We start from the raw sequence: 55,291 nt of genomic DNA on the forward strand, positions 1-55,291 counted from the left end.
TGTTCATTCCCGTTGCGACACCCGGCGTCGATAGCAGCGGACATCTCTTTCGCATGGATACATCGGTGGTCGCGCCGCTCGTGCCTGCGCGCGGTACGGCATTGCCCACCGTGGCCGCCATCGCGAGTGAACTCGCGCAATCGATACACACAAGGAGGACATAGTGAGCACGGCGCGACTGAGAGGCGGCACCGTCTATGATCCGACGAACGGGATCAACGGCGAACAGCGCGACATCACGATCCGCGACGGCCGTATCGTGGATGGTCTGAACAGTCACGACATTCCGCCTGAACTTGACTTAGATGCGAGCGGCATGGTGGTCATGGCGGGCGGTATCGATCTGCACTCGCATATCGGCGGCGGCAAGACCAATCTCTCGCGACTGCTCTTGCCGGAGGACCATCGCGACGATCCCCGTGCCGTGCCGAACAGGCCCGACGAAGGCCGCTACATGCGTCTGCCTTCCTGCGGCACCTGCGCGCCGGGCACGCTCGCCACCGGGTATCGTTACGCGGAAATGGGCTATACGGCTGCATTCGAACCCGCGATGATCGCCTCGAACGCGCGTCATACTCACCTCGAAATGGGCGATACGCCGATCATCGATCACGGCGCTTATGTGATGATGGGCAATGACGAATTGTTCCTGCAGATGCTCGCGGCGCGCGAAGACTACGAACGCATGCGCGATTACGTCGGCTGGACCATCAACGCGAGCAAGGCGCTCGGCGTCAAGGTAGTGAACCCCGGCGGCATATCCGCTTTCAAGTTCAATCAGCGTTCGCTGGATCTCGACGAAGCACACGTGCATTACGGCATCACGCCGCGCGACGTGCTGAAGACACTCACTCGCGCGCTCACCGACTTGCGCGTGCCGCATCCGTTGCATGTGCACGCGAGTAATCTCGGAGTGCCCGGCAACGTCGACTCGACCATCGCGACAATGGATGCGGCAGAAGGCCTGCCCGTGCATCTCACGCATATCCAGTTCCACAGCTACGGCACCGAAGGTCCGCGCAAGTTCTCGTCCGGCGCGCGCGCCATTGCCGAGGCGGTCAACGCGCGTCCCAACGTGACCATCGATGTCGGACAGATCATCTTCGGTCAGACCGTCACCGCTTCCGGCGACACGATGATGCAGTTCCGCAACGCGCCGCTCGCTAGACCGCGTAAATGGATACTCGGTGATATCGAATGCGATGGCGGCTGCGGCGTGCTGCCCTTCCGGTATCGCGAGCAGAGCTTCGTGAACGCGCTGCAATGGATCATCGGGTTGGAACTCTTCCTGCTCGTGGACGATCCGTGGCGCGTATCGATGACGACCGATCATCCGAACGGCGGTCCGTTCACGAGTTACCCGCATCTCATTCGGCTTCTAATGGACAAGTCCTTTCGCGACGAGCAACTCGACAAGCTGCACGCCGATGCGAAGACCGCGACCGCGCTCGGCGAACTCACTCGCGAGTTCTCGCTCTACGACATCGCGATCATCACGCGCGCCGGACCCGCGCGCTTGCTCGGGCTTGTGGATCGCGGGCATCTCGGAGTCGGCGCGGCAGCGGACATTGCCGTATATCGCGAGGATGCGGACCGCGAGCGCATGTTCACGTCGCCCGCATACGTTTTTAAGGATGGCGAATTGATCGCACGCGATGGCACGCTTCTCATGACGCCGACAGGGGGCATCCACTACGTGCAGCCGGACTACGACCGTTCCATCGAAGCGCGCGTACGCGCTTTCACCGAAGCCAACCTTACGGCGCGCTTCGAGAATGCAGCCATCAGCGACGACGAAATCTGCGCATGCTGCAACGGCGGCCGGCTGTTGCCGGTTGCGTGCTTCGCCACGCGCGGGAACGCACAACCATGACCGCCATGCGCATCAACGACACGGAGATCGACGACACCTTCGCCGAAGCGTTCCCGATGAAGGCGACGCGCCTCGTCATTACCGCGCATACGCCGACATGGGCGCGTCACGCCGCCAATTCGCTGACGGGCTTTGCGACATCCGTGATCGATTGCGGATGCGAAGCGGGCATAGAACGCGATCTCGCCGCCGATGAGACGCCCGATGGCAGGCCGGGTATATCGGTGCTGATCTTCGCCGTGTCGTCGAAAGAACTGGCGAAGCAGGTCGCGCGGCGCGTCGGGCAATGCGTGCTCACGTGCCCGACCACGGCAGTCTATGGCGGCATCGATCCGGCAACGAGCCGCGCGCCGCTCTCCGACAACGCACCGCTCGGCGCGGGACTGCGCTTCTTCGGCGACGGCTTTCAGATATCAAAAGTGCTCGGCGCGACGCGCTACTGGCGCGTGCCCGTGATGGACGGCGAATTCGTCTGCGAGGAATTTACGGCTACCGTGAAGGCCGTGGGCGGCGGCAATCTGCTGTTCCTCGCGCGCGATCTCGACAGCGCATTGCACGCCGCCGAAGCCGCCGTTGCCGCCATGCACGCGCTGCCGAACATCGTCACGCCGTTTCCGGGCGGCGTCGTGCGCTCCGGCTCCAAGATCGGTTCGAAATACACGGGCGCGACCGCCTCCACGAACGATGCCTTCTGCCCCACGCTCGTCGGCTTGTCGAGGAAGAGCGAGCTCACGCCCGAGGTCGCGTGCGTGCTCGAGATCGTGATCGACGGTCTGACCGATGCGGATGTGCGCGCCGCGATGACTGCCGGCATCGCGGCCGCGACTGCCATCGGGCGAGCGGGCGGCATGCTGCGCATATCGGCGGGCAATTACGGCGGCAAGCTCGGGCCGTATCACTTCAAGCTGCACGAACTCGCAGCCGGCATCGATGGGAGCCATGCATGAGCGCCATCACACTTCGTGTAAAAAGTGCGCCAGGCTTTCGCGTCGATGCGTCGAAGTTACTTCCTTGCGCACTCGGTCGCTTGGAAGATAGCGAAGTCGCGGGATTCATATTGCAAGGGCACGGCGAACAGTGCGCGATAGCCGATCTGTTCGACATCAGCAGAACGCAGAGCGAAGCGCCAACGCTTCGAATCGAAGGCGATGTTGCCTGGCTCGACCGCATCGGGGCGTCGCTCGATGCCGGTTCGCTTTTCGTGCACGGCGAAGCAGGCGACTACGCGGGCATCGGCATGAGCGGCGGCGAGTTGCATATCGACGGCAATGCGGGCCGCTTCACCGCATGCGAAATGCAAGGCGGCCGCGTGATAGTGGGCGGAAGTGTCGGCGATTTCGCAGCGGGCGCGCTGCCGGGCGACATGGAAGGCATGCGCGGCGGCGTATTGATCGTCCACGGCGATGCAGGCGCGCGTCTTGCAGACCGCATGCGGCGCGGCACCGTGTTGATCGGCGGCAATGCGGGCGATTTCGCGGCATCGCGGCTCGTAGCGGGGACCGTTTGCATCGCGGGCGAAACAGGCGCGCATCTCGGTTATGGCATGCGACGCGGCACGGTCGTACTATTGAAGGCACCGCGACGCATCGAACCGACTTTCGTCGAAGGCGGCCGTGGCTTCGACGTCTTCTGGCGGCTGCTGACCCGCACGCTGGCGCGCGAGATGCCGCTCTTTGCGACGCTCGCCGACAGCATGATGCCGACGCGCTATGCGGGCGATCTCGCCGTGGACGGACGGGGGGAATTGCTGATCGCCAATTCGTGAACAGACGAGAACAATGGACTTCTATCCCGCGGATGATTGCCCTTTGACGAAGGAGGCGCGCCATGACCGCTGCACGAATCTCCGCTGCGGCGCACGGCAAGGCGGTCGCGGCGAACGATCGCTTCGCGCGTCCTCTCGTTGCGCTGCACTGGATCATCGCGGCCGCCATTATCGCGATGTTGTGCATCGGCTTCTACATGGTCGGCCTGCCGCGCGGGCTCGCGTTCAAGTCGACGCTCATCAACTTCCACAAGTCGCTCGGCATGACGGTTTTCCTGCTGGTGCTGATCCGCATCCTGGTACGCCTGGCCTATGGCCGCCCGCCTCTGCCGCCGATGGGAGCGTGGCAACGCGCCGCCGCGAGCACCACGCAGGGTCTTTTATACGTTGGCATGATCGCGATGCCGCTCACCGGTTACCTCGGCTCGTCGTTCAACAAGTACGGCACGCGCTTCTGGGGCGTGCCGTTGCCGCAATGGGGATGGGACGACAAGGGCATGCGGGAACTGTTCTTCGGCATTCACGTTTATCTGGCGTGGATCATGGCCGCGCTGATCGTGCTGCATTTTCTGGGCGCGATGAAACATCAATTGATCGACAAGGACGGACTGTTAAGGAGAATGTGGCCATGAGCGCCGTGATGCAGGTCAGCGAGGCTGGCTTATGAAGATTCGTGTGCTGGGCTCGTCGGCAGGCGGCGGATTCCCGCAATGGAACTGCAACTGCCGCAATTGCGACGGCGTGCGTCGCGGCACGATAGCGGCGCGGGCGCGCACGCAGTCTTCCATTGCCGTCAGCGATAACGGCGAGGACTGGCTGCTCGTCAATGCTTCGCCGGACGTACTCGCGCAGATCGCGGCGAATCCCGAGTTGCAGCCCGCGCGTCGCGTGCGCGATACGGGCATCGCAGCGGTTATCGTCATGGACGCGCAGATCGATCACGTCACCGGTCTTCTGATGTTGCGCGAACGCGGCACGCCCTTGCCGCTCTATGCGACCGACGCCGTGTGGCAAGACCTCTCGACGGGCTTTCCAGTCACGTCGATTCTGTCGCATTACTGCGGCGTCGAGCATCGGCGCATTGCGCTGGACGGCGCCGCGTTGAGCGTGCCGGAATTGCCACGCGTGCAGATCGAAGCACTACCGCTTTCGAGCAAGGCGCCGCCTTACTCGCCGCACCGCGAAGCGCCCGAAGTGGGCGACAACATCGGCCTCGTGTTCACGAACAGCGCAACGGGCAAGCGGGCGTTCTATGCGCCGGGGCTCGGCGCGATCGAACCGCACGTGCTCGAGGCGATGCGCGGGGCCGACCTCTTGCTGATCGACGGCACGGTATGGACCGACGACGAAATGATTCGTTTGGGCCTCACGAAGAAGACCGGCGCCGACATGGGTCATCTTGCTCAAAGCGGCGCAGGCGGCATGATCGAGGTGCTCGATTCGATCGAGCGCGCGGGAATCCGCAAAGTGCTCATCCATATCAACAACACGAACCCGATTCTCATCGAAGATGGTCCCGAACGCCGCATGCTGTCGGAGCATGGCATCGAAGTGGCGCACGACGGCATGAGCTTCGAGCTATGAAGAATCCCTGGAGAACGATGAATGTCTGACCACCCGTTCACGCCGATGCTCAACCCCACGACCGGCCCGCACTTCACCGCAGTGAAGACCGCGGAGCCAGCGTGGACGCGCGAACAGTTCGAGGAACAACTGCGCGCGAAAGGCACGGCGTACCACATCCATCACCCGTTCAACGTGAAGATGAATAGCGGTGGATGTTCGCCCGAACAGATTCGCGGCTGGGTCGCTAACCGCTTCTACTATCAGATCAACATTCCGCTGAAGGACGCGGCGGTCATGTCCAACTGCCCGGACCGCGAGACGCGCCGCCGCTGGGTGCTGCGCATTCTCGATCACGACGGCTACGAAGATCAGCCGGGCGGCATCGAAGCGTGGGCGCGACTGGGCGATGCAGTGGGTCTATCGCGCGACGATCTGTGGTCGCTTCGGCTCGTCACGCCCGGCGTGCGCTTCGCCGTCGACGCCTACGTGAATTTCGCGCGGCGCGCGCCGTGGCAGGAATCGGTGTGCTCGTCGTTGACGGAAATGTTCGCGCCGCAGATTCACAAGGATCGCCTCGCAACATGGCCCGAGCATTACAAGTGGATCGAAGCCGATGGTCTCGCTTATTTTCGCTCGCGTGTGTCGCTCGCGCAGCGCGATGTCGAACATGGTCTCGAAGTGACGCTCGCTCACTTCACGACACGCGAGCAACAACAACGCGCGCTCGATATTCTGCAATTCAAGCTGGATATTCTCTGGACCATGCTGGATTCCATCGAAAAGGCCTTTCCGTCATGAGCGATATGAACCCGACGCAGCGTGTTCAGGAAGCCGTCGAAGCACCGGATGACTCACTGCATCCGAAGCTCAAGCGTCTCTTTCGCCTGCAATGGGAGCCCGCGCAGGATGCGCACGTCCTGCTTTATCCCGAAGGCATGGTGAAACTCAATCAAAGCGCCGCGCAGATTCTTTTGCGCTGTGACGGCACGCGCGACATTCCCGCGCTCGTCGCGGATTTGGAACAGGCGTTTAACGCCAGCGGCCTCGGCGACGACGTGCGGGCGTTCATCGCCGGCGCGCGTTCGCGCGGCTGGCTGGAGTAACGAGGCACACGCAGGGGCACACCCAGAGGCACGAGCATGACCGATCTTTCCGAACCCATTGCGAAGCCCGAACACGAAGGCGCGGTCATACCGCCGCCGCTCTGGCTGCTCGCCGAACTGACGTACCGCTGTCCGCTGCATTGCGTGTTCTGCTACAACCCCGTGAACTACGCGGAACACACGCATGAGTTGAACACCGAGCAATGGCTCGACACATTGCGGCAGGCGCGCGCGCTCGGCGCGGCGCAACTCGGCTTTTCCGGCGGCGAGCCGCTGCTTCGAGACGATCTGGAAACGCTCGTCGCAGAAGCGCGCAAACTCGGCTTCTATACGAATCTCATCACGTCGGGCATCGGGCTCACGGACAAACGTCTGACTGCGCTGAAGGACGCGGGACTCGATCATATTCAACTCTCGTTTCAGGACTCGACGCAAGAGTTGAACGACTTTCTCTCCAGCACGAAGACCTTCGACCTGAAGAAGCGCGTCGCCAATCTCATCAAGGCGCACGGCTTCCCGATGGTGCTCAATTGCGTCTTGCACCGCTATAACCTGCCGCATATCGGCCGCATCATCGACATGGCCCTCGCGATGGACGCCGAGTATCTCGAACTCGCGAACACGCAGTACTACGGCTGGGCGCACGCGAACCGCGCGCAACTCATGCCGACCGCGGAGCAGTTGCAGGAAGCCGAAGCGGTGGTCGAGCGTTACCGGCGCGAGATAGGCGACAAGTGCAAGATTTTCTTCGTCGTGCCGGATTACTACGAGCGTCGGCCGAAGCGTTGCATGAACGGATGGGGCTCCGTGTTTCTCGGCATCGCGCCGGATGGCGCCGCGTTGCCGTGTCATACGGCGCGCTCTTTGCCAGGCCTCACCTTCCCCAACGTGACGCAGACGCCGCTCAAAGACATCTGGTATGAGAGCGATGCGTTCAACCGCTTCCGCGGCTTCGGCTGGATGAAGGAGCCGTGCCGCAGCTGCGACGAGAAAGCCATCGACCTCGGCGGCTGCCGCTGTCAGGCGTACCTGCTCACGCAAGATCCGGCGAACGCGGACCCGGTATGCGACAAGTCCCCGCATCATGAACGCGTCATCGAAGTGGTGCGCGCGGCATCGGTCAGACAGGAACCGGCGGAGCAGCCCATCGTCTTTCGCAACGATGCCAACTCGCGGCGCATGGCGGCGGCATCGGCAAACCGTGAAAATGATTCGGACAACGGAGCATAAGAACGTGACCGCCGACATCTCCGTGCTGCTGGTGGACGATCACGCAGTCGTGCGTGAGGGCTACAAGCGTCTGCTTGAACTGAGCCCCCACGTGAGCGTCGCGGGCGAAGCAGCGGACGCGGCGCAGGCTTACCAAAAGTTCTGCGCGTTGCAGCCGGACGTCGTCGTGATGGACCTCGCATTGCCGGGCGCAAGCGGCATAGAGGCGATGCGGCGCATGCTCGCACGCGAGCCGCAGGCGCGCGTGCTCATATTCAGCGTGCATGAAGAAGCGATCTTCGTACGCCGCGCACTCGATGCCGGCGCGCGCGGCTATGTGACGAAAGCCAGCGCGCCGGACGTGCTCGTCGAAGCCGTGCGCTCCGTGGCGCGTCGCATCGGCTATCTGAGTCCCGACATATCGCAGGCGCTCGCCTTGCGCGAAACGATTCGTGAAGGCCCGCCGGGACGGCAGTTATCGGCCCGTGAGTTCGAGGTCTTGCGTCTGCTGGTGCAGGGTTATACGTTGCCGAGCATCGCGGAGAAACTCGGTTTGAGCCAGAAGACCGTGGCGAATCATCAGTCGGTCATACGCCAGAAGTTCGGCGCGGACAATGGCGTGCAGCTTGCGCAAATCGCGAGCCGCCTCGGTCTTCATTTCTCCGATTTCACCGGCGCAGCCGATGCGCCGTTCGGCTCGCTCGGCAACGGCAGTCCCGCTTGAGCGGGCACGCGGGCGCAAAAGAGCAAGCCTTCGCCGGGGCTGCTTGCAAGATGGAACTCGCCGCCGAGCGCCTCGACACGCTCGCGCATGCCGACCAGTCCCAGGCCCTTGCGGGGAATCGCGAGGTCGATGCCGGGACCGTCATCGGCCATCGTGACGACGATTTCATCCGCGCCCGAGTTCGCATCTTGCGGCGTGCGCACGAGATAGATCTCGACACGCGAATCGCGGGCGAACTTGGATATATTCGTGAGCCCTTCCTGCACCAGCCGATACAAGGTGATATTGAGCGCATCGCTCAGGTGATCGAAGTCCCCTTCCACCGTCAGCGAAAACACCGCCTGCGGCAAGCGTTCGCGCCAGCCTTCGATGCAATGTTCGAGCGCGGTCGGCAAGCCGAATTCGTCGAGCCCGATGGGTCGTAGCTTGCGTATCATTCCGCCGATCTCGCGATACACATGCGTCGCGCTTTGCATCAACGCGAGAGAGAGCCGATGAATCTCCTCTTCGCGGCCCGCAGAAAGGTCGCGAATGCGCGCTGCATCGAGCGACATGGCGTTCAGGTATTGACCGAGTTCATCGTGCAATTCGCGTGCAAGATGACGACGCTCGTTCTCCTGCGCGGACATGGCCTGATTGGCGAGGCGGCGATTCTGCGCGAGCAGTTGCTCGGCTTCCTCTTCCAACGTCCGACGCCGCTGCGCTTCGCGTTGTGCTTCCCGATAACGGCGCCACGCGAACCACGCAAGGCCGAGCGCCAGCACGACAAGCGTCGCGGGCATTTCGTCGAGCTGGAAGCGCTCCGCGCTGCGTGTCCAGCGATATGTGAACTCGCTGAAGTCGAACATCGCGAACAGGGCGCCCGCGGCGAAGGTCACAGCGAGCACGCAGACGAGATCGCGCACGACCGTCGAGCGCGGCGTGCGAGTGGAAGGCGCTTTCGCAGGCGAGGAGAAGGACTCGGATGGCATCACGCGAAACATTCTACGCACGCCTGCGAGGGGCGGCGCAGTAGGCATCGCACGTTTGAGCGCTTCTTTCGATGAACGGGAGAATCTCCCGCATCAGCGCGGCTTGAATGGATAGACCTTGGCCGGCCGCCGCTGCCGTAGCTCCGCCAGATAGTTCTCCACGAAGCGGCTTAGCGCATGCGCTTTCAATTGTTCGAGCATGCGCATGGCGTCGCTCGGCGATTCTGGTCCCATCACCAGCGCGCCGACGCCGAGCGCGCCGAGATGCACGACCAATGCGCAGGAAGAGAGCGAGCCGGCATCGAAGAGGCGCACTGCATCGGCGGCTTCGTCGTCGATCTCGACGCCTTCTTCTTCACACACGTCGAAGTGCAACTCGCCGTGTTTGCCTATGGACGCAGGCAGCCAGCGGCAATTGCCCGTGCCACCCTGAGACGCGATGAGCACGCGCTTGCGCGTGGGTGTATCGCTGATGGTGTCAAACGCCTCGGCTAATGTACACATGATTGTCCTCGCCGGCGAGCCTAACTGATACTAGCAGTCGCCCGCCGCGAGACGCGACGTGTAATGCGCAATGATGCGCGGCACAAAACGAAACGGCCGTGCGCTCGAACTCAACGTCCGGTGATGGAGCCGGCGCTCTGCGGATACGTCACGATGCCCCATGCGAGCGGTACATCGTTTATCTGCTTGACGGTCGCGTAGTTCGAAGCGTCGAGCACATACACCGCGTTCGAACGGCCGCATGCAAGCAGCATCTTCGAGCCGTCCGGCGTGAAGCTGAAGTGCCAGCAACGCTGCCCAATCGGCGCGTCGCTCACGTGCGCGTATGTGGAAGCATCGAAGACTTGCAGCGTCTTGTCGCGAGATGCCGCAACGAAAAGACGCTTGCCCGATGGATCGAACGACACGCCATAGGGCCCGGCTTTCGTATCGACGGTCTTCGCCGGCTTGAGCTCGTTACCCGCGAGCACCATGAACTTGTTGGCGTTCTCCAGCGTAACGACATAAGCCTTGCCATCAGGCGATGCCTTGATGCCGCGCGGACGCGAACCTTTGGGCAGATTGACCGTGCGCACGGGCTGGCCGGTGCCGGCGCGATAGACCGATACCGTATCGTCGCCCTCGTTCGTCACGAGTATGAGCTTGCCGTCGCGCGAGAACTCGACGCCTTCCGTCTCATGGCCGCTCTTGACCGAACGCCTGACTTTCATCGTCTTCAGATCGACAATGGCGATTTCCGCGGGCGGCGAATGCGCGTCATCGTCATCTTTCTGCTGCTCTCCGGGTTTCCCCGGCGCGCCCGATTCGCCCGGCTCATACGTGACATAAGCCGCGCCGCCGTGCACGCGCACGAACTCCGGATTCTTGCCGATCTTCGCGCGGCGCAGCACGTTGCCGGATGCCGTATCGATCTCGGACAGATCGCCCGTGGACTTGTTCGCGACGTAGAGGCGCGTGCCGTCGCTGTTGAGACTCAGGCCACGCGGACCGTCCTTGCCCACGTCGATGGTCTTCGTAAGCGACAGGCCGTCGAGATCGATCACGCCGACGCCGCTGCTTTCGCTCGTCACATAGGCCAGCGGCGCTGCCGCGTGTGCGTGACTTGCGCAAAGCAGCAGCGCAGGCGCTAACAGCGACGATAGTGAAAGGCGCGTCGCGTTGAAGCTCACATGCATGATCGTCTCCGGCTGAACGTTCTTGGTACCGTTTTAAGGGCGTATTAAACGCCGGCCCCACAGCCAACTTAGCGCAGGATCCCGCGCGCAGGCAACGCTGCAACACGGGAGAAATTCCCGAAATGCGGATAGTGCATGCGACCGCAGCCTAACGCATGACGGAGGCTTCGGTCGTCAGCAGATCGACGAGCGCCTTTGCGCCGCGCTGCCACGACTGGTCCGTGTTGCCGCGCATATCGACCGAACGCTGGAAGAGCGTCGCGCCGCTATCGACGTCCTCCACGCGCAAGTTGATATTGAGGATGAGGTTGCTGATCTTCTGCACCCAACACACGCCGACGCGCGATACACCCAGTTCGCGCGCCACGCGAAGCTCGCAGCCGTTACAGGCACTCATGTCCTGCGCGCGCTCGAGCGCTGCAATGAGTTCGCTCGCCTTCGCGTTGTCCGTCACATGTAAGGGCGTCTTCTCTCGCAGTTGCTCGCGCAGTGCGTTGCTGACCATCGCGAGGCGCGCGGTCTGTATTTGGTTCGTGTCCGCATCGTTATAGGCGGCGTTGTCGTCGATCAATGTGCAATCTAGCAGCGCGATGGATTGTTGGGCTCGCTGAGCTTGCGCCTGTCCACTCAATGGCAGACCACATAGAACGAGTAACGCCAGCATACGGACGACGGATGTCATGGTCTTGGTCTCGATCGTTGCGTGGTGACGCGCGAGCCAACAGCATGCGCCGGTCTGTCGGCTTCTGTCCAACATTCCTGTGCGCCTTGCATCGGCTGATCGCGGCCTTCTAGCGTCGAGGGCCATAGCCCGCGGGCCGACGCGAGCTTGAGCGTCGCATTGGCATAGGCTTTGCAGAATTTCGCGCGAGCATTCGATGTGCTCGCCGCCTATGCGATCCACCCACGCCACGCTGCCAGGAGAAACGCCATGAAGCCCGTTCTCGTCATTACCGACCTCACGCTCGACACGAACACGCGCCCCAACGAAGCCGCTCTATCGCGGCAACAGATGCAGCAGATCGCCGGAGGACGGTCCGTTCTCGCGACTGTCGACGGCCGTTCGACCGCGGCCATCGACGACTGGCAGATGAATATCGCCATCTTCGAAGGACGGGTTGGCGGTCCTTATATCGTTTGAAGCCAATGCGATCGACGTTCAGCGGCGGCGCGGGTGCGTGCACGCGGGCCGCCACTGCTTTATCGATGCATTCGCCAATGGATTACTCACGTTGAGAGGAGTAAGGTCACATTGCCGGCATGGCGAAACAGGAGACGATCATGACCGTCGACCTCTCTACTCAATGGCATGTCTTCGAATACGAGGGCTTCGATATCCACGTGCTTCCGCAGCTAAAGCCCGGGTCCGAACCGGCGCAACGGTACGCCTTCATCGGCCATGTTTGCCTGCATGGCGCGAACGCGGACGTGCCCGGAGAAGCCGTTCACTTTCACTCCGATGGCGACGACGCATACAAGACCGCCGCAGACGCTTTAGACGATGCGCGGCACATCGGCAAGAGCATCGTCGATGGCACGCATCCCGACTGGTCCGTGCTGTCTATCGTCTCGCATCACCACCATTCTTGAGCTACATGACGACACCCATCGACGATGCTCGTATCGTCAGTCTCAGCGCGGTCACGCTCGCCACGCACGACATGGCGCGGGCCGTAGGCTTTTATCAGGCGCTGGGTTTTCGCATCGTGCACGGCGGCGCGAACGAGGCGTTCACATCGTTCGCGCTCGGCGACTCTTACCTCAACATCACGAGCGAAACGCACGGCCCCATATCGTGGTGGGGCCGCATCATCTTCTACGTATCGGATGTCGATGCCTTTTACCGCAAAGTGAAGGCACTCGGTATCGAGCCCCAGTTCGCACCGCGCGACGCGCCGTGGAACGAGCGCTACTTTCATCTGACCGATCCTGACGGCCACGAACTCAGCTTCGCGCGCCCGCTTTAATAAAAGCGCTCTCGACCGGTACTGCGCTTCCCTGTTGCTATTACGCCAACCTGCGCGTGCACGGCGTTTTCGGGCGTACAGTTCAAGTGCTTTGTCATGAGTGTGGTGCGTTGCGGCAGGCGTCTTTAATGGGACCGCTCAAGCGTCGAATGCTTTCGGCCGATATACCGCCATGAACGCCGCATGCAGGAGACTTCAGATGAAATGCGCGAACGAACGATCGCTTCGTTATCTCGTCGAGAAATGGCTCGCGCCGGCAAGCGTGCCGGTCCATGTCAAACAGTTCAGCCGCACGCGCGCCGATCATCGGCGTTTCGTGTGCGTGGAAACGATGCAAGGCGCAGCGTCGAAGGCGCTGTTCTTTTTCCGTCACGACGACGGGCAATGGTGCGTCTATCCCGCCGCGCCGCGCAAAGAGAACATGCGCACCGAACGACTCGCGGCCTAGAAGCGCAGATTGTTGAAGAACTGAAACCACATCGCCCCCAACGGGTTCGCTGCATGCGGCTCGTCGGCTTTCGGTTTCTCGGGTGCAGGCTCTGCGGACTGCTCTTCTTTCGCTTCGCTCGTCGCGGGTTCTTGACGTGACTCGTGCAACGCGACGACGCTTTCCGCAATATGACGCGCAGTGGGTTCATCGCAGTCGTGCCCAAGCAATACGCCGAACACGACATCGCGGTTATGCCCCTGCGATGCAAAGCGCATGGCAAGCGCTACGCGCTTCGCGTAGAGCGCCTCACGCTCCGCTTCCTCTTCGCGCATGCGCGCTTCCCAGCGTTCGATTTCTTCGGCGAAGGTTCGGTCGTACACCTCGCGTTGCGCGGGCTCGGACAGGATCGCGTACGCTTCCTTCACTTCCTGAAAGCGGGCCCGCGCCTCCTCTTCCTGACCGGCGTTGCGATCCGGGTGGCAGCGCATCGCGGCCTTGCGATAGGCACGCTTGATCTCGTCTTCGGTGGCGTGTTCATCGACGCCTAGCGTTTCGTATAACGTTGCCATGTGCGGTCGTTGAGAAGGGACGCGAGGCATCGTAACACGCTAAAAATGGGGACTTTCCGTGGCTTGCCTATCGGCGCGTGCGGATTATGGAGTCGAGGCTTGCCGGTCCCAAGGCATCGTAGATGGCGCGCGCCGCACGCAGATAATGCGCGATATGCAGCCGAATCACGACCACCGCGGCCGCGAACAGCCCGAGCGTCACGAGCAGATACGCGCGCGGGTCGGGCACGAGGCCGAAGCGCGTATGCAGCGCGACGAAGACGATCCATGCAAAGGCTGGCGCATGCAGCGTCCAGTGACGCTGCGCGAAGTGCCACGCCAGGCGTCGCACGTCGCTTCGCGCGCGACGGTCCAGACCTGCGAGTTCCGGGCGTCGGTGGAAAAGAAACGGCATGACTGACTCGCTGCGCCATGAGCGCGTCATATTGCGCGTGGCTAATGCCGGGCTTTGTTCCATCTAGCATACGCCGAGGCGACTTATTCACGATGGCGCTTTCTTTCGACGATATCCGGCATCTCTTCGATGCGCACGGTTCGATGGCCTACAGCGGCGAACCCGTCACCCAATTGCAGCACGCGCTGCAGACGGCCTGGCTCGCGGAAGAAGCGGGCGCGAGTCGTGAATTGATCGTCGCAGCGCTGCTGCATGATCTCGGGCATCTGCTGAACGTGCAGGGCGAGACGCCCACCGAGCGCGGTATCGACGATCTGCACCAGTACTACGCGCTGCCGTTTCTGCGGCCCGTGTTTCCCGACGCAGTGCTCGAACCGATTCGCCTTCATGTGGATGCCAAACGCTGCCTGTGCGCGATGGATTCTGCGTATCACGCGCGGCTGTCGGCGGATTCCGTGCGCAGCCTGCAATTGCAAGGCGGCGTGTTCGATGCGGACGAAGCGCGCGCTTTCCTAGCGAAGCGTTACGCGCAAGACGCGATGACCCTACGACGCTGGGACGACGCCGCGAAGGACGCAAGCCGCGTCACGCCGCCTCTTTCGCACTATCTGGAGATCGCGGCGAGCGTTGCGTAGTAGCCAACGGTGCAACGACCGTTCGAGTAAACTGCGGTGCATGCACGCTGACTACATCACAACTACGCGGCCGCAACGTCCGGACGTCTTCGCGAGCCGGGCGTCATGAAACGCGGCAATTTCCGCATCACCGCCGCCGTCGTCGCTAGCGCCCTCTTCATGCAGAACATGGACGGCACGATCGTCGCGACCGCCATCCCGACGATGGCCCGCGATCTGCACGTCGATGCCGTCCACCTGAGCAGCGCCATTACCGCGTATCTGGTCGCGCTGACGGTCTTCATTCCCGCAAGCGGCTGGGTGGCCGACCGTTTCGGCGCGCGACGCGTCTTCATGTGGGCCATCGCGACATTCACGCTCGCTTCCATCGCCTGCGCCGCCGCGATGAACCTGCCGCAGCTACTCGCAGCGCGCGTCGTTCAGGGACTCGGCGGCGCCATGATGGTTCCCGTCGGCCGGCTCATTCTGTTTCGCGGCGTCAAGCGCGAGGAATTGCTTCAGGCGACGACGTGGCTGACGATGCCCGCGCTCGTCGGTCCGCTTCTCGGTCCGCCGCTCGGCGGCTTTCTCACCGACGCGCTGTCATGGCGCAGCATCTTCTGGGTCAACGTGCCCGTGGGCGTCGCCGGCCTGCTCCTGACGTGGCGGCTCCTGCCGCCTTCGCCGCCCGAAGCGCGCACGCCGCCGGACCTGCGCGGCATGGTGCTCTCGGGCGCGTCGCTCAGTCTCTTCATGGTCGGGATCGAAAGCGCGGGCCGCCACGTGTTGCCGGACGGCGTGCCGTGGGTATGCGTCGTCATCGGCGTGCTGCTTTTCAGGGCCACAGTCGTGCATTGCCGCAAGACGCCGAATCCGGCCATCGACTTCTCGCTGCTTTCCATTCCGACGTTCCACGCCGCGACCGTCGCGGGCAGTCTCTTTCGCGCGGGTGCCGGCGCGTTGCCGTTTCTCGTGCCGCTGACGTTGCAGACAGGCTTCGGCTATAGCGCGTCGGCGAGCGGGCTCGTGACCTTTGCGAGCGCGCTCGGCTCGTTTTGCATGCGGCCGATGACGGCGCTCGCGCTGCGGCACTTTTCCGTGCGCACGGTGCTGTGCGCGGGCAGCGTCTCGTTCGCCGCCGTGCTCGCCGTCTGTTCGACGATGTCGCAAGCGTGGCCCGCCAGCGCCATCTTCGCGCTGCTGCTCGTCGGCGGCCTCGGCCGTTCGCTCAGTTTCGCGACGATGGGCGCGCTCGCCTTCGCCGACGTTCCGAAGCCGCGCCTATCGGCGGCGACTTCGTTCCAGGGCACCGCGCAGCAATTGATGAAGGCGCTCGGCGTGACCGTCGCGGCGGGAACCATTCAGGCCACGATGCTCGTCTCCGGCGGCGCGCAGACCGAACGGTGGCAACTCGCTTGCGGATTCGCAGCAACCGCGTTGCTCGTCCTCGCCTCGTGGCCGATGTTCGCGCGCCTATCCGCCGACGCTGGCGAGGGCATCTCGGCTTCTTCCGCGAAGTAAATTCTTCCGGCTATCGAAACGATTCTTCGTATTTAAGACAAGTGACTGATCGAAAAGGAGATTTTTCGACGATATAATGCGGCACCGCTTTCCTTGCTAGACCGATGCGCCGCACATTCTTACTCCTCGCCCTTGTTCTGACCTTCGCGAACACCGCCTTCGCCCAGTCAGACCCGCTCGCCGCCAGCGACACGAACCCGCAAGAGGTCGTGCAGCAGGACTCTCGCCTCGACGCGGCGCGCCACAAAATCTCGGAAGTCATCACGCGAAAGTTCGGCGTCGCGCGCGAGAAAGCGCAAACGATAGCGAGCGCGGTCATGGCGTCCGCGTCGAAATACTCGCTGCCGCCGGCGCTGCTGCTCGCCATCATTTCAATCGAATCGCGTTTCAAGGAAACGGCCGTCGGTGCGAACAACGCAACCGGGCTTATGCAAGTGGTGCCTTCCGCGCACAAGAAGCTCGTGCGCAATGTGGACCTGACGGAGCCGGAAACGAATATCGAAATCGGCTCGTCCATCTTGCATGGCTATCTGAAATCCGCGCAAGGCGATGTCGACGCCGCGCTCAAGAACTACGGCGGTTCGCGTGCTTATGCGGAGAAAGTGAGTCTGAGAGCCAAGACGTTCGAGCCTGTGGCGGCTGTCTATTCAACGTCCGCGCCGGCTCAGTAACAGCTTTTAGTTGTTTTTCATGCGCGCCGCCGCGTGGCGGATGCCGGAAACTTCACGGCGATAAAACCCGCTTGCGCGCTGAGATGCGGCTCTAGCCGCTTTGGTCGTGTTCAACTGCTGTTACTGCGAGTTGTTGCCGTGCGCCATGCCGCCAGGGCTTCTGCTGCTCGAGCTACCGGTGCTGCCGGGGCCACTGCGTTGCATGGTGCCTTGGCCCATGCCGTTGTTCGCTCCGTTGTTGCCCATGCCGCTGTTCACGCCGGTACCGCTCGTGCCGTCGCTCGAACCGCCCATGCCGGTGCCGCCCATGCCGACGCCGCCACCCTTGCCCGACGCGCTCGAGCCTGCTCCCGCCGAGCCATTGCCGCCCGCGCCCATCCCGCCTGCCGCTCCGGCGCCGCCACCACCGCCTGCGCTACCGCCGCCGCCCGCACCGCCACCGCCGCCGCCTGCCTGCGCATAGACGCCGCCCGACAAGCCCAACACCAGCGCTGAAACTACCAGCTTCGTCCTGATCGCTTTCATTGCAAGTCTCCAAGAGTTAGCGTGCCGGCCGATGCAGCCAATTCGCCGCACCCGCCGCATCTATTGAGCGCAAGCAACGTGCCGCATCTGCTTCGCGCGCGGCAGTTCAATAGCCATAGCCGGCTGGCGCGCACGGCACATAAGCGCGGCGGTAGCCGTCGTAGCAATAACCAGCCGGCGGCGCGGGTTGTGCATAAGCAGGCTGCGCATAGGCTTGTTGCGCGTACGCCGGTTGCGCGTAGACCGGCTCCGAATAAGCTGGCTGCGCATTCACGACCGACGTGACCAGAGCGCCGAGCACCGCGCCACCGATCAGGGCGCCGACGATCGCGCCGCCATCGCCGCCGCCGCGGCCATGACCGCCGCCGTGCCCATGCGCGGACGCCTGACCGGCCATCGACAAACTACCGATCATCAACAAGACAAGGGCTGCGCGTTTCATAACTTCTTCTCCGTTCCCGAATGCCGGGTGTATGGACGCATCTTAAGCAGACGCTTTGGAAATATCTGCAGCAGTTGGTAACGGCGCATTTCAACGATTACAAATTTCGTTTCGTTGGGATTCCCAATCAACCGACGTAACATGCTTGACTGAATTTGCCATGTGGTAACAAAGCTTATATTGACTTCCAACGTTGGCATGCATTGCGATCGAAACCGCTGTTACGCCGTTGCATTTGCTCGCACCGGTTACGGTTTGTCACGAGATCACGGTCAACGACGCGCGACGGCACGGCGTTTTCATCGTCACATGCCGATCATGGCGTGTCCAAAGAAACGCAGGATCATAGGAGTCGAACATCATGAAGAAAATCGTCGCCGCTCTCGCATCCACGCTGCTCGTAAGCACTGTCTTCGCTCAAACGGCCGCATCCGATGCCGCCAAGGCGCAAGTCAAAGCCAACCACGAAAAGGCGGAGGCTCAGTCCACTGCCAACCGAAAGAAGACCGATGCTCAACAGGATGCCGCCAAGGCGCAGGCATCCGCCAACAAGGACAAGGCATCCGCTCAGGACGATGCCAACAAGGAAGCCGCGAAGGTAGCGCAGGCGACCACGCCGGAGCAAGCCTCCGACGCCCGCGGTGATGCCGCCAAGGCACAGGCGAAAGCCGACAAGAAGAAGCACGCTGCACAGTCCAAGGCCGACAAGAAGAAGCAGGACGCAGCGCAAGATGCCAAGGTGGCGCAAGCCAAAGCCGACAAAGAAAAAGTCGAGGCACAAAGCGACGCGAACAAGGCGGCTGCCGATGCGAAGGTCGACGCGGCGAAGAAGTAAGGGAGGCCGGCGTCAATCGCATCGCGCAATGGGGCGCGTCGGCAGAAGCGTCCCATGCGTTGTGACATCTGGCGAGCCTGCGGGCTCGCTTTTTTATTGGCGCTTGCGCGAACGCCAACCCATGGCGTCAACGACCACCTTCGATGAACCCTCGCGCCGTGTTTCGATGCCTTTGTCACTCTAGCTGCCTGTCACGAACGGGCAACGCACCCGTTCGAGCGCACACCGCCATGCAATCGTCCTGTAGGTACTTAACGCTATAGCAGCCACCAGTGTTCAGCCTTGCTTTACGCGTTAGCCGTTCCCTTGCGTAGTCGCGTCGACGATGGCGCGCTATCGTAGCTGCACTAGCTGGCGAATCGAAAGAGACTCGTTCGTGCGCGGTTGCGTGCAGCGAACGCCATCAACGCTCACTTAGGTTGCGCTGTTTCTATCGGACGTCAATGGTTGCCTTAGCATAGGATCGCGAAGACGATGCATCGAACTCTTCCACTGCGCATAAACGGGCGGGCATCACAGTCGACTTCACTGCGGCCGCGCTCTTCGGGGACATCGAATGCGAGCGGCGGCGCGCAGCCCGCACCGACGCGCTTAGAAGCTGATTCACAGCGCCGCCTCCGTATCGAAGCGTTGCTGCCTCACGCGCTGGCCGCTGGCGAATTGACGCTCGCCTATCAACCCGTCATCGACAGCGTCACGCGCGAAACCGTAGGCGCCGAGGCCTTGCTGCGCTGGAAGAACAACGAATTGGGCGACGTCGGGCCGGCAGAGTTCATACCGATCGCCGAAAAGACCGGCTTTCTCAAGAACATTGGCGACTGGGCGTTGCTGCGAGCCTGTGTTCAGGCTGCTCGCTGGCGCCGGATCATTGCGCCGCGCCTCGTCGTATCGGTGAACGTGTCGGCCGCGCAATTCGACGACAGCCTCTTGCGCCATATCACGACCTGCCTCGAACGCACCGGACTCGAAGCCTCCGCGTTGCAACTGGAAATCACCGAGAGCATGCCGATGCCCGACACCGCGGCCAGCGTATCGACGGCACGGGCGCTTTCCGACCTTGGAGTGAAGCTCGCCATCGACGACTTCGGGACGGGCTATGCGTCGTTGTCGTACTTGAAGCGGTTTCGTCTGCACAACCTGAAGATCGACCGTCTGTTCGTCGCCGATCTTCCGCGCAGTCACGAATCGATTGCAATCACTCGCGCGCTCATCGACATGGCGCATGCGCTCGACATGACCGTGACCGCCGAAGGCGTCGAGACCGCGGATCAGGCCACGGCCTTATGGGCGCTCGGCTGCGACTTGCTGCAAGGCTATCTGTTCGGCCGCGCGACAAGCCCGACAGAATTCACTCACCTATTGGCCCAAAATCGCGCAAGGCCCGCGCATTGACGCAAGTCAGAGAGAAGCAAACGACTCGACCGCGTGTGGCCGTATCCCCGCCAGAACAAGCATGCCATGACAGCGCCAGAGGAGATGGCGCAAAAATACGGGAGGAAACCATGTTCGATGCAGAATTCGTCGCAATGTTTTTGAATCGTTATGCTAATCATTCGAGCGATGAAGACGTTGACGCTTACCTCGGGGTGTTGCGTGAAGGCAATCTACAGTTCACTCATGAACTCGGTCATGTCGGCGCCTGCTGCGCGCCCGACACTAATGCCGTTCGTGCGGAGTCGCTGATCTTCGGCGACGGCTCGCGGGCATTGCGCGTCGCCAAGCCGGACAGCGAAACCGGCTGGTCTCCGTGGACTGCACTGCAACCGCTTCCGTGAGGCAGGCTAGATGAGTATGTCGACCGAGTGCATTGCTCGCTGTATCTCCGGTGTGTTGATCCACGTTGGATCGCGGATGGTTTCGATGAGGCAATCGGCGAAACACTCGACCGCCGCGCAGCGCGGTTGTCCCGCCCGCGTGATGACCCCGACGATCGAGTCGTCGAGTTGCTCGCGCAGCGGAATGGCGCAGAGCGATTCGCGCGGCGCGCAGCGTTCGACGAGCGGCCAGGGAAAGATGCTGACCATATCCGTTCTTTGCAGTAACGAAACGGCAACGGTCAGCGAATGCAGGAAATGGACACTGCGTGGCGCGGGCAACCCGTGCTTCGCGAACATCGTGTACGGCGCGAGCCCCTCGGTCTCCGGATCGAGCGCGACGAGCCAGTCGCAATCGAGGAGATCAGCAAGCGAGCGACTCTCCGCGCGCGGATGACCCTGCCGCGCGACCACCGCCAGCGTCGTCAGAAAAAGCGGCCTGAACGTGAACTCCGACGCGATCTCGCCCGGCGTCTGACGCCCGATGTAAATGTCGAGACTGCCATCGCGCAGCCGCGGATTCGCGATCGCGAGCAGTCCCTCGAAGAATTCCAACTGCACGTCCGGCATGATCCGCCGAAACCGCAGCACGACCTCGGGCAGGAACGTCATCGCGCCCCAGGCCGTCACCGCAATCGAAAGCCGTCCGCGCGCCTCGCCGCGCATGGTGTCCACAGCTTGATGCGCGCGAGCGATCTGACCGACGATCAGGCGTGCGTGTTCGAGAAGCGTTCGCCCGTCCGACGTAAGCGTGACTCCAGATGGCGTGCGCGCGACGAGACGCAGCCTGAGATCGGCCTCGATCTGCTGAAGGCTCTGCGTGATGGCGGCCGGCGACGCCTGAAGCAGGCGCGCGGCGCCGCGCACGCTGCCCGTGTCGGCGACAGCGACAAGCGCGCGAAGCTGGTGAATCTTCATGTCATCCCAAGTCCGGCGTGGCACCGGGGCCGTTTGCTGATGCGTGCCCGGCGAATCGCCCGGCAGCGTGTTCCAAATCCGTAATCAATCACCGCGTGATCCTTGTCTTCAGCATGCGAGTCATCGCGATCAAGGTCGTGCTTACGAGCCAATATGTCGCGCCCGCGAATAGCAGCATCGGAATGAGCGTGCCGTCGCGTTCGCCGATGGCTGTCGTGCGCCGAAAGAAATCGCCGAGCGCGATCACATATACGAGCGACGTGTCCTGAAAAATCACGATGCATTGCGTAAGCGCGACAGGCACCATCGCGCGAAACGCTTGCGGCAAAATCACGTAGCGCATCGATTGCGCAGGCGTCATGCCGAGCGCCTGCGCCGCGTGCATCTGGCCGCGCGGCAAGCTGGCAATCCCGGCCCGGATGATCTCGCAGAAGAATGCGCCCTCGAGTAGCGAGTAAGCGACCATCGCCGAGACGAGCCGCACGTCGACGCTCGATGGAAGATCGAACAGCGCCTTCAGAAACTGAGGCACGATGAGGAAGAACCATAACAGCAGCATCACGAGCGGTATCGAGCGAAAGAGCGCGACATACGCATGCGCGCCGGTCCTAAGCAGCCTGACCGGCGACAGGCTCAGCACCGCGAGCACGGTCCCCCACGCCAGGCCGCAGAGGATGGCAACCACGGTGATCTGCAACGTGACGCCCATGCCTTCGAGCAAAACCGGTGTAGCGGCATATAGTGCCTGCCAGTCCATCTCGAACATATCGGTCAACTCTCCATCGAACCGGGCACGGTATTCAGCCGACGCAGCCGGCCCACGCCCCACAAGATCACGAAGTTCAGCGCTACGTAGACGAGCGTTACGCAGATAAACGACTCATACGGCTGAGCGGTGTAGTCGACGAGTTGCCGCGCCTGTCCCGACAATTCGAGAAGGCCGATTGTCGATGCCACCGCCGAGTTCTTCGAAAGGATCAGGAACTCGGACGTCAGCGGCCCGGCAATAGTGCGCAGCGTCATCGGCAGAAGAACATGTCGATAAGCCTGCGGACGCGTGAGTCCCAGCGCGAGTGCTGCGTGAAGCTGTCCGGGCGGGCGCGCCAGCAAGCCCGCGCGCACCTGTTCGCAGATGCGAGAACCGGTGTAGACAGCGAGCGTGAGCACCGATGCGCTCAGGAACTGCACATTCGGCGACAGGTCCTTGAGCCGGTCGCCGAGCGACGCCGGCAGCCACTCCGGCAGCGCGAAGAACCAGATGAAGAACTGCACGATCAGCGGCACGCCGCGAAAGATCGACACATAAACCGCAGCGGCCGTCCGTACCGCGCGATTCGGCAACGTGCGCATGATGCCGAGAGCCACGCCGATTACCAGCGCGAGCATGAATGCGAGCACGGTCAGCACAACCGTATTCAGCAGGCCCGAGATGAGCCAGTTGACATAGACTTCCGGCTCGCCCGTCGCCACCGGCTGAAACAGCACGCGCCAATTCCACGAGTAATCCATTGCTTGGTTTGCCCTTTCGCTACGCCAGCGTCACACGCGGCTCAGGAGGACGGCTTGTCGCTCGGCTGCGCGAAGAGCGCCTGAATGCGCGGCGACATCTGAAAGTCGAGGTTGATCTGCCTGGGCGGGATTGGCTGCGTGAACCAACGCGCGTAGATGCGCGAGGCTTGTCCGGATCGTTCGGCGTCGGCGATGGCGGCGTCCATCAAGGCCTTCATCGGCGCGTCGTTCTTGCGCAGCATGCAGCCGTACACCTCGTGCGACTGAGGGGTGCCGACGATCTCGTAGTCGTCGGGATGCGGCGACTTCGCGCGCTCGCCGGCGAGCAAGGCGTCATCCATCATCATGGCTTTTGCTCGGCCCGTCGACAACAGAAGAAAGGACTCCGAATGATCCTTCGCGCTGATGATCTTCATGTTCATCGACTTCTCCGCGTTCAACCGGCGCAGCATTTTTTCCGACGTTGTGCCTGCTCCGACGACGACGGTGTTGTCGTGAAGGTCGGCAAAATCTTTGATACCGGTCGACTTCTTGACAAGCAGGCGCGTGCTGATCGCGAAGAAGCTGTTCGAGAACGCGACCTGTTGCGCGCGCTCGGCGTTGTTCGTGGTGCTCGTGCATTCGAAGTCGATCGTGCCGTTCTGCAAGAGCGAGATGCGGTTCTGCGACGTGATCGGAATCATGCGCACCGTCAGTTCGGAGAGCTTGAGCTGAGACTTGATGCGTTCGACGATCAGATTGGCGAAGTCTATCGAATAGCCGATCGGCTTTTGCTGTGCATCGTAGTAGGACAGCGGAATGGAGGCATCGCGATAGCCGATGGTGACGGCGTGTTCGCTGCGTATCTTGTCGAGCGTGCCGCTAACGGCCGGCTCGGCGGCAAACGCACCCGCCATCCACGCCAGCGCAGAGAGGCCGGCCGTCATGCGCGTGGCGGGGCGCAACGAATAGTGTCGTTTCATGCTCGGCTCCATGGAAGCTAATGCGCGGGGCTCGCGGACTGCAATCGGCCGCGCGTGCCCGTGATGGGCGAGACGTCGATCACGTACATCTGACGCATGCCTTCGTGAACCGAGTCGATGCAAACGGCCATGCCGTCGCGGCTCCAGCGCGGGTGCAGATCGCAGCGGTTTTCCTTCTTGAGCTCAGGTGTCGCGTAGAACTCGCCTATGTCGATGCGCACGCCGTCGCGCACGTCGAAGAGAAACAGGACGCGCTTGTTGCTCTGCGCGTCGGGATAAGTATCCGAGACCAGCCAACGCGAGTCGACCGGAGAGAACGACATGTGGCCGTTCTCGGTGAGCACGTCGCGGCCCAGCACTTCGACGCCGCCTGCGTCGCTGTCTTCGTAAAGGTGATAGTGAATCTCGCCGGCATGCGGACTCCACACGACGATGTGTGAGTCGTCGCGCCACAACGGATGCGAAATCTGATGCTCCGACTTCTCATAGTCGAAGGTGCCGACGGCCTTCGGATCGAAGCGCCTCGCGATGTGTGGCAGCGGATGGTCCGAGCATTCGAGCAACCGCATGCCGGAACCGTCCGGATTCATGGTAATCAGGCGATGCAGGAAGCAGGTTTCATCTTCCACGCGCTCGGTCCAGCGATGCAAGAACAACACGCGCGACGACGAAGGATTGATCTCGATGTGGCTGACCCAATGAATGGCGCGCTCCATCGATAACTTTGGCTGGAAGCGGCGCAGCGCCGCGTAGCTCATGAGGAGCGCCACCTTTCCCGTCGCGAGATCCATCCGGTAGATGCCGTCCGTCGCGGGCGCGCGCAGCAGGCAGAGCGGTCCGCCGTGCGCGCTGTAGCCGATGGTTTCGTGCGTGACATAAAGACGCCGGTAGTCGACGCATAGCGCATAGCGGCTATTCGGCGCCGTCACGTAGACGGGCATCGGCAACGACTGCTTCGCGCCGGTGTCCAGATCGAGAATCGTCGCGCCAAAGCCCGGAAAGCGCGCAAAAACGTCGTCGGTGCGCACGTTATAAATGACTTTGCGGCCAGGCTCGCCCTCCAGCCATTGCAATTGGCTGCCCATTTGCCAGTTCCACGCGCCGGTCGTGTCGAAGGCGTGGAACGCTGCATTGTCTTGCAAGTCGAAGCAGCCGACCTCGACTTGCAGTTCCGGAGCGAGCCGCGCATCCATCATGGCGGCGCGATGGGCCAGCATGTATCGCCCGGTGCGATCCCACGCCGTCTTGTTGTAGTAGCCGAAGAAGTGATGTCCTGTGCCCTGGCCCAAGCGGCTGACCGCGCACGGACGAACGACGCCGGGCCTAGCGGACGACATGGCTCCGGCCATCGCGGCGGTTGGAAGCGGATGAAGCAAACGCATCGGCGCGACCCTTGACGAAAGATAGACGTCAGGATATCTCTGCGATTGGAACCGATAAAATTCGATTTTGTCGCGATGCTATTCAGTTTCGATATAGCCTCTCTTGCGCGACGCGCGGTGCATCCTCGTTCGACAGATCGCGAAACACATGACCCGACCGTTGAATTTTCAGCTTATCCAGGCGTTTCGCGCCGTGATGCAGAAGGGCACCACCACTGGCGCCGCAGCGATGCTCAACACGACGCAGCCTTCCATTAGCCGCCGCCTCTCCGACTTGCAGAGGTTCTCGGGCCTCAAACTGTTTGAAGTGCACCATGGGAGATTGAGACCGACGAGCGAAGGCAAGCTGCTGTACAAGACCGTGCAGAAGCACTTCGACGGGCTCGAGAAAATCGAGTCGGTGGTATCGCTGCTGCGCAAGTCGGGCACCGGCGCGCTCTGCCTGGGCTGCACGCCCACGCTGGGAGTCGGGCTGCTGCCTGAGGTTGTTCGGGCGTTCAGGGCGCAGTTTCCGGAAACGTATATCAACATTCAGACGCTCGCCACGACGCAACTGACCGACTTGTTGCGCCAGGATCTGTTCGATCTCATTCTGACCACGGGCAAGCTCGACGAGCACGACTTCGAGACGACGATCGTGAAGACGATGCCGGCCGTATGCGTGCTGCCGCCGGGGCATCGGCTCGAAAGCGAATCCGTGGTGCATGTGCGGATGTTGCAATCGGAGCCGTTGTTGTCGCTGGGCGAGATGGACGACCTGACGATCGACATCGAGAACGTGCTCCTCGCGCACGACATGCCAGCCGAGTTCTCGATCCAGACGACATCGTCGATCACGATCTGCGCGCTGGTGGCGGCCGGCAACGGCGTGGGCATCGTGAACCCGTATGTCGCCAACACGTATGCCGGGAAGTTGTCGATCCGGCCGCTCATGCCGTCTATCGACGTTCCTGTGCGCATGGCCATGCCTTTGCACACGGCTCCGTCTCTGCTCGCGCGCCGTTTCGTCGAAGCCCTGCATGCGCATCTGCATACGCTCGGCGCGGAAGTGTGCGAGTAAAGATGCGGCGCGATCTGTAGAGGACCGCTTAGTCGACGCGCTCGGCACCCGTTTCGTGTTCGACGCTCGCGTGATGTTCGCTCATCGGCAACGCGGCCTTCGACGCGCGCTCGCGCATCAAGAGCCGCGCGCTATGCACAGCCGTCAGCGCGACAGCGACCCATATCGGTCCATACGTTCCCAACTGACTCGCGCTGAACGGCTCGCCGAGCAGCAAGACCGCGACAGCCACGAGCAACACCGGTTCGACATAGCCGAGAATGCCGAACAGCACGAGCGGCAGATAGCGGCTTGCCCGCAGATAAGAGCCGAGCGCAATGGTGCTCAACGCGCCGAGGCCCGGCAGCAAGACGCTCCATAGAAGCGGCGAATCTGCGGCGACCGCGAACGAGCCACGCACGATCAGCGCGATCACGCAGAACGGAGCCAGCATCATCATTTCGATGGCGAAGGCCACGAGCGCATCGACGTTGAGCCGCCGCCGCAGCATGAAATAAGGCGGATAGCCGAGCATCACGACGAGCGTCGGCCACGCGAACGCACGCGTCACGAAGAACTCATGCGCCACGCCGAGCGCAGCCGCGGCCACGCCCGCCCATTGCAGCGCGTCGAGCGGTTCGCGGTAATAGAAGCGCCCGATCAGCACCATCGCGAGCGGCAACAGAAAGTAGCCGAGCGACACTTCGAGCGCGCGTCCATGCAGCGGCGCCCACAGGAATATCCATAGCTGCACGCCGAGGAGCGCTGTGGAGACAACGAAAGCCGCGAGCAGGCGCGCGTTTTTGGCGAGGTTCGCCACGAGCGCGCATAATTGCGGCCATCGCCTGGAGAGCGCCACGAGCAGCAGCGCACCCGGCAATGTCCAGACGATGCGCCATGCAAAAATGTCGAGTCCGTCGAGCGGCGCAAGCCATTTCGTATAGCCCGACAGGAGCGCGAACAAAGCGGAAGCGGCGACGGAAAGCGCAATGCCGCGTCCGAGGACATGCTGATTCATCGAATAAGCGCGAAGCGCCGAGTGATTGCGTTGGCCGGCGAAGCGGAAGAACTGCGCATTCTAAACGTCGTAGCGCGCGAACACCGGCGCATGAACCGCGACTAGGTCTGAACTCGCTACACCGGAACGTTGTCTTAAACCGTCTACGCCCACGGGCAATCCAGAAGTCCACAGAAAGTCGAGCAACGCGCGAAGCCGCCGCTCACGTCATTGCATCAGCAGCATCCGAACGCCGTGCCCGATTCACGCAAGCACGCGAAGAAAACGCCGCATCGATGGAGACGTCATGACTCAAGCTGCCCCGTCGCCCCGCTCTTCCAGTGCCTTTGCCGAAGCCGTCCATGCCGGCTTGTCCAAGCACCCGCAAAAAGAACTGCCTTCGATGTATCTGTATGACGAAGTCGGCTCTGCCCTCTTCGAAGTGATCACCACGCTGCCGGAATACGGCGTCACGCGCGCCGAAGAACGCGTGCTCAAGGCGCACGCCACCGACATCGTGGCCGCGCTGCCGGGCAACGTGAAAGTCGCGGAACTTGGAAGCGGCAGCGGACGCAAGACGCGCCGCATTCTTGAAGCACTGTGTAAAAAGCAGCCGACCGCCTACTACCCGATCGAAATCTCCCGCACGGCTCTGCAGCTGTGCCATCGCGAACTGGGCGATATCGAGCGCATTTCGATTGTCGGCTACGAACGCGACTATCTGGCCGGCCTATCCGAAGTGAGCGCCCGGCGTAACGAGGGCGAGCGGCTGCTCGTGCTTTTTCTCGGCAGCACCATCGGCAACTTCGCGCGCCTTGCGGCCACCAAGTTTCTCCAGTCGATCCGCAGCATGCTCGAACCCGGCGATGCCCTCCTGCTCGGCACCGATCTGATCAAGCCGTTGCCGGTGCTGATCGCGGCCTACGACGACCCCATCGGCGTGACGGCGGCGTTCAACCTGAACTTGCTTGCGCGCATCAACCGCGAGTTGCACGGCGACTTTCCGCTCGACGCGTTCGAACACGTCGCGCGCTTCAATCCCGACGCGCGCAGCATCGAAATGCATCTGCGCGCGAAACGCCCGCTGACGGCGCGCGTGCGCGATGCCGGCCTGCACGTCGACTTCCGCGAAGGCGAAACCATCTGGACGGAAAGCAGCCACAAGTACGCGGCCGAAGAAGTCGCGCCGATTGCCATCGATGCGGGCTTCGAATGCACGCACCAATGGCGCGACGACGAATGGCACTTCGCGGAGAGCCTGCTGGTCGCGCGCTAAGCGTGCCGCTCAGTGTCGCTCAGTGCTGCTCAGTGCTGCTCGAAGCGTTCGTAGCGCTTTTCGACGTAACGCTCTTCGCTGAAGAAATCGGTGACGCGGGCATGCGGCGGCCCGCGTCGCAGCCATTCGAGCATCAGATCGACCTGATTCGCCGCGCCCTGAATGACGGCTTCCACCGAGCCGTCGTTGAGATTCGCGACATAGCCGCGCACGCCGAGTGCATGCGCGCGCCGCACCGTGTGATGGCGAAAGCCGACGCCCTGCACCACGCCTTTCACACGCACGTAATAGGTTTCGATCCTCGTATCGAGATCCGGGCCGGACATCATGCAATTCCTCGTGACTGATTCATACGCCGCATTGTAGTCACGCGCGCGAATCTGCGTGAACCGCGCATTCGGACTTGCGCGTTCGAAGTTGCGCGTTCAGCCGAGACGAAACGTCTGCGCGTTGTCGTCCCGATCGCCCGTAGTGGGACGCGCCACGCGAGGCAGCGTGACTTCGAAAATGGTGCCCGTCTCCGCGGACGAGCGCACTTTCACGTCGCCGCCGTGCATCCGCGCGATTTCCCGCGTGATGTACAGGCCGAGCCCGAGCCCGCCCGATTCATGCTGACGCCGCCCCGAGCGATACGGCGCGAAGATGTTCGGCAGCACGTCGGCCGGAATCTCGCCCGCATTCTGCACGATGATGCTGACGTCCTTCGCGCCGCCTTCGAGCCGCACTTGTATCGCCGCGCCTTCGAGCCCGTGCTGCAGCGCGTTGCCGATCAGATTCGAGAACACTTGCGAGAGCAGATCGCCGTCGGCCTGCAAGAGCGTATCGCCCTGACGCAGCACGAAAATGCGTCCCTTGCCGACGCGCGCCTCGTATTCCTCGACGATATTCTTCGCGAGCGTGCTGAGTTCGACCGCTCGCGGCTGCAACGTCACGCGCCCGCCGCGCAGCCGCGCGAGGTTCAGCAACTGATCGACCATGCGGACCATACGCATGCCGCTCGACTTGATGCGCGTGCCGATATTCGCGACGTTCTCGTCCTTCACGAAGCGCGACAGATATTCGGCCGACGCGATCACCGCCGACAGCGGCGTGCGCAGATCATGACCGAGCACGGCCATCAGCATCTCGTTTGCATCGAGCAACTGCTGCACGGTGGCGAGTTGCGTCGCGAGTTGCTGCTTCTGCCGTTCGATCTGAATGAAGACATCGACCTTCGAATTGAGGATGCGCGAATCGAACGGCTTGTACAGAAAGTCCACCGCGCCCGCCTCGTAGCCGCGAAACGTGCGGTTCGTGTCCTGCGCCGTCGCGGTCAGGAAGATGATCGGCACGTGCGCGGTGCGCGGGCTGCCGCGCATGAATTCCGCCAGCTCGAAGCCATCCATGCCCGGCATGTTGACGTCGAGGATCGCGAGCGCGACTTCGTGCTTGAGCAGGAGTTCGAGCGCAGCCGGACCCGATTCCGCCTTCAGCACCGACAGATCCGGCCGCGCGAGCGACGCTTCGAGCGCGGTGATGTTGTTGCGGATGTCGTCGACGATCAGCACGTGAATGGGTTGCGTCATCTGGTGACTCCTTGCCTTCGTTGTTGCGTGTCGAACGTCTTATCGGCGCGCGCGCCCCGCGAGGCGCGCGACCATGTCGTCCAGCGTGAGAATGTCCTGCACCGCGCCTTGCGCGATGGCCCCGAGCGGCATCGCGGGCGCGGACGCCGTCTTCGGGTCCTGCGCCCAGCATGTGCCGCCTGCATCGCGGATCGCGCGCGCGCCGCGCGCGCCGTCGTCGTTCGCGCCCGAGAGCACGATGCCGAGCAGCCGCTTGCCGTACGCATGCGCCGCCGATTCGAACAGCACGTCCACCGACGGCCGCGAGAAGCGCACCGGCGGATCCACCGACAGCGCGATGGCAGGCGGCTCGCCGCCTTCGGCCTCGACCATCATGTGATAGCCGGGCGGCGCGAAATACACGGTGCCGGGCGCGATCTCGTCCTTGTCGAACGGTTCCACCACGCGCAACCGGCAGCGTTCGGCGAAGAGCGCGGGCAAGAGGCTCGGCTGACCGTGCCGCACATGCACCACGATCAGCACCGGCGCCGCGAAGTCGCGCGGTAACTCGGGCAGCAGCAGGTTGAGCGCCTCGACGCCGCCCGCGGATGCGCCGATCACCACGGCGTCGAAGGCATCGGGGATGGCTGCGGGGCTCATCGCTAAACCTTCTGATAAAGCCGCTCGCGGGCGTTGAAATCCGCGAAGCGGTCGGTGTGTCTGGAGAAACGCAGGCTTTCCTTGCTGCCGAGTCCGAGAAAGCCGCGCCGCACGAGCGAATCGCTGAAGAGTCCGAGCGCGCGGTCCTGCAACGCGCGATCGAAATAGATCAGCACGTTGCGGCACGAAACGAGATGCGCTTCCAGAAACACGCTGTCGGTGGCGAGACTGTGATCCGCGAACACGACGCGCGACTTGAGCGTCTGCGAGAACTTCGCCGCGCCGTATGCCGCGTGATAGTAGTCCGACAGCGAACGTTTGCCGCCCGCCGCAAGATAATTCTGGCTGAAGCCCGCCATGCGCTCCAGCGGATAAATGCCGCTCTCGGCCTGCCGCAACGCTTCGGCGTTGATGTCGGTGGCATAGAACAGCGTCCGCTCCGCGATGTTCTCTTCGGCGAACAGCACCGCGAGCGACCACAACTCTTCGCCGCTGCTGCACCCCGCGACCCAAACCTTGATGGACGGATACGTCTGCAGAATCGGCACGACCTGCTCGCGTATCGCGCGGAAATAGCTCGGGTCGCGGAACATTTCGCTGACCTGCACCGTGAGGTACTGAAAGAGCCGCGCGAAGAGCGCCGGTTCGCGCAGTATGCGCTCCTGCAATTGCGAAAGCGTGGCGCACTCCAGGTCATGCACGGCCTGCGAGAGCCTGCGCCGCAGCGAACTCACCGAGTAATGCCGGAAGTCGTGCTGATACTTGAGATAGATGGCTTCGAGGAGCAGCTTCAGTTCGATGTCGAACGTGGCGTCGTCCTCGTGCTTGCTGTCGTTCATCGGGGCCAATGTCGGTTCATCGCTGCCGCAGCCAGACGCGGCATAACGACACGAGCTTATCCACGTCGATGGGCTTCGATATGTAGTCGTCCGCACCCGCCTCGAGACATTTCTCGCGATCGCTTTGCATGGCTTTCGCCGTCAGCGCGATGATCGGCAGGCGCGCGTGCTCGGGGTGCTTGCGAATCTCGGTCATCGCGGTGAGACCGTCCATCTCGGGCATCATCACGTCCATCAGAACGAGATCGATGTCGTCGCGGCGCGCGAGCGCCTCCAGCGCCTCGCGTCCGTTGCGCGCGATTTCGAGCGTCGCGCCGAGCGGCTCGATCACGCGCGAAAGCGCGAAGATATTGCGCACGTCGTCTTCCGCGAGAAGGATGTTGCGGCCTTCGAACACGTCGTCGCGCTGGCGCGCCGCGCGCAGCATGCGCTGCTGCTCCGGCGGCAGCGCGCTTTCGACGCTGTGCAAAAACAGCGTGACTTCGTCGAGCAAGCGCTCCGGCGACTTCGCGCCTTTGATGATGATCGATTTCGAGTAACGGCGCAGACGCTGCTCTTCTTCCGCCGAAATCTGCCGGCCGGTATAGACGATGACCGGCGGCGATGCGTTTCCGCTGCTCGTCGATACTTTCTCCAGCAACTCGTAGCCCGAACCGTCGGGCAGCGCCAGGTCCATCACGACGCAATCGAACGGCGCGCGCTTCATCTCCTCCAGCGCCTCGGATATCGACCCCGCTTCCACGATGCCGACCGTCTCGCTCGCCAGCAACGCGTGAATGCTTTGCCGCAGCGCGGGGTCGTCCTCGACCACGAGCACGCGCCGCGCGCCCTGCGAGGAGCGCGCTTCCAGCTTGCGGATGGCTTGCGCGAGATCATCGCGGGCGCTCGGCTTGAGCGTGTAGCCGATCGCGCCGAGATGCAGCGCGACATCGGCGTGATCCGTGGCGGACACGATATGAATCGGAATGTGGCGCGTCATCGGATCGTGCTTGAGCCATTCGAGCACCGTGAGACCCGACTGATCGGGCAGGCCGATATCCAGCAAAATGCCGTTCGGTTGCATGGACCGCGCGAGCTCGACGCCCTGCGTCGCCGTGGCCGCGTGCACGCAATCGAAGTCGAGTTCGTGCGCGAGGTCGTACAGGATATGCGCGAAACGCTGATCGTCCTCGATCACGAGAATGACGCGATCCGGCCGCTGACGTTTCGCGCGGTCATCGGCGATGCCTTGCGGCTCGGGCATCGCGGGCACCGGTTGCGGGGGAACCGGCGCCGGCGCGGGCGCAGGCGCCACGGCGCGCGGCGGCTCGATGGCAGCCGGTTCCGGCTCCTTCATGTGGCCAATGGTGTCGAGCTTCGCGGTCACGGTGCCTTCGCGCGCGGCGATCGGCAGCGTCACCGAGAACACGCTGCCACGGCCCACTTCGCTCGATACGCCGACCGAGCCGCCGAGCAACCGCGAGAATTCACGCGAGATCGACAGGCCGAGGCCGCTGCCGCCGTATTTGCGGCTCGTCGTGCCGTCCGCCTGCTGGAACGCCTGGAAGATCAGGTCTTGCTTGTCGCGCGGAATGCCGATGCCTGTATCGCGCACTTCGAAGCGCACTGCGTCGTCGCCCGCGCGCTGCACGGCGACGGTCACGCTGCCGCGCTCGGTGAACTTGAACGCGTTGGACAGCAGATTGCGCAGCACTTGCAAAAGCCGCTGACTGTCGGTGACGAAGTACTGCGGCACATCGGCGGCGATTTCGGTGATGAACGAAAGGCCCTTGGTTTCCGCGACCGGCGTGAACGATTGCCGCAGCGCCTGCATCAGCGATTCCACGGCCGTCGGCGCGAACTGCACGTCCATCTGGCCGGCTTCGACCTTCGACAAATCGAGAATGTCGTTGATGAGCGAAAGCAGATCGCTATTGGATGAGTGAATCGTCGCGGCGTAGCGCACCTGCTCGTCCGTCAGGTTGCCTTGCTTGTTGTCCTGAAGGAGCTTCGCGAGAATCAGCGAGCTATTAAGCGGCGTGCGCAACTCGTGCGACATGTTCGCGAGGAACTCGGACTTGTACTGGCTCGCGCGCTCCATTTCCAGCGCGTTGGCGGTCAACTCCTGTTGCGCCTGAAGCAGTTCGGTCTTCTGCCGCTCCAGATGCTGCGCGTGTTCTTCGAGCTGCACGTTGGTCTGTTCGAGCTCGGCCTGCTGCTGTTCGAGACGCGCCTGCGAGTCTTGCAACGCGCGGCCGCGTTCCTCCAGTTCTTCGTTCGACACGCGCAGTTCTTCCTGCTGCACCTGCAACTCTTCGCTCTGGCGCTGTGTTTCTTCGAGCAATTCCACGAGCCGCATGCGATACCGCGCCGAGCGCATCGCCATGCCCATCGCTTCGCCGGCCATTTCGAGCAGCACGCGGGCGTCGTCGAAGCGGCCCTCGTCGCCGACGAAACCGACTTCGATTGCGCCCGCCACATCGCCATCCGCGTAAAGCGGCGACACGATCACGCGCGATGCCGACGCCGCGCCGAGCGCCGATCCCGCCTTCAGATAATGCGCGGAGGCATCGCGAAGCTGAAGCACGCGCTTGTCGACGATTGCTTGTCCGACGAGCCCCTCGCCGCGCGCGATGCGGCGCGGCGCGCCGTTTTCGTCCGGCAGCGCCCAGGCCGCGATGCGTTCGAGCGTCTCGCCTTCGAGGGCGTAGACTACGCCGACCTTCGCGTTCACATACGGAATGAGAGAACGCAAAATGCTGACGCCGATGGACGCCGGAGACTGCTCGCCGCGCAATTGCAGACTCATCTGCGCGACGCCTTCCTGCAACCAGGCGGTGCGTTGTACCGCGAGCCGCGATTTGATATACAGATGCGCCACGATCGAAAGCACGAGCAGCACGAATATGCCCATCGCGCGATTGAGTTGCAGCACTTCGCGGCTGGCGACGGAGTCTCCCGTGGAAAGCACGTAGCCGAGAATCATCAGCACCGAGGCCGCGCCGGCGGTGATCATCGGCACGGCCGGGCGGTTGATCCACATGCACAGCACGACCGGCAACACGTAGAACACCCAGATCGCGACGCGCATGGGCGTCAGCACATCGACGGCGAACACCAGCGCAAGAGAAATCGCGATGGCGAAGTAGATCCACAAGGAGTGGTTGCGGTTGTCCTGAGGCATCGTTGACCAGTAGTGTGTCCGTTTCGCGAAGGCCGCGCGCCCCGCAGCAGGCACGGACCATAGCACGAGCCGCAACGCCTTGTCACATCGGCTCCGGCGGCGATTTGCGCAGCGATTTCGGCGCGGCACTTGTTACGAACGATCGCGCGAAGAGCGCATCTCACGAGGTAAGAATGACAGATATATCCGGCTCTCGCGTGCTCATCACCGGCGCCTCGGGTTTCGTCGGGTCGGCGCTCGCGCGGCTCGCCATCGCACGCGGTTTCGACGTGCGGCTGCTCGTGCGCGCGACGAGTCCGCGCAAGAACGTGGAGTCGCTCGATGCGGAAATCGTCGTCGGCGACATGCGCGACGAAGCGTCGATGCGCACGGCGCTCAAGGGCGTGCGCTATCTCTTTCACGTCGCGGCGGACTATCGCATCTGGGCGCCGGACCCGAGCGAGATCGAGCGCGCGAATCTGCAAGGCACCGAGGCCACCATGCGCGCGGCGCTGGCGGAAGGCGTGGAGCGCATCGTGTACACGAGCAGCGTCGCGACGTTGAAGGTGACGAGTTCGGGCGCGATCGTCGACGAAACGAAGCCGTCGGATGCGGCGAGCACCATCGGCGCGTACAAGCGCAGCAAGGTGCTGGCCGAGCGCGCGGTGGAACGGATGGTCGCAAACGACGCGCTGCCCGCGGTCATCGTCAATCCGTCGACGCCCATCGGCCCGCGCGACGTGCGTCCGACGCCGACGGGGCGCATCATCGTCGAGGCGGCGACCGGCAAGATTCCCGCGTTCGTCGACACAGGGCTGAATCTCGTGCATGTCGATGACGTCGCGAACGGCCACTTCCTCGCGCTGGAACGCGGCAAGATCGGCGAGCGCTACATTCTCGGCGGCGAGAACCTGCCGTTGCAGCAGATGCTCGCGGATATCGCCGGACTCGTCGGCCGCAAACCACCGACGATCAAGCTGCCGCGCGGGCCGCTGTATCCGCTCGCCATCGGCGCGGAAATGTTCGCGAAAGTGAGCGGCAAGGAGCCGTTCGTGACCGTCGACGGCCTGCGGATGTCGAAGAACAAGATGTACTTCACGTCGGCGAAGGCCGAAGCGGAACTAGGCTATCGGGCGCGGCCGTATCGCGAAGGCTTGCGCGACGCGCTCGACTGGTTCCGGGCGAACGGCTATCTCGACGCGTAACAAGCGCGGGCGCAGTCCGTCGATCGCCTGCAACGCACTCTTGTATAAGACCCAAAAATTCTAAGTCATTGAAATAACGGAGAAAGGCCTGTTTTCTGATGCTTCGGCGAGCGATTTTGCGCACGCGACGCCCGCAAAATCAGGCAAAATAGCGGACTGATGCCGGAAGGCGCGACCAACCATGTTGCGTGCGACCGCTGCGCGCGAAAGCGCCCGCGCAGGTCCACAGCAGCCGGCGGTCCTTTTTCAACCCGTTTCTGGATGTCGAGACAAGCGATGAGTAATCAGCAACCCACCATCATCTACACCCTGACCGACGAAGCTCCGCTGCTCGCGACCAGCGCCTTTCTGCCGATCATCCGCACGTTCACCGCGCCGGCCGGCGTGAACGTGGAAACCAGCGACATTTCGCTCGCCGGGCGCATTCTCGGCGAATTCCCCGAATTCCTGACCGAAGAGCAGCGCGTTCCGGACAACCTCGCCGAACTCGGCCGCCTCACGCAGCTTCCCGACACCAACATCATCAAGCTGCCGAACATCAGCGCTTCGGTGCCGCAGCTCGTCGCCGCGATCAAGGAACTTCAGGGCAAGGGCTACAAGGTGCCCAACTATCCGGAAGAGCCGAAGAACGACGAAGAAAAGGCCATCGCCCAGCGTTACTCGAAGTGTCTCGGCAGCGCGGTGAACCCGGTTCTGCGCGAAGGCAACTCGGACCGCCGCGCGCCGCTCGCCGTCAAGAACTACGCGAAGAAGCATCCGCACAGCATGGGCGAATGGAGCATGGCGTCGCGCACGCACGTCGCGCACATGAAGCACGGCGACTTCTATCACGGCGAAAAGTCCATCACGAATGACAAGGCGCGCGAAGTGCGCATGGAACTCGTCACGAAGCGCGGCGAAACCATCGTGCTGAAGCCGAAGGTCAAGCTGCAGGATGGCGAGATCGTCGACAGCATGTTCATGAGCAAGAAGGCGCTCATCGCGTTCTACGAAGACCAGATGGAAGACGCGCGCAAGACCGGCGTCATGCTCTCGCTGCACGTGAAGGCGACCATGATGAAGGTCTCGCACCCGATCGTCTTCGGCCACGCGGTGAAGGTGTTCTACAAGGACGCGTTCGCCAAGCACGCGAAGCTCTTCGAAGAACTCGGCGTGAACGTCAACAACGGTCTCGTCGATCTGTACTCGAAGATCGAGGCGCTGCCCGAATCGCAGCGCGATGAAGTCATCCGCGACATGCACGCGTGCCACGAGCATCGTCCGGCACTGGCGATGGTGGATTCGGCGAAGGGCATCTCGAACCTGCACGCGCCGAACGACGTGATCGTGGACGCCTCGATGCCCGCGATGATTCGCGCCGGCGGCAAGATGTGGGGCGCCGATGGCCGTCCGCAAGACACGAAGTGTCTGATTCCGGAAAGCACGTTCGCGCGCATCTATCAGGAAATCATTAACTTCTGCAAGACGAACGGCGCATTCGATCCGCGCACGATGGGCACGGTGCCGAACGTCGGCCTGATGGCGCAGAAGGCCGAAGAGTACGGCTCGCACGACAAGACCTTCGAGATTCCGGAAGACGGCACGGCGCGTATCGTCGATAACGCGACGAACGAGGTCATCGAATCGCTCACGCAGCAAGTGGAGCAAGGCGACATCTGGCGCATGTGCCTCGTGAAGGACGCGCCGATCCGCGACTGGGTGAAGCTCGCCGTGACGCGCGTGCGCAATTCGGGCATGCCGGCGGTGTTCTGGCTCGACCCGTACCGTCCGCACGAAAACGAGCTCATCAAGAAGGTCGAGAAGTACCTGAAGGATCACGATACCGAAGGGCTCGACATTCAGATCATGTCGCAAGTGCGCGCCATGCGTTACACGCTGGAGCGCGTGATCCGCGGCCTCGACACCATTTCGGTGACCGGCAACATCCTGCGCGACTACCTGACCGACCTGTTCCCGATCATGGAACTCGGCACGAGCGCGAAGATGCTGTCCATCGTTCCGCTGATGGCGGGCGGCGGCCTGTATGAAACCGGCGCGGGCGGCTCGGCGCCGAAGCACGTGCAGCAACTGGTGCAGGAGAACCATCTGCGCTGGGATTCGCTCGGCGAGTTCCTCGCGCTGGCCGTATCGCTGGAAGAGCTCGGCATCAAGAGCAACAACGCGAAGGCGAAGCTCGTCGCGAAGGCGCTCGACGCCGCCACCGGCAAGCTGCTCGACAACAACAAAGGCCCGTCGCCGAAGACCGGCCAGCTCGACAACCGCGGCAGCCAGTTCTACCTCGCCATGTACTGGGCGCAGGAATTGGCGAACCAGACGGAAGATCGCGAACTGGCCGAGTTCTTCGCGCCGCTCGCAAAGAGCCTGGCCGAGAACGAGGAGAAGATCGTCGAGGAACTGACCGTCGTGCAGGGCAGCGAAGCGGATATCGGCGGCTACTACAAGCCGGAAGACGCGAAGCTCGCCGCCGTGATGCGTCCGAGCCAGACGCTCAACGCCGCGCTCGCACAAGCGCAAACGAAGTAACGCAGCAACGAGCGCGGGCGCCATGCTCGCGCTCACCATCGCGTTGGCGTTCGGCGCCAACGCGATTTCTTTTCGAGCGCCTTTTCGCGGCGTTCAGTCCCAGCGGCATTCAGCCCGGCGCCGTTTCAACGCATTTGGTTACAACGTGTGCCGGCTCGCAGCAAGGCGAGCAGGTAAAATTCTTGCCCTCGCTGCCAGCTTCGCAAGACATCCAACTTCGCATGAATCTACATGACCAGCTCGGCGCGCTGGAGTCGAGCCTCGATGCGCTCCTCCGGGCCGCCACCGTTCCTCCTGTTACCGGCGCTGCCGCTCAGTCTGCCGCTGCGTCTGCCGCTGCGTCTGTCGCTGCGTCCGCCACCGACGATATCGCCGAGCCGCCCGCGCCGCTGCCGCCTCGCGCGGACGAGTTCGAGGACACCGCGCTCGCAGCCGCCGACGCTCAGAAGCAAGCGCCCGCCGAGGCCGAGCCCGAGTCCGAGCCCGAGTCCGACGCGCCGCCCGCGCTGACCGTTTCGCGCCCGGACCGCGACACCATTCAGATGACCATCGCGGGCAAGTCCGTGCTGCTGAATCCGCAGGGCGTGTCGGAACTGATCGAGGAGTTGTCGAACGTGCGGGCGTCGATGTCGGTGGAACAGCCGATGGGCGTCGCGCCCGGCTGGCGCTTCGCGGCGACGAAGAACCCGGTGATGGCGGTGCAGAAGCACGCGAACGGCGACCGCCTGCTGATCATGCGGCACACGGGTCACGGCTGGGTGCCGTTCACCTTTTCGCCGGACATGGTCGTCGAACTGTACGCAATGCTGACGCGGCGCTAAGTCCCGCGCCGCCGCCCGATCAAGAACCTTCCTGCGTCGGCGCCTGAACGCGCGCCTTCCACTGACCGCCCTTGCCGCTCCAGTAGCGCACGGCCGAACCGACCGTAGCCGAAACGTAGAACAGCGCGACGAGCGGCAACAGCGGCGCCCACAACAACGACCGCCGGTAGTAACGCAGCATCGGGCCATAAGCGATGCACATCATCGCCCAAGCCGCGCAGGCGGGCCATGCGCGCGCGCCCCACGCCAGCGCGAAGACCGGCGGGACCAGATAGATCACCGCCATGCCGAGCACCGTGCCGGCCAGCAGCAGCGGCGAATAGCGCAACTGCGTGAACGCGGTGCGGGCGATCATGTTCCAAATTTCGCGCCAGTCGTCGTACGGGCGCAGCGACTCGCTGCGGTCCGCGAGATCGAGGCGAATGGGGCGCGCGTCCGCCTTGCCCGCGCGATGCTTGATGCGCAGCGCGAGACTGCAATCGTCGATCAGTTCGCCGCGAATCGATTCGATGCCGCCCGCCTCCGCCAGCGCCGAACGGCGCACGAGCATGCAGCCGCCCGCCGCGCCTGCGGTCATCTTGCGTCTGTCGTTGACCCAGGCGAACGGGTACAGCTTCGCGAAGAAGAACACGAACGCCGGAATCAGCGCCTTCTCCCACGGCGAATCGCAGCGCAGGCGCACCATCAGCGAAACGAGATCGCGATCCTCCAGAATGGTACGCGCGACCAGTTGCGTCGCGGCATCGGCCGGATGGTAGATGTCGGCGTCGGTGAGCAGCAGGAATTCGGCGGGAAGACCAAGCGTGTCGATTGCATTGATGCCCTGCGACTGCGCCCATACCTTGCCCGACCATCCCGGCGGCAACGGCTTGCCCGTCAGCACGGTCAGGCGGTCTTCGAGGCCGAGATCGCGGGCCGCGGCGAGCGCGACGGCGGCCGTGCCATCGGTGCTGTGATCGTCGACGACCACGACGTGGAACGCGCCCGCATAGTCCTGCTTCAGCAAGGAGCCGACCGCGCGGCCGATCACGTCGGCTTCATTGCGAGCGGGCACGACCGCGACGAGCGCGGGCCACGCGCCGCGCCGCGCGATCTCCGCTCGGCCGACGGCGTGCACCGCGGCATCCGAAAGCGCGGGCGCGGGCTGCGCACGCCAGAAGCCACCTCGCGCAACGAGCAGCACGATCCAGATCAGGAATGACAGCCAGGCGATGAGTAACATGAATTTGACGATTAGCTTGAACCCACGTGGCGGGCAGCGCACCCATGCGCGCGCGAGCATCGACCGCGCTCGACGGCGAAGCACGCGTTGCACGGAGGACACACGAATCAGGATGGCGGCGGCCTGCCGAAACCAGCCGCCGCGGATGTACACGGCGCGGGAAAACGCGATGCGGCAAGCGTTCGCGCCGTCCCAGGCGACCGACAGTTTAATGGCTTTGGCGCGCGGGCGTATCGACGTCGCGCCGCACGCGTTCGCCCGCGCCGCGCGGCGAGCGCTCAAAAAGGGAACGCGTTAGAATACGCGGTCAATCTCGGCGCGCAGACAAACTTACCGGGTCCTTCTGCCGGTGTGCTTTCAGGACGTTGCAGGCATTGCGAATGCAACGTCAGTCAATCGAAGCGTGAGTTGCGCGTCTATTACCCGAAACCCGCGCTAGTCGGAGTTCGCTCGAACATGCGTATCATCCTTGCTCAACCCCGCGGTTTTTGTGCGGGCGTGGTCCGTGCGATCGAAATCGTCGATCGCGCGCTCGAACGGCATGGCGCCCCGGTCTACGTTCGCCATGAGATCGTTCATAACCGGCACGTTGTCGACAACCTGCGTGGCAAGGGCGCGCGTTTCGTGGAAGAGCTCGACGAAGTGCCGCAAGGCGCGGTCGCCATTTTCAGCGCGCACGGCGTGGCGCACAGCGTCGAGCGCGACGCCGAGGCGCGCGGTCTCGATGTGCTCGACGCCACCTGCCCGCTCGTGACCAAGGTTCACGTGCAGGGCCGGCAATATGTATCGCAAGGGCGCACGCTGATTCTGATCGGCCACGCCGGGCATCCGGAAGTGGAAGGCACCATCGGCCAGATTCCCGGCAAGGTGGTGCTCGTGCAGAGCGAAGCCGAAGTCGACACCATGTCGCTGCCGCCCGACACGCCCGTCGCTTACGTCACGCAGACGACGCTTTCTGTGGACGACACGCGCGGCATCATCGACGCATTGCAGCGCCGCTTCAGCGATATCGTCGGGCCGGACACGCGCGACATCTGCTACGCGACGCAGAACCGGCAGGCCGCGGTGCGCGAGTTGTCGTCGCAGGTCGATGTCCTGCTCGTGGTCGGCGCGACCAACAGTTCCAATTCGAACCGTCTGCGGGAGATCGGCACCGAGAGCGGCGTGCCGAGCTATCTCGTCGCGGACGGTTCCGAAATCAAGCCCGAATGGTTTGCGCATGCGCAGACGGTCGGCATCACGGCGGGCGCTTCGGCGCCCGAAGAAATGGTCGAACATGTGATCGATGCCCTGCGCGCCTTCGGACACGTCGAAGTCACGACGATGAACGGCCGCGAGGAAAAGGTCGAATTCAAACTCCCCGCGAAGTTGCTGCAACCGCTCGCCGCGCTGTCGGCCACGGCAACGGCAACGGCCATTCGCGAAGAATAAGGAGAGGACGCAAATTGTCTATTCCGATGCTCCAGAAGGTCCGCGTTGGCGCGTACATCGCCCGCCAGCATTTTTCGCGCAACAAGCGTTATCCGCTCGCGCTCATGCTGGAACCGCTGTTCCGCTGCAATCTGGCGTGTAACGGCTGCGGCAAGATCGACTATCCGGACCCGATCCTGAACCAGCGCCTGTCGCTGGAAGAATGCCTCGGCGCCGTCGACGAGTGCGGCGCGCCGGTTGTCTCCATTGCGGGCGGCGAGCCGCTTCTGCACAAGGAAATGCCGCAGATCGTGAAGGGCATCATCGCGCGCAAGAAGTTCGTGTATCTCTGCACGAACGCGCTCTTGATGGAAAAGAAGATGGACGATTACCAGCCGAGCCCGTACTTCGTCTGGTCCGTTCACCTCGACGGCGATCAGGCCATGCACGACCATTCGGTCTCGCAGGACGGCGTGTACGAGAAGGCGACGAAAGCGATCCGCGAAGCCAAGCGCCGCGGCTTTCGCGTGAACATCAACTGCACGCTTTTCAACGATGCCGATCCGGAACGCGTCGCGAAGTTCTTCGACACGCTCGGCCCGATGGGCGTGGACGGCATCACGGTGTCGCCCGGCTACGCTTACGAGCGCGCGCCGGACCAGCAGCACTTCCTGAATCGCGACAAGACCAAGACGCTCTTCCGCGAGATCTTCAAGCGCGGCAACAACGGCAAGAACTGGTCGTTCAGCCAGTCGGCCATGTTCCTCGACTTCCTCGCCGGCAACCAGACGTATCAATGCACGCCGTGGGGCAACCCGGCGCGCACGGTGTTCGGCTGGCAGCGTCCGTGCTACCTGCTCGGCGAAGGCTACGCGAAGACCTTCAAGGAACTGATGGAAACGACCGAGTGGGAGAAGTACGGCACGGGCAACTACGAGAAGTGCGCGGACTGCATGGTCCACAGCGGCTTCGAGGCGACCGCCGTGATGGACACGGTCGCGCATCCGCTGAAGGCGCTGGGCGTGTCGATGCGCGGGCCGCGCACGGAAGGCGCTTACGCGAAGGAACTGCCGATCGACAAGCAGCGTCCGGCCGAATACGTGTTCTCGAAGCACGTCGAGATCAAGCTGGAAGAGATCGGGCGCGCGCAGAAGAACAAGTCGTCGAAGACGGCTGCGGCGGCGCACTGAGCTTTCGTTGAAGGTTGAGATGTGCGAAGGGCGGATGGCTTGCGGGCCATTCGCCCTTTTTGTTTGCGGCTACCAGATCGTCTTGACGTGCTCATACTCGCGAATCAACCGATCCCGCGTCACGATAGGCGCCGCGAGCGCACGCGCCGTCGCGACGATCAGGCGATCCGCCGGGTCGTTGTGAAACTCGCCCGGCAAGTCGATTGACCTGATGGCGATGCTGCTATCCACGGGCATGAACCGCACCGCGTCGATTCGATTCACTTTGTCGATCCAGTCGCCGACGTCCATCGACAGTCCTATCTTGCCGCGCCGCACGAGCAGCGCGATCTCCCACGCCGAGATGGTGGAGACGACGATCTCGCCGCGTTCGCCTGACTCCTTCTCGATTGCCGCGCGCGCCTGCTTGCTGAGCGCGCCTCCGCTTACCCACCAGAGCAGCGTATGCGTGTCCAGCACGATCACCGATACGCCTCCCAATCGTCCTCGCCGATCGGCTCGAACGCGTCTTCGCAAAACAGCACGCTGCCCCGCAGTTCCTGCAGCGGCGTGAGCGCCGAGTTGTCATACCGCCGCACCTCGAGCACGGGCTTTCCATGGTCCGTCACGATCATGCTTTCTCCTGTCGATTCGACGAGCCGGAAGTATTCGAGCGCCTTTGCTTTGAACTCCGATTTCGAAACTCGCTTGTGAGACATGATATCGACCCTGGTCACGTGACGGTAGTCATTTTAGCCTCGTCCGAATGGAATAGGCAAAACGGACACTTTTCGAAGTCCAAATGAAAACGCGACGGCTCGCGCCGTCGCGTTTTCAGTCACCGCTCTCTGGAGTCAGTCACGCATCAACAACACTTCCCCGCGCCCGATCCGTACCGCGCCTCCTGCCGCTCGCGGAAAAACTCCGCGTACGTCATCACGGGCTTGTCGGGATGCGTCGTCTGCATGTGCGTGACGTACGCATCGTAATCAGGCATGCCGACCATCAGGCGCATCGCCTGGCCGAGATACCGCCCTGCTTGCCGAAGATCGCTGAACATGGCCGACTCCTGGTTCTCGTGCTCAATGACCCGAGCGCACTGCCGCGCCGCCGCCCGTGGGCATCGGTTCGAACGGCGTTTCGCGCACCGTCGGCCTCGCCTCGCGGCGCGCGCGCAGCACGGCCAGCACGGCATAGACCGCGATGCTCACCACGACGAACATGAAAAGACCGGCCAGCGCGGCATCGATGTAATCGTTGAAGATGATGCGCTGCATCTCCGGCAACGACTTCGCCGGCGCCATCACCTTGCCTGCCTCGAACGCGTCGCGCAGCTTGCCGGCATGCGCGAGGAAGCCGACCTTCGGGTTCGCGTCGAAGATCTTCTGCCAGCCGGCAGTTAGCGTGCAGATGAGCAACCACACCGTCGGCACGATCGTCACCCATGCGAAACGCTCGCGCTTCATCTTGAACAGCACGACGGTGCCGAGCGTCAGCGCGATACCCGCGAGCATCTGGTTCGAGATGCCGAAAAGCGGCCACAGCGTATTGATGCCGCCGAACGGATCGACCACGCCCTGATACAGGAAGTAGCCCCACGCCGCGACGCACAAGCCGGTCGCGACGAGATTGGCCACGAGCGATTCCGTGCGGCGCAGCGCCGGGTGGAACGTGCCGAGCAGGTCTTGCAGCATGAAGCGTCCGGCGCGCGTGCCGGCGTCGACCGCGGTCAGAATGAAGAGCGCCTCGAAGAGAATCGCGAAGTGATACCAGAACGCCATCATCGCCGGGCCGCCGATCACGCGATGCAGAATCTCCGCCATGCCGACTGCCAGCGTCGGCGCGCCGCCCGCCCGCGCCACGATGGTGGTTTCGCCCACGGCCTTCGCCGTCGAGGTGAGCATGTCCGGCGTCAGCGTGAAGCCCCACGACGTGACCGTCTGCGCGACCGCGTCCGGCGTCGTGCCGAGCAGCGCGGCCGGGCTGTTCATCGCGAAGTAGACGCCCGGCTCGATCACGCAGGCGGCGACGAGCGCCATGATTGCGACGAACGACTCCATCAGCATCGCGCCGTAGCCGATGAAACGCATGTTCACTTCGTTGTCGACCATCTTGGGCGTGGTGCCCGACGAGATCAGCGCGTGGAAGCCGGACACCGCGCCGCACGCGATCGTGATGAAGAGGAACGGGAACAGGTTGCCCGCCCAGACGGGACCGGAGCCGTCGACGAACTTCGTGAACGCAGGCATCTTCAGTTCGGGCGCGACGATCAGGATGCCGATCGCGAGGCCGAGAATCGTGCCGATCTTGAGGAACGTCGACAGATAATCGCGCGGCGCGAGCAGTAGCCACACCGGCAGCACCGACGCGACAAAGCCGTAGCCGATCAAAATCCACGTCAGTTGAACGCCCGTGAACGTGAAGAGCGGCGCGAGCGTCGGCGATTGCGCGACCTGGCCGCCGTAGGTGATCGCGAGCATCAGCAGCACGAAGCCGATGATCGACACTTCGCCGATGCGCCCCGGACGGATGAAGCGCGTATAGACGCCCATGAAGAGCGCGATCGGAATGGTCGCGGCGACGGTGAACGTGCCCCACGGCGAATTCGTCAGCGCTTTCACGACGATCAGCGCGAGCACCGCGAGAATGATCACCATGATGAGGAAAGCGCCGAAGAGCGCGATCACGCCGGGCACGGTCCCCAGCTCCATCTTGATGAGATCGCCGAGCGAGCGGCCGTCGCGGCGCGTCGAGATGAAAAGCACGACGAAATCCTGCACCGCGCCCGCGAACACGACGCCCGCCAGAATCCACAGCATGCCGGGCGTGTAGCCCATCTGCGCGGCGAGCACCGGACCGACGAGCGGACCCGCGCCCGCAATCGCCGCGAAATGGTGGCCGAACAGCACGTATTTGTTGGTCGGCACGTAATCGAGGCCGTCGTTGTGACGCACGGCCGGCGTCATGCGCAAGCCGTCGAGCTTCAACACCGTGCCGGCGATGAAGCGCGAATAGAATCGATACGCGATGAGATAGACGCAGACCGCCGCGATGACGATCCATAGTGCGCTGACCCGCTCGCCGTGCGCGAGCGCGATGGTGCCGAAAGCGAACGCGCCCAAAAGCGCGAGCGCGATCCAGACCAGGAATCCGGAAGCCCGATTCATGGTGTCTCCTATTTTGGTAAGTCTTGGATGTCCGCCCGCGCGGCTCGCGCCGTGGAGCGCCTCGGGCGTGTAGTATTCGCCTTCGTCCCGGACCTCACAACCGGACAACTACGTACGCTCGCTACGCGAAACTACGTAGAGCATCGAACGTTCCAGCGTCATGAACCTGAAAGCCAAGATTGTTGTGCTGGCGATCGTGCCGTTCGCGCTCGCCATCGGCGGTATCGAATATGGCGTGCGCCATCAGGCGACCTCGCTCGCCCGCGCCCAGCACGCGACGCTGCAAACGGCGTACATGTCCAGCAAGGAAGTCGAGTTGCGGCATTACGTCGAACTGGCGCAGAGCGCCATCGCGCCGTATTACGACGCGCCGCCCGGCGATCCGCGCAGCGACGACGAACGCCGCCAGCTTGCGCTGGATACGCTGCATCGTCTGGACTTCGGGCCCGACGGCTACTTTTTCGTCTACACGATGCGCGGCAAGTCGCTGATGCATCCGCGCCAGCCGGATCTCGTCGGACGAGACTTGTGGACCATGCGCGATCCCGCAGGCGAACTGACCATCCAGCAGTTGATCCGGGAAGCGTCGAAGGGCGGCGGTTACGTGCGCTATGTGTGGCAGCGGCCGTCCACCGGCCAACTTGCGCCGAAGCTCGGCTACGTGGTGCCGCTCGAACGCTGGGGCTGGATGATCGGCACCGGCATCTATCTGGAGGATGTGGAGACGGCGCTCACGCGCATCGACGGCCAGGCCGCAGCGAACATCGACAGAACCGTGATGTGGATCGGCGGAATCGCGCTGGCGGCGCTCGGCGTGATCGCGTTGTGCGGCGCGGTGCTCAATATCAGCGAGCATCGCAGCGCGGATGCCAAGCTCAAGCGCCTCGCGCGGCAGGTGGTGGAGTCTCAGGAGCACGAACGGGCGCGGCTCTCGCGCGAACTGCACGACGGCATCAGCCAGATGCTGGTGTCCGTCAAGCTGCTGCTGGAATCGGCGCTCGCGCGCTTCGAACGGTCGCCCACGCGCGAAGCCGCCGCCGAAGCCGCGCTCTCCACTGGCCTCGGGCGTCTCGCCGCGACCTTGCGCGAAGTGCGCCGCATCTCGCACGCGCTGCGCCCCACGATGCTCGACGATCTCGGCCTCGCCGCCGCGCTGGAGCAGCTTGCCCGCGAGATGGACGGGCAGGACGGCATCGAAGTGCGCTTCGAACGGACGGCGGACGGCAAACCGTCCGCGTTGCCCGATCCGGTGAATACGGTGCTTTTTCGCATCGCGCAGGAAGCGCTGAACAACATCGCGCGACACGCGCACGCGAGCCGGGCGACGCTCGCGCTCGACGTCGCGCCGAACGGCGTGCGGCTCGTCGTCAGCGACAACGGCCGCGGTTTCGATGCGCAAGCCGCGCTGGCCGATCCGGCGAGCGGCCTCGGCCTGCGCAACATGCGCGAGCGGCTGGACACGCTCGGCGGCACGCTTTCCATCCAGTCGCAACTGGGCCGCACGTCGATCACGGCGCATGTGCCATTGCCGCTCGCCGCCCCGAACCTGCAAGGACTTTCCGATGACGCCTGAACCCGCCCGACTGCTGCTCGTCGACGATCATCCGCTCGTGCGCGACGGCCTGCGCGCGCGGCTCGAAGCCGTCCCGCGTCTGTCTGTCACCGGCGAAGCGGGCAACGGGCATGATGCGCTCGCGCTCGCCGCCGACGAAGCCACGCGCCCCGACCTCGTGCTGATGGACGTCGGCATGGCGGGCATGAGCGGCATTGAACTGGCCGCGCGGTTCCACGAACGCTTCCCGGCTATCCGCGTGCTGATGCTTTCGATGCACGACAACATCGAGTACGTGACGCAGGCCGTCCGCGCGGGCGCGAGCGGCTACGTACTCAAGGATTCGCCCGCCGCCGAGATCATTCAGGCGATCGACGCGGTGCTCGCCGGCAAGACCTTCTTCAGCGCGGGGCTCGCGGCCCGCATGATTCAGGCGCAGGCCATGCAAACGCCGCTGGAACGGCTGACGCCGCGCGAGCGCGACATTCTCGACGCGCTCGCGCAAGGTTTGTCGAGCAAGCAGATTGCAACGCAGCATGGCTTGTCGGTGCGCACAGTGGAAACGCACCGGCTGAATCTGAAGCGCAAGCTCGCCATTGACGGACAGGCGGAACTCATCAAGTTCGCCGTGGAAAACCGGCGCGGCTAGGTCAGCCGGCCGAACGCGCGTTATGCTCGGCCAGGTATTTGATCAGCCCGTCCACGCCGCCCTTCTGAAGCTGACCGGCGAACTGCTGCTGATAGACCTGAATGAGCCACGCGCCCATCATGTCGATGTCGTAGATTTTCCAGCCCTGCGCCGTCTTGCCGAGGCGATAGCGCACCGGGTTGTCGCCGCCGGTCGAGACGACGTGCGATTCAACGACCGCATCTTTCGCGCTCGCGTCGACGTTCGGCGGGTCGAAGCGGAACGTCACGTCCTGGTCCCGCAGTTGCGCGAGCGAAGCCGCGTACGTATGCACGAGCAGCGTCTGGAACTGGTCGTAAAGCTGCTTTTGCTGCTCGGGCGTGGCGCTGGCCCACGCCTTGCCCAATGCAATGCGCGTAGTGCGCTGAAAGTCGGTAGCGGGCAGGAAGCGCGCTTGCACGAGTTGCGTGATCTTCGCCATGTCGCCGCCGCGCGCTTGCGGGTCGGCCTTCATCGCGTTGACGGTGCCTTCGACTGCACTTTTGACGACGGCCTCCGGGCTCGTTTGGGCGACCGCCGCGCCGGAAAACGACAGCGTAGCGAGGAGAAAAGCGAAGCAGACAGACAGATAGTGTTTCATGGCAACCGTTCTCTAATGATCCAATTGTTCGGCGCGGACTCGTCAGGCCGTCGAGCCAGTATATCGACAGACCAGCGGGCCGACAGTTCACCGCCGCCCGACCGCGCCGTCTCCACCGGTATACTTGCGCGGCATCAACCGCCGTCGTTGGACTCGCGGTTCGGCCGCCGAAGCGAAAGCCGGCGCGCGAACGCGGCAGCGTCACTACGCGGCTCGCACTATGCGGTCCGCGAAAATAACAGGTCACACCAGGTAGCGTCTTCATGCTGACGTCCAACATTACCCGCTTCGTCACGCTCGCCATTCGCCGGCCGGCGTGGATTATCGCCGCTTCGATTCTGCTCGGCATCCTCTCCACGATTTATGTCGTTCACCACTTCAAGATCAGCACCGACGTCAGCCAGCTGATCGAAAACGAGCCGGAATGGGCGGCACGCGGCGACGCCATCGTAAAAGCCTTTCCGCAGCGCGGCGCCACGCTGCTCATCGTCGTCGAAGCGCCCGCCGCCGAATTCGCCGATGCCGCCGCGAACGAACTCGCCGCCGCGCTCGCCAAAGAGCCGGACCGCTTCAAGTCGATCTCGCAGCCGGAAGGCGGCGAATTCTTCGCGCACAACGGCCTGCTCTATCTGCCCACCGACAAGGTCGATCAGGTCACGAAGCAGCTGGTTCAGGCGCGCCCGCTCATCAACACGCTGGCGCACGACCCCACGCTCACGGGCCTCGCGCAGACGCTGAATACCACGCTCAATGTGCCGTTGATGCTCGGTCAGGTCAATCTCGGCCAAATGGCCAATCTGCTTGGCCGCAGCGCGACCGTGCTGGACCGCGTGCTCGCGAATCAGCCCGCCGCATTCTCATGGCGCGATGTCGCGAGTCCGGGCGGCGACGGCCCCGGCCGCGCCTTTATCACCGTATTGCCGCAACTCAATTTCAGCGCGTTGAAAGCGGCCGCCGGCACATCCAACGAAATCCGCGCGGTGGCCGCGAAGCTCGGCCTCGACAAGAAATACGGCGCGACGCTGCATCTGACCGGCGCGCAACCGCTCGCCGACGAGGAATTCGCCTCCGTGCAGGACGGCGCGGCGCTCAACGGCGCGCTTACTTTCCTCGTCGTGCTGATGATTCTCTGGGTCGCGCTGCGCTCGAAGCGCATGATCCTCGCGGTGTTCATCACGCTCTTCGTCGGGCTCTCGGTGACGGCGGCGCTCGGCCTGATGATGGTGCACGCGCTCAACATGATCTCCGTTGCGTTCATGGTGCTCTTCGTCGGGCTCGGCGTGGACTTCGGCATTCAGTTCGGCGTGAAGTATCGTGAGGAGCGGCATCGGCACAAGCGGCTCGACGTCTCGCTCGCGGAGACTGCCCGGCATGTCGCCGTGCCGCTCACGCTCGCCGCGACCGCCACCGCCGCGAGCTTCTTCTCGTTCTTGCCGACCGCCTATCGCGGCGTGTCCGAGCTGGGGCTGATCGCGGGCGTCGGCATGTTCGTCGCGTACGTGACCAACATGACGCTCTTGCCCGCGCTCATCAAAGTGTTCGCGCCGCCCGGCGAGGCGAAAGCGCCCGGCTTTCCGATGCTCGCGCCGGTCGATGAATTCCTCGACCGGAATCGCAAGCCGGTGCTGGTCGGCACGCTCGTCGTCGTGATTGGCGCGCTGCCGCTGCTCACGCACTTGCGCTTCGACTTCAATCCGCTGCATCTCAAAGACCCGCACACCGAGTCGATGGCGACGCTCATCTCGCTCAAGGACTCGCCCGAAGCCGCGGTGAACGATGTCGCCGTGCTCGCGCCGTCGCTCGCGGACGCGGACCGCATCGCGGCGAAGCTCGACAAGCTGCCCGAAGTGGAACGCGCGACCACGCTGTCGTCGCTCATTCCCGCCGATCAGCCGGCGAAGCTCAAGCTGATTCAGGACGCCGCCGATCAACTGCTGCCCGCGCTGAATCAGCCGGTGGCGTCGCCGGTGACGGACGCGGTGCGGGTCGCGACGCTCAAGCGCGTGTCGAATCAGCTTTCGCTCGCCGCCGACGAGCGTCCCGGCCAAGGCGCGCCGGAAGCGAAGCATTTGTCGGCGACGCTCGCGAAGCTCGCCCAAGCCGACGCCGCCACGCGCGACCGCGCCGAGCACGCGATGGCCGAGCCGCTGCGCCTCGCGCTCGCGCAGCTTCGCGCGTTGTTGCAGCCGACGGAAATCACCCGCGCGACGCTGCCGCCCGCGATGGTCGAGTCGTGGGTGACGCCGGGCGGTCAGGCGCTCGTGAACGTGTCGCCGAAAGCGCCGCCGGGCGTCGATCCGAACGACGACACGCTGCTCGCGCATTTCGCGGATGCCGTGCAGCGGGTCGAGCCGAACGCCATCGGCGGGCCCATTTCCGTGCGCCATTCGGCCGAGGTCATCATCACCGCGTTCGAGCATGCCGCGTTGTATTCGCTGATCGCCATCACAGTGCTGCTGTGGCTCGCGCTGCGTCGTTTCGGCGACGTTCTGCGAACTTTGGTACCGTTGCTCGTTTCGGCGATCGTGACGCTGGAGTTGTGCGTCGTCTTCCGCATGCCGCTCAACTTCGCGAATATCATCGCGCTGCCGCTGATGCTGGGCGTCGGCGTCGCGTTCAAGATCTATTTCGTGATGGCGTGGCGGCAAGGACAGACGCGCCTTCTCCAGTCGAGCCTCACGCACGCCGTGATGTTCAGCGCGGCCACCACCGCGACGGCTTTCGGCAGTCTCTGGTTCTCGCATCATCCGGGCACGTCGAGCATGGGGCGGCTGCTCGCGCTGTCGCTTCTGTGCACGCTGATCGGCGCCGTCGTGTTTCAGCCCGTGCTGATGGGCAAACCGCGCAAGGTGCGCGCGGCGGACCGCGCGAGGCTGCGCGCGAGCCAGCGGCATGACAATCTAAGAGGAATTGAAGAATGAGAATGGCTCCAGCGGCGCCTGCCGCTGCCGCGCTTCGCAAGCTGGCGACGAGTTTCGCCGTCGCGGGCGCGCTTTTGATGGCTGGGTGCGCGACGGGTCCGGACCGCAATCCGCACGATCCGCTCGAACCGATGAACCGGACCATCTTCAAGTTCAACGACACGGTCGATAACTACGTGGCGCGTCCCGTCGCGCAGTTCTATGTGAACTGGACGCCGAGTCCGTTCCGCACGGCGGTCAGCAATTTCTTCTCGAATCTGGGCGATTTCAGCAACTTCGCGAACAACCTGCTGCAACTGAAGATCACGGACGCCACGCAGGATCTGATGCGCATCGCGATGAATTCGGTGTTCGGCATCGGCGGGCTGATCGACATTGCATCGCCTGCGGGCTTGCCGAAGCATCATCAGGACTTCGGCCTGACGCTCGGCCATTACGGCGTGCCGTCGGGGCCGTACGTCGTGCTGCCGCTGCTCGGCCCGAGCTCGGTGCGCGATTCGACGACATGGCTCGTCGACTGGCGGGTGAATCCGGTCAGCTATGCGGACTCGGAGATTCGCTGGCCGCTGTACGGCGTGAACTTCGTGAGCGCGCGCGCGGACCTGCTCGGCGCGACCGATCTGCTCTCGCAAGCCGCGCTCGACAAATACGCGTTCGTGCGCGACGCCTACACGCAGCGCCGCCAATACTTGCTGACGGGCGGCTCGTCGGCGTCGCTGCCCGATTACGGCGACGAAGGCGCGAGCGCGCCCGAAGGAGCGAGCGCGCCGGGCAGCAGCAGCCAGGAGCAAGGTCTGCCGAATTACGTCGATCCGGGCGCGGCGGCATCGCCTGCGGGCGGCGTCGGGCCGAAATCGCCGGCGCCGGGCGCGGGCGAGTCGAACACCGCGCCGTCGCCGAGTTCGAGCAAGTCGCAGGGTCTGCCTCAGTACGAGGACCCGGCGGAAAGCAAGTAAGCCGCTGCCGGCAGTGCTGCAAAGAGAAACGGGCGCTCAGGCGCCCGTTTTTGTCTCAATGCGCCGCTTCGGCGGTTTCTTCGCGGCCGATGTCATCGGTCGATGCTTTCGGCGCTTCCACCGCGCGCTGGTCGCGCCGATACGCTTCGAACAACTCGTCCGCATAGCGAATCTGCGTGCGGCCGTGCGGCGCCGGTTCGCCCTGTTCGTTCAGGTTGACGAACACCATCTTCTCGACGGTCAGAATGCTCTTGCGCGTAATCTTGTTGCGCACTTCGGCGCGCAGCGTGATCGACGTGCGTCCGAAATTCGTCGCCGTAATGCCCAGCTCGATGATGTCGCCCTGCCGCGCCGAACTGACGAAGTTGATCTCCGACATGAACTTGGTCACGACGCGCTGGTTGCCCAGCTGCGAGATGGCGTAGATGGCGGCTTCTTCGTCGATCCAGCGCAGCAGGCTGCCGCCGAACAACGTGCCGTTAGGGTTGAGGTCTTCGGGCTTGACCCATTTGCGAGTGTGAAAATTCATGGTGCGCTTCCTCTTACGTTCCTGCGATGACCGCGTACTTCACGCAGCAAACCTAGGGTTTTCCCTGATTATAACCAAGCTGAGGGTTAACCCGCAGAAAGCAAGACCGCGCGAACGCGACTAGTCGAAGGAAAGCGCCCGCGCCTTTTCCATCGCATGGCGCGCGTGGACGAGCGTCGTGCGGGCGGCGCGCGCATCGCCTGCGAGCCGCAGTAGCGCGCCGATTTGCGACGGCTGGCGCGCGAGTTCACGCAAGATCGGACCGATAGCGGTGGTGCCGTCATCGCGCAGGCCAGCCGTCGCGGCGGGCGGGAGCGTGCGCCACGCCGGATCGACCACCGCGCGACACACCGCGAACGGCAAGCCGCGCGCCGTCGCGATGGCGCCCGCGATATGCGACTCCATGTCGACCGCGAGCGCGCCCGTCGACGAATGCAGCGACCGCTTGTCGGACTCGCTCGTGACCGGCGCGGCGACGGCCGCCATCGGACCGGAGCGCGTGATGCGGGCGAGCGGCGATCCGCCGAAAGCCTCGACGATGCGCGCGGACCACGCGGCATCGGTCGGCAAGGTGCCGAACGGGCCCGAGACGCTCTCTGCGACGATCAGCGTTCCCGGCTCCAGATCCGGCGCGAGCCCGCCCGCCGTCCCGAAGCTGATGATGCCCGAGCAGCCCCGCGCAACGGCATCGGACAACGCGCGTTCGAGCCAGTCCGATCGCGCGGCGAACACGGCATCGACGCCGCGCCCGCGCGCGATCTTCGCCTCGAACGCCATGCCCGTCACCGCGACGACGGGCGCGCCGACCAAAGGACGCGAAAGCGCGGCCGAGCGTGCGTCGCGCGCGTTCACATGCCCGCCGTCACGCGCGTTTCGCCTTCGCGCGTCAGGTTGCGGTAACGCGCGAGCGCCCACAACGGGAAGAACTTGCGATAGCCGTGATAGCGCAGATAGAACACGCGCGGGAAGCCCGTCGCGGTAAAGCGCGTTTCGTCCCAGAGGCCGTGCGCCTGCTGGGTCCGGATCAGATACTCGATGCCTCTCGCGACCGCCGGATGTTCCACGAGTCCCGCCGCCATCAGCCCGAGCAGCGCCCACGCCGTCTGCGACGCGGTGCTCGGCGCCTGTTCGTAGCCGCGATAGTCGAGCTTGTAGCTCTCGCCGTCCTCGCCCCAGCCGCCGTCCGCGTTCTGAACGCCGATGAGCCATTCCGCGCCGCGCTTCATGCGCGAATCCGTTGGCGCGACGCCCGCCGCGTTGAGCGCGCAGAGCGCCGACCACGTGCCGTACACGTAGTTCATGCCCCAGCGCCCGTACCAGCTTCCGTCGCGCTCCTGATTTCTCACGATGTAGTCGAACGCGCGGCGCGCCGGCTCGCTGTTCGCGGGCGTTTCGCCGAGTTGCGCGAGCATCGAAAGACAGCGGGCGGATACGTCGACGGTCGGCGGATCGAGCAGCGCGCCGTGGTCCGAGAACGGGATGTTGTTCAGGTAATACTGCGTGTTTTCCGGTTCGAACGCGCCCCAGCCGCCGTCGCTGCTCTGCATGCCGACGACCCATTCGCGCGCGCGGGAGATCGCCTCGTCGAACATGGGTGTGCCGTTCTCG

General features: G+C 63.5%; 59 protein-coding genes (2 of these 59 cut by a window edge). 31 read left to right on the forward strand and 28 right to left on the reverse strand.

The features are described 5' to 3' along the window. The 10 genes from HWX53_RS10070 to HWX53_RS10115 form a co-directional block, all read left to right on the forward strand. A protein-coding gene (locus tag HWX53_RS10070; RefSeq protein ID WP_175940721.1) for a formylmethanofuran dehydrogenase crosses the window boundary here: on the forward strand, positions 1-164 show its 3' portion. 1,099 nt of this gene lie to the left of the window's left edge; the window shows 164 of its 1,263 coding nt (coding positions 1,100-1,263); its start codon lies beyond the left edge, outside the window; it ends in the stop codon at positions 162-164. Continuing rightward, complete coding sequence (locus HWX53_RS10075; RefSeq protein WP_175940722.1) at positions 164-1,873, forward strand: formylmethanofuran dehydrogenase subunit A; 1,710 nt, start codon at positions 164-166, stop codon at positions 1,871-1,873. The genes HWX53_RS10070 and HWX53_RS10075 overlap by 1 nt, the downstream gene beginning before the upstream one ends. Positions 1,874-1,878: 5 nt before the next feature. Then, positions 1,879-2,820 carry a formylmethanofuran--tetrahydromethanopterin N-formyltransferase gene (gene fhcD, locus HWX53_RS10080; RefSeq protein WP_175942305.1) on the forward strand — a complete coding sequence of 314 codons (942 nt, stop codon included), beginning with the start codon at positions 1,879-1,881 and terminating at the stop codon, positions 2,818-2,820. Further along, entirely contained in the window at positions 2,817-3,638 is an 822-nt protein-coding gene (locus HWX53_RS10085) for a formylmethanofuran dehydrogenase subunit C (protein WP_175940723.1), read from the forward strand. Before fhcD ends, HWX53_RS10085 begins: the two co-directional genes overlap by 4 nt. Positions 3,639-3,700: 62 nt before the next feature. Continuing rightward, complete coding sequence (locus HWX53_RS10090) at positions 3,701-4,270, forward strand: cytochrome b (RefSeq protein ID WP_175940724.1); 570 nt, start codon at positions 3,701-3,703, stop codon at positions 4,268-4,270. A 31-nt stretch (positions 4,271-4,301) separates the two neighbouring features. Next, on the forward strand, positions 4,302-5,222 hold the full coding sequence (pqqB, locus tag HWX53_RS10095; protein ID WP_175940725.1) for a pyrroloquinoline quinone biosynthesis protein PqqB: 921 nt from the start codon (positions 4,302-4,304) through the stop codon (positions 5,220-5,222). 45 nt (positions 5,223-5,267) lie between these two features. Next, positions 5,268-6,002: a pyrroloquinoline-quinone synthase PqqC gene (gene pqqC, locus HWX53_RS10100; protein ID WP_175942307.1), complete on the forward strand. Its 735-nt coding sequence runs from the start codon at positions 5,268-5,270 to the stop codon at positions 6,000-6,002. A gap of 5 nt (positions 6,003-6,007) precedes the next feature. Beyond that, positions 6,008-6,307, forward strand: coding sequence for a pyrroloquinoline quinone biosynthesis peptide chaperone PqqD (pqqD, locus tag HWX53_RS10105; RefSeq protein ID WP_241270018.1), 300 nt, complete (start codon positions 6,008-6,010; stop codon positions 6,305-6,307). 36 nt (positions 6,308-6,343) lie between these two features. Continuing rightward, entirely contained in the window at positions 6,344-7,537 is a 1,194-nt protein-coding gene (gene pqqE, locus HWX53_RS10110) for a pyrroloquinoline quinone biosynthesis protein PqqE (protein WP_175940726.1), read from the forward strand. Then, positions 7,515-8,240, forward strand: a complete 726-nt coding sequence (locus HWX53_RS10115) for a response regulator transcription factor (protein WP_175940727.1) — start codon at positions 7,515-7,517, stop codon at positions 8,238-8,240. The genes pqqE and HWX53_RS10115 overlap by 23 nt, the downstream gene beginning before the upstream one ends. On the opposite strand, the gene HWX53_RS10120 is transcribed toward HWX53_RS10115, so the two are convergent. The 4 genes from HWX53_RS10120 to HWX53_RS10135 all read right to left on the reverse strand — a co-directional run bounded on the left by HWX53_RS10120 (position 8,171) and on the right by HWX53_RS10135 (position 11,554). After that, entirely contained in the window at positions 8,171-9,211 is a 1,041-nt protein-coding gene (locus HWX53_RS10120; protein WP_175940728.1) for an ATP-binding protein, read from the reverse strand. The genes HWX53_RS10115 and HWX53_RS10120 overlap by 70 nt on opposite strands. 93 nt (positions 9,212-9,304) lie before the next feature. Then, complete coding sequence (locus tag HWX53_RS10125; RefSeq protein ID WP_175940729.1) at positions 9,305-9,715, reverse strand: hypothetical protein; 411 nt, start codon at positions 9,713-9,715, stop codon at positions 9,305-9,307. 110 nt (positions 9,716-9,825) lie between these two features. After that, positions 9,826-10,890 (reverse strand): beta-propeller fold lactonase family protein, encoded by a 1,065-nt coding sequence (locus HWX53_RS10130; protein WP_175940730.1) that lies wholly within the window; start codon positions 10,888-10,890, stop codon positions 9,826-9,828. A 148-nt stretch (positions 10,891-11,038) separates the two neighbouring features. Beyond that, positions 11,039-11,554, reverse strand: a complete 516-nt coding sequence (locus tag HWX53_RS10135) for a DUF3280 domain-containing protein (protein ID WP_244140128.1) — start codon at positions 11,552-11,554, stop codon at positions 11,039-11,041. A 267-nt stretch (positions 11,555-11,821) separates the two neighbouring features. Between HWX53_RS10135 and HWX53_RS10140 the strand changes: the two genes are divergently transcribed. The 4 genes from HWX53_RS10140 to HWX53_RS10155 all read left to right on the forward strand — a co-directional run bounded on the left by HWX53_RS10140 (position 11,822) and on the right by HWX53_RS10155 (position 13,305). Beyond that, positions 11,822-12,031 (forward strand): hypothetical protein, encoded by a 210-nt coding sequence (locus HWX53_RS10140; RefSeq protein ID WP_175940732.1) that lies wholly within the window; start codon positions 11,822-11,824, stop codon positions 12,029-12,031. 140 nt (positions 12,032-12,171) lie between these two features. Beyond that, positions 12,172-12,480, forward strand: coding sequence for a hypothetical protein (locus tag HWX53_RS10145; protein WP_175940733.1), 309 nt, complete (start codon positions 12,172-12,174; stop codon positions 12,478-12,480). Between the two features lie 5 nt (positions 12,481-12,485). Continuing rightward, positions 12,486-12,857 carry a VOC family protein gene (locus HWX53_RS10150; RefSeq protein ID WP_175940734.1) on the forward strand — a complete coding sequence of 124 codons (372 nt, stop codon included), beginning with the start codon at positions 12,486-12,488 and terminating at the stop codon, positions 12,855-12,857. 199 nt (positions 12,858-13,056) lie between these two features. Further along, entirely contained in the window at positions 13,057-13,305 is a 249-nt protein-coding gene (locus HWX53_RS10155) for a hypothetical protein (RefSeq protein WP_175940735.1), read from the forward strand. Here the strand turns inward: HWX53_RS10155 and HWX53_RS10160 are convergent. Both HWX53_RS10160 and HWX53_RS10165 read right to left on the reverse strand, forming a co-directional pair. After that, the gene (locus HWX53_RS10160; RefSeq protein WP_175940736.1) at positions 13,302-13,856 is read right to left on the reverse strand and encodes a J domain-containing protein; all 555 of its coding nucleotides are present in this window, start codon (positions 13,854-13,856) and stop codon (positions 13,302-13,304) included. The genes HWX53_RS10155 and HWX53_RS10160 overlap by 4 nt on opposite strands. Before the next feature lie 67 nt (positions 13,857-13,923). Further along, positions 13,924-14,250: a hypothetical protein gene (locus HWX53_RS10165; RefSeq protein WP_244140065.1), complete on the reverse strand. Its 327-nt coding sequence runs from the start codon at positions 14,248-14,250 to the stop codon at positions 13,924-13,926. A 92-nt stretch (positions 14,251-14,342) separates the two neighbouring features. Here HWX53_RS10165 and HWX53_RS10170 point away from each other — a divergent pair, with 92 nt between their 5' ends. The 3 genes from HWX53_RS10170 (at position 14,343) to HWX53_RS10180 (ending at position 17,056) form a co-directional block, all read left to right on the forward strand. Further along, positions 14,343-14,885, forward strand: coding sequence for a phosphonate degradation HD-domain oxygenase (locus HWX53_RS10170; RefSeq protein ID WP_175940738.1), 543 nt, complete (start codon positions 14,343-14,345; stop codon positions 14,883-14,885). 105 nt (positions 14,886-14,990) lie between these two features. Then, positions 14,991-16,385 (forward strand): DHA2 family efflux MFS transporter permease subunit, encoded by a 1,395-nt coding sequence (locus tag HWX53_RS10175; RefSeq protein ID WP_175940739.1) that lies wholly within the window; start codon positions 14,991-14,993, stop codon positions 16,383-16,385. A 104-nt stretch (positions 16,386-16,489) separates the two neighbouring features. After that, complete coding sequence (locus HWX53_RS10180) at positions 16,490-17,056, forward strand: transglycosylase SLT domain-containing protein (RefSeq protein WP_175940740.1); 567 nt, start codon at positions 16,490-16,492, stop codon at positions 17,054-17,056. A gap of 120 nt (positions 17,057-17,176) precedes the next feature. Here HWX53_RS10180 and HWX53_RS10185 read toward each other — a convergent pair whose 3' ends face one another. Then, on the reverse strand, positions 17,177-17,581 hold the full coding sequence (locus tag HWX53_RS10185) for a hypothetical protein (RefSeq protein ID WP_175940741.1): 405 nt from the start codon (positions 17,579-17,581) through the stop codon (positions 17,177-17,179). A gap of 106 nt (positions 17,582-17,687) precedes the next feature. Next, positions 17,688-18,023 carry a hypothetical protein gene (locus HWX53_RS10190; RefSeq protein ID WP_175940742.1) on the reverse strand — a complete coding sequence of 112 codons (336 nt, stop codon included), beginning with the start codon at positions 18,021-18,023 and terminating at the stop codon, positions 17,688-17,690. A 361-nt stretch (positions 18,024-18,384) separates the two neighbouring features. Here HWX53_RS10190 and HWX53_RS10195 point away from each other — a divergent pair, with 361 nt between their 5' ends. The 3 genes from HWX53_RS10195 to HWX53_RS10205 all read left to right on the forward strand — a co-directional run bounded on the left by HWX53_RS10195 (position 18,385) and on the right by HWX53_RS10205 (position 20,633). Further along, positions 18,385-18,858, forward strand: a complete 474-nt coding sequence (locus HWX53_RS10195) for a hypothetical protein (protein WP_175940743.1) — start codon at positions 18,385-18,387, stop codon at positions 18,856-18,858. Between the two features lie 630 nt (positions 18,859-19,488). Further along, the gene (locus HWX53_RS10200) at positions 19,489-20,250 is read left to right on the forward strand and encodes an EAL domain-containing protein (protein WP_244140066.1); all 762 of its coding nucleotides are present in this window, start codon (positions 19,489-19,491) and stop codon (positions 20,248-20,250) included. Positions 20,251-20,360: 110 nt separating this feature from the next. Further along, positions 20,361-20,633: a hypothetical protein gene (locus HWX53_RS10205; protein WP_175940745.1), complete on the forward strand. Its 273-nt coding sequence runs from the start codon at positions 20,361-20,363 to the stop codon at positions 20,631-20,633. 6 nt (positions 20,634-20,639) lie between these two features. On the opposite strand, the gene HWX53_RS10210 is transcribed toward HWX53_RS10205, so the two are convergent. The 5 genes from HWX53_RS10210 to HWX53_RS10230 form a co-directional block, all read right to left on the reverse strand. After that, the gene (locus HWX53_RS10210; protein ID WP_175940746.1) at positions 20,640-21,590 is read right to left on the reverse strand and encodes a LysR substrate-binding domain-containing protein; all 951 of its coding nucleotides are present in this window, start codon (positions 21,588-21,590) and stop codon (positions 20,640-20,642) included. Between the two features lie 88 nt (positions 21,591-21,678). Beyond that, the gene (locus HWX53_RS10215; protein WP_175942311.1) at positions 21,679-22,356 is read right to left on the reverse strand and encodes an ABC transporter permease subunit; all 678 of its coding nucleotides are present in this window, start codon (positions 22,354-22,356) and stop codon (positions 21,679-21,681) included. A 5-nt stretch (positions 22,357-22,361) separates the two neighbouring features. After that, positions 22,362-23,099, reverse strand: a complete 738-nt coding sequence (locus HWX53_RS10220; RefSeq protein ID WP_175940747.1) for an amino acid ABC transporter permease — start codon at positions 23,097-23,099, stop codon at positions 22,362-22,364. Between the two features lie 41 nt (positions 23,100-23,140). Then, on the reverse strand, positions 23,141-24,025 hold the full coding sequence (locus tag HWX53_RS10225) for a glutamate/aspartate ABC transporter substrate-binding protein (protein ID WP_244140129.1): 885 nt from the start codon (positions 24,023-24,025) through the stop codon (positions 23,141-23,143). 53 nt (positions 24,026-24,078) lie between these two features. Beyond that, positions 24,079-25,410 (reverse strand): hypothetical protein, encoded by a 1,332-nt coding sequence (locus HWX53_RS10230; protein WP_175942313.1) that lies wholly within the window; start codon positions 25,408-25,410, stop codon positions 24,079-24,081. Between the two features lie 181 nt (positions 25,411-25,591). On the opposite strand from HWX53_RS10230, the gene HWX53_RS10235 reads away from it, so the two are divergent. Further along, complete coding sequence (locus HWX53_RS10235; protein ID WP_175940749.1) at positions 25,592-26,503, forward strand: LysR substrate-binding domain-containing protein; 912 nt, start codon at positions 25,592-25,594, stop codon at positions 26,501-26,503. Positions 26,504-26,531: 28 nt separating this feature from the next. Here HWX53_RS10235 and rarD read toward each other — a convergent pair whose 3' ends face one another. Continuing rightward, positions 26,532-27,500: an EamA family transporter RarD gene (gene rarD / locus HWX53_RS10240; protein ID WP_175940750.1), complete on the reverse strand. Its 969-nt coding sequence runs from the start codon at positions 27,498-27,500 to the stop codon at positions 26,532-26,534. A 286-nt stretch (positions 27,501-27,786) separates the two neighbouring features. Here rarD and egtD point away from each other — a divergent pair, with 286 nt between their 5' ends. After that, positions 27,787-28,755 (forward strand): L-histidine N(alpha)-methyltransferase, encoded by a 969-nt coding sequence (gene egtD, locus HWX53_RS10245; RefSeq protein WP_175940751.1) that lies wholly within the window; start codon positions 27,787-27,789, stop codon positions 28,753-28,755. A gap of 29 nt (positions 28,756-28,784) precedes the next feature. On the opposite strand, the gene HWX53_RS10250 is transcribed toward egtD, so the two are convergent. The 5 genes from HWX53_RS10250 to HWX53_RS10270 all read right to left on the reverse strand — a co-directional run bounded on the left by HWX53_RS10250 (position 28,785) and on the right by HWX53_RS10270 (position 34,961). Beyond that, complete coding sequence (locus tag HWX53_RS10250) at positions 28,785-29,081, reverse strand: acylphosphatase (protein WP_175942315.1); 297 nt, start codon at positions 29,079-29,081, stop codon at positions 28,785-28,787. 99 nt (positions 29,082-29,180) lie between these two features. Further along, the gene (locus HWX53_RS10255) at positions 29,181-30,320 is read right to left on the reverse strand and encodes a hybrid sensor histidine kinase/response regulator (protein WP_175940752.1); all 1,140 of its coding nucleotides are present in this window, start codon (positions 30,318-30,320) and stop codon (positions 29,181-29,183) included. A 39-nt stretch (positions 30,321-30,359) separates the two neighbouring features. Beyond that, positions 30,360-30,959, reverse strand: a complete 600-nt coding sequence (locus HWX53_RS10260; protein WP_175940753.1) for a chemotaxis protein CheB — start codon at positions 30,957-30,959, stop codon at positions 30,360-30,362. A 2-nt stretch (positions 30,960-30,961) separates the two neighbouring features. Beyond that, on the reverse strand, positions 30,962-31,798 hold the full coding sequence (locus tag HWX53_RS10265) for a CheR family methyltransferase (RefSeq protein WP_175940754.1): 837 nt from the start codon (positions 31,796-31,798) through the stop codon (positions 30,962-30,964). Positions 31,799-31,814: 16 nt separating this feature from the next. Next, positions 31,815-34,961: a response regulator gene (locus HWX53_RS10270; protein ID WP_175940755.1), complete on the reverse strand. Its 3,147-nt coding sequence runs from the start codon at positions 34,959-34,961 to the stop codon at positions 31,815-31,817. Positions 34,962-35,134: 173 nt separating this feature from the next. On the opposite strand from HWX53_RS10270, the gene hpnA reads away from it, so the two are divergent. The 3 genes from hpnA to HWX53_RS10285 all read left to right on the forward strand — a co-directional run bounded on the left by hpnA (position 35,135) and on the right by HWX53_RS10285 (position 39,489). After that, a complete protein-coding gene (gene hpnA / locus HWX53_RS10275; RefSeq protein ID WP_175940756.1) occupies positions 35,135-36,145 on the forward strand; it encodes a hopanoid-associated sugar epimerase in 1,011 nt (336 codons plus the stop codon). 276 nt (positions 36,146-36,421) lie between these two features. Continuing rightward, positions 36,422-38,668, forward strand: a complete 2,247-nt coding sequence (locus HWX53_RS10280; RefSeq protein WP_175940757.1) for an NADP-dependent isocitrate dehydrogenase — start codon at positions 36,422-36,424, stop codon at positions 38,666-38,668. Positions 38,669-38,889: 221 nt separating this feature from the next. Then, positions 38,890-39,489: a hypothetical protein gene (locus HWX53_RS10285; protein ID WP_175940758.1), complete on the forward strand. Its 600-nt coding sequence runs from the start codon at positions 38,890-38,892 to the stop codon at positions 39,487-39,489. 19 nt (positions 39,490-39,508) lie between these two features. On the opposite strand, the gene HWX53_RS10290 is transcribed toward HWX53_RS10285, so the two are convergent. Further along, the gene (locus tag HWX53_RS10290; RefSeq protein WP_175940759.1) at positions 39,509-40,711 is read right to left on the reverse strand and encodes a glycosyltransferase; all 1,203 of its coding nucleotides are present in this window, start codon (positions 40,709-40,711) and stop codon (positions 39,509-39,511) included. A gap of 456 nt (positions 40,712-41,167) precedes the next feature. Here HWX53_RS10290 and ispH point away from each other — a divergent pair, with 456 nt between their 5' ends. Then, positions 41,168-42,142 carry a 4-hydroxy-3-methylbut-2-enyl diphosphate reductase gene (ispH, locus tag HWX53_RS10295; protein WP_175940760.1) on the forward strand — a complete coding sequence of 325 codons (975 nt, stop codon included), beginning with the start codon at positions 41,168-41,170 and terminating at the stop codon, positions 42,140-42,142. 14 nt (positions 42,143-42,156) lie between these two features. Then, complete coding sequence (hpnH, locus tag HWX53_RS10300) at positions 42,157-43,311, forward strand: adenosyl-hopene transferase HpnH (RefSeq protein ID WP_175940761.1); 1,155 nt, start codon at positions 42,157-42,159, stop codon at positions 43,309-43,311. Between the two features lie 69 nt (positions 43,312-43,380). Here the strand turns inward: hpnH and HWX53_RS10305 are convergent, their stop codons facing one another. The 4 genes from HWX53_RS10305 to HWX53_RS10320 all read right to left on the reverse strand — a co-directional run bounded on the left by HWX53_RS10305 (position 43,381) and on the right by HWX53_RS10320 (position 46,457). Further along, a complete protein-coding gene (locus HWX53_RS10305; RefSeq protein ID WP_208454789.1) occupies positions 43,381-43,776 on the reverse strand; it encodes a type II toxin-antitoxin system VapC family toxin in 396 nt (131 codons plus the stop codon). After that, positions 43,773-44,012 (reverse strand): type II toxin-antitoxin system Phd/YefM family antitoxin, encoded by a 240-nt coding sequence (locus HWX53_RS10310; protein WP_175942317.1) that lies wholly within the window; start codon positions 44,010-44,012, stop codon positions 43,773-43,775. The genes HWX53_RS10305 and HWX53_RS10310 overlap by 4 nt, the downstream gene beginning before the upstream one ends. 143 nt (positions 44,013-44,155) lie before the next feature. Further along, positions 44,156-44,350 carry a YbdD/YjiX family protein gene (locus HWX53_RS10315; RefSeq protein WP_086967065.1) on the reverse strand — a complete coding sequence of 65 codons (195 nt, stop codon included), beginning with the start codon at positions 44,348-44,350 and terminating at the stop codon, positions 44,156-44,158. A gap of 22 nt (positions 44,351-44,372) precedes the next feature. Continuing rightward, entirely contained in the window at positions 44,373-46,457 is a 2,085-nt protein-coding gene (locus HWX53_RS10320) for a carbon starvation CstA family protein (RefSeq protein WP_175940763.1), read from the reverse strand. 160 nt (positions 46,458-46,617) lie between these two features. Here HWX53_RS10320 and HWX53_RS10325 point away from each other — a divergent pair, with 160 nt between their 5' ends. Both HWX53_RS10325 and HWX53_RS10330 read left to right on the forward strand, forming a co-directional pair. Beyond that, entirely contained in the window at positions 46,618-48,030 is a 1,413-nt protein-coding gene (locus tag HWX53_RS10325) for a cache domain-containing protein (protein ID WP_175940764.1), read from the forward strand. Beyond that, entirely contained in the window at positions 48,020-48,658 is a 639-nt protein-coding gene (locus HWX53_RS10330; protein ID WP_175940765.1) for a response regulator transcription factor, read from the forward strand. Before HWX53_RS10325 ends, HWX53_RS10330 begins: the two co-directional genes overlap by 11 nt. Before the next feature lies 1 nt (position 48,659). On the opposite strand, the gene HWX53_RS10335 is transcribed toward HWX53_RS10330, so the two are convergent. Then, on the reverse strand, positions 48,660-49,277 hold the full coding sequence (locus HWX53_RS10335; RefSeq protein ID WP_175940766.1) for an ABC transporter substrate-binding protein: 618 nt from the start codon (positions 49,275-49,277) through the stop codon (positions 48,660-48,662). Positions 49,278-49,540: 263 nt separating this feature from the next. Between HWX53_RS10335 and HWX53_RS10340 the strand changes: the two genes are divergently transcribed. Then, on the forward strand, positions 49,541-52,198 hold the full coding sequence (locus tag HWX53_RS10340; RefSeq protein ID WP_175940767.1) for an MMPL family transporter: 2,658 nt from the start codon (positions 49,541-49,543) through the stop codon (positions 52,196-52,198). Between the two features lie 2 nt (positions 52,199-52,200). After that, positions 52,201-53,154 carry a VacJ family lipoprotein gene (locus tag HWX53_RS10345; RefSeq protein WP_175942319.1) on the forward strand — a complete coding sequence of 318 codons (954 nt, stop codon included), beginning with the start codon at positions 52,201-52,203 and terminating at the stop codon, positions 53,152-53,154. Positions 53,155-53,209: 55 nt separating this feature from the next. On the opposite strand, the gene HWX53_RS10350 is transcribed toward HWX53_RS10345, so the two are convergent. The 3 genes from HWX53_RS10350 to shc all read right to left on the reverse strand — a co-directional run. Further along, complete coding sequence (locus HWX53_RS10350; RefSeq protein ID WP_175940768.1) at positions 53,210-53,683, reverse strand: hotdog domain-containing protein; 474 nt, start codon at positions 53,681-53,683, stop codon at positions 53,210-53,212. A 120-nt stretch (positions 53,684-53,803) separates the two neighbouring features. Continuing rightward, the gene (locus HWX53_RS10355; RefSeq protein WP_244140130.1) at positions 53,804-54,460 is read right to left on the reverse strand and encodes a phosphorylase; all 657 of its coding nucleotides are present in this window, start codon (positions 54,458-54,460) and stop codon (positions 53,804-53,806) included. Positions 54,461-54,531: 71 nt separating this feature from the next. Then, on the reverse strand, positions 54,532-55,291 hold the final stretch of the coding sequence (shc, locus tag HWX53_RS10360) for a squalene--hopene cyclase (protein ID WP_175940770.1). It continues 1,220 nt past the right edge of the window; the window shows 760 of its 1,980 coding nt (coding positions 1,221-1,980); the start codon falls outside the window, past its right edge; it ends in the stop codon at positions 54,532-54,534.

Source organism: Caballeronia sp. BCC1704, assembly GCF_902833455.1.
Classification (GTDB): domain Bacteria; phylum Pseudomonadota; class Gammaproteobacteria; order Burkholderiales; family Burkholderiaceae; genus Caballeronia.

Excerpts from the sequence above, each read along its gene's own strand:
- fhcD (WP_175942305.1), top strand. The coding sequence starts at position 1,879 with ATGCGCATCAACGACACGGAGATCGACGACACCTTCGCCGAAGCGTTC.
- HWX53_RS10085 (WP_175940723.1), top strand. The coding sequence starts at position 2,817 with ATGAGCGCCATCACACTTCGTGTAAAAAGTGCGCCAGGCTTTCGCGTC.
- HWX53_RS10090 (WP_175940724.1), top strand. The coding sequence starts at position 3,701 with ATGACCGCTGCACGAATCTCCGCTGCGGCGCACGGCAAGGCGGTCGCG.
- pqqB (WP_175940725.1), top strand. The coding sequence starts at position 4,302 with ATGAAGATTCGTGTGCTGGGCTCGTCGGCAGGCGGCGGATTCCCGCAA.
- pqqC (WP_175942307.1), top strand. The coding sequence starts at position 5,268 with ATGCTCAACCCCACGACCGGCCCGCACTTCACCGCAGTGAAGACCGCG.
- pqqD (WP_241270018.1), top strand. The coding sequence starts at position 6,008 with ATGAACCCGACGCAGCGTGTTCAGGAAGCCGTCGAAGCACCGGATGAC.
- pqqE (WP_175940726.1), top strand. The coding sequence starts at position 6,344 with ATGACCGATCTTTCCGAACCCATTGCGAAGCCCGAACACGAAGGCGCG.
- HWX53_RS10115 (WP_175940727.1), top strand. The coding sequence starts at position 7,515 with ATGATTCGGACAACGGAGCATAAGAACGTGACCGCCGACATCTCCGTG.
- HWX53_RS10120 (WP_175940728.1), bottom strand. The coding sequence starts at position 9,211 with ATGCCATCCGAGTCCTTCTCCTCGCCTGCGAAAGCGCCTTCCACTCGC.
- HWX53_RS10125 (WP_175940729.1), bottom strand. The coding sequence starts at position 9,715 with ATGTGTACATTAGCCGAGGCGTTTGACACCATCAGCGATACACCCACG.
- HWX53_RS10130 (WP_175940730.1), bottom strand. The coding sequence starts at position 10,890 with ATGCATGTGAGCTTCAACGCGACGCGCCTTTCACTATCGTCGCTGTTA.
- HWX53_RS10135 (WP_244140128.1), bottom strand. The coding sequence starts at position 11,554 with ATGCTGGCGTTACTCGTTCTATGTGGTCTGCCATTGAGTGGACAGGCG.
- HWX53_RS10140 (WP_175940732.1), top strand. The coding sequence starts at position 11,822 with ATGAAGCCCGTTCTCGTCATTACCGACCTCACGCTCGACACGAACACG.
- HWX53_RS10145 (WP_175940733.1), top strand. The coding sequence starts at position 12,172 with ATGACCGTCGACCTCTCTACTCAATGGCATGTCTTCGAATACGAGGGC.
- HWX53_RS10150 (WP_175940734.1), top strand. The coding sequence starts at position 12,486 with ATGACGACACCCATCGACGATGCTCGTATCGTCAGTCTCAGCGCGGTC.
- HWX53_RS10155 (WP_175940735.1), top strand. The coding sequence starts at position 13,057 with ATGAAATGCGCGAACGAACGATCGCTTCGTTATCTCGTCGAGAAATGG.
- HWX53_RS10160 (WP_175940736.1), bottom strand. The coding sequence starts at position 13,856 with ATGGCAACGTTATACGAAACGCTAGGCGTCGATGAACACGCCACCGAA.
- HWX53_RS10165 (WP_244140065.1), bottom strand. The coding sequence starts at position 14,250 with ATGCCGTTTCTTTTCCACCGACGCCCGGAACTCGCAGGTCTGGACCGT.
- HWX53_RS10170 (WP_175940738.1), top strand. The coding sequence starts at position 14,343 with ATGGCGCTTTCTTTCGACGATATCCGGCATCTCTTCGATGCGCACGGT.
- HWX53_RS10175 (WP_175940739.1), top strand. The coding sequence starts at position 14,991 with ATGAAACGCGGCAATTTCCGCATCACCGCCGCCGTCGTCGCTAGCGCC.
- HWX53_RS10180 (WP_175940740.1), top strand. The coding sequence starts at position 16,490 with ATGCGCCGCACATTCTTACTCCTCGCCCTTGTTCTGACCTTCGCGAAC.
- HWX53_RS10185 (WP_175940741.1), bottom strand. The coding sequence starts at position 17,581 with ATGAAAGCGATCAGGACGAAGCTGGTAGTTTCAGCGCTGGTGTTGGGC.
- HWX53_RS10190 (WP_175940742.1), bottom strand. The coding sequence starts at position 18,023 with ATGAAACGCGCAGCCCTTGTCTTGTTGATGATCGGTAGTTTGTCGATG.
- HWX53_RS10195 (WP_175940743.1), top strand. The coding sequence starts at position 18,385 with ATGAAGAAAATCGTCGCCGCTCTCGCATCCACGCTGCTCGTAAGCACT.
- HWX53_RS10205 (WP_175940745.1), top strand. The coding sequence starts at position 20,361 with ATGTTCGATGCAGAATTCGTCGCAATGTTTTTGAATCGTTATGCTAAT.
- HWX53_RS10210 (WP_175940746.1), bottom strand. The coding sequence starts at position 21,590 with ATGAAGATTCACCAGCTTCGCGCGCTTGTCGCTGTCGCCGACACGGGC.
- HWX53_RS10215 (WP_175942311.1), bottom strand. The coding sequence starts at position 22,356 with ATGTTCGAGATGGACTGGCAGGCACTATATGCCGCTACACCGGTTTTG.
- HWX53_RS10220 (WP_175940747.1), bottom strand. The coding sequence starts at position 23,099 with ATGGATTACTCGTGGAATTGGCGCGTGCTGTTTCAGCCGGTGGCGACG.
- HWX53_RS10225 (WP_244140129.1), bottom strand. The coding sequence starts at position 24,025 with ATGACGGCCGGCCTCTCTGCGCTGGCGTGGATGGCGGGTGCGTTTGCC.
- HWX53_RS10230 (WP_175942313.1), bottom strand. The coding sequence starts at position 25,410 with ATGGCCGGAGCCATGTCGTCCGCTAGGCCCGGCGTCGTTCGTCCGTGC.
- HWX53_RS10235 (WP_175940749.1), top strand. The coding sequence starts at position 25,592 with ATGACCCGACCGTTGAATTTTCAGCTTATCCAGGCGTTTCGCGCCGTG.
- rarD (WP_175940750.1), bottom strand. The coding sequence starts at position 27,500 with ATGAATCAGCATGTCCTCGGACGCGGCATTGCGCTTTCCGTCGCCGCT.
- egtD (WP_175940751.1), top strand. The coding sequence starts at position 27,787 with ATGACTCAAGCTGCCCCGTCGCCCCGCTCTTCCAGTGCCTTTGCCGAA.
- HWX53_RS10250 (WP_175942315.1), bottom strand. The coding sequence starts at position 29,081 with ATGTCCGGCCCGGATCTCGATACGAGGATCGAAACCTATTACGTGCGT.
- HWX53_RS10255 (WP_175940752.1), bottom strand. The coding sequence starts at position 30,320 with ATGACGCAACCCATTCACGTGCTGATCGTCGACGACATCCGCAACAAC.
- HWX53_RS10260 (WP_175940753.1), bottom strand. The coding sequence starts at position 30,959 with ATGAGCCCCGCAGCCATCCCCGATGCCTTCGACGCCGTGGTGATCGGC.
- HWX53_RS10265 (WP_175940754.1), bottom strand. The coding sequence starts at position 31,798 with ATGAACGACAGCAAGCACGAGGACGACGCCACGTTCGACATCGAACTG.
- HWX53_RS10270 (WP_175940755.1), bottom strand. The coding sequence starts at position 34,961 with ATGCCTCAGGACAACCGCAACCACTCCTTGTGGATCTACTTCGCCATC.
- hpnA (WP_175940756.1), top strand. The coding sequence starts at position 35,135 with ATGACAGATATATCCGGCTCTCGCGTGCTCATCACCGGCGCCTCGGGT.
- HWX53_RS10280 (WP_175940757.1), top strand. The coding sequence starts at position 36,422 with ATGAGTAATCAGCAACCCACCATCATCTACACCCTGACCGACGAAGCT.
- HWX53_RS10285 (WP_175940758.1), top strand. The coding sequence starts at position 38,890 with ATGAATCTACATGACCAGCTCGGCGCGCTGGAGTCGAGCCTCGATGCG.
- HWX53_RS10290 (WP_175940759.1), bottom strand. The coding sequence starts at position 40,711 with ATGTTACTCATCGCCTGGCTGTCATTCCTGATCTGGATCGTGCTGCTC.
- ispH (WP_175940760.1), top strand. The coding sequence starts at position 41,168 with ATGCGTATCATCCTTGCTCAACCCCGCGGTTTTTGTGCGGGCGTGGTC.
- HWX53_RS10315 (WP_086967065.1), bottom strand. The coding sequence starts at position 44,350 with ATGTTCAGCGATCTTCGGCAAGCAGGGCGGTATCTCGGCCAGGCGATG.
- HWX53_RS10320 (WP_175940763.1), bottom strand. The coding sequence starts at position 46,457 with ATGAATCGGGCTTCCGGATTCCTGGTCTGGATCGCGCTCGCGCTTTTG.
- HWX53_RS10325 (WP_175940764.1), top strand. The coding sequence starts at position 46,618 with ATGAACCTGAAAGCCAAGATTGTTGTGCTGGCGATCGTGCCGTTCGCG.
- HWX53_RS10330 (WP_175940765.1), top strand. The coding sequence starts at position 48,020 with ATGACGCCTGAACCCGCCCGACTGCTGCTCGTCGACGATCATCCGCTC.
- HWX53_RS10335 (WP_175940766.1), bottom strand. The coding sequence starts at position 49,277 with ATGAAACACTATCTGTCTGTCTGCTTCGCTTTTCTCCTCGCTACGCTG.
- HWX53_RS10340 (WP_175940767.1), top strand. The coding sequence starts at position 49,541 with ATGCTGACGTCCAACATTACCCGCTTCGTCACGCTCGCCATTCGCCGG.
- HWX53_RS10345 (WP_175942319.1), top strand. The coding sequence starts at position 52,201 with ATGGCTCCAGCGGCGCCTGCCGCTGCCGCGCTTCGCAAGCTGGCGACG.
- HWX53_RS10350 (WP_175940768.1), bottom strand. The coding sequence starts at position 53,683 with ATGAATTTTCACACTCGCAAATGGGTCAAGCCCGAAGACCTCAACCCT.
- HWX53_RS10355 (WP_244140130.1), bottom strand. The coding sequence starts at position 54,460 with ATGGCGTTCGAGGCGAAGATCGCGCGCGGGCGCGGCGTCGATGCCGTG.